The organism is Streptomyces sp. NPDC002588 (assembly GCF_040295925.1).
GTDB lineage: Bacteria > Actinomycetota > Actinomycetes > Streptomycetales > Streptomycetaceae > Streptomyces.
The window spans coordinates 1-54,491 of record NZ_JBEOWF010000030.1; the positions used below are offsets into that span (position 1 = coordinate 1).

The 54,491-nt window shown below is 72.0% G+C and carries 59 protein-coding genes and 1 pseudogene (1 of these 60 running past the window's edge); 31 read left to right on the plus strand and 29 right to left on the minus strand.

Translation table 11 applies throughout. The annotated features are described in order from the left end of the window. Positions 1-143 precede the first annotated feature (143 nt). The 3 genes and pseudogenes from ABT057_RS30245 to ABT057_RS30255 form a co-directional block, all read right to left on the minus strand. Positions 144-305: pseudogene (locus ABT057_RS30245) on the minus strand (TetR family transcriptional regulator); the annotation flags it as partial. Further along, positions 283-741 carry a DUF4260 family protein gene (locus ABT057_RS30250; RefSeq protein ID WP_352346800.1) on the minus strand — a complete coding sequence of 153 codons (459 nt, stop codon included), beginning with the start codon at positions 739-741 and terminating at the stop codon, positions 283-285. The pseudogene ABT057_RS30245 and the gene ABT057_RS30250, both read right to left, overlap by 23 nt. A gap of 70 nt (positions 742-811) precedes the next feature. Beyond that, positions 812-1,495, minus strand: coding sequence for a TetR/AcrR family transcriptional regulator (locus ABT057_RS30255; protein WP_352346801.1), 684 nt, complete (start codon positions 1,493-1,495; stop codon positions 812-814). A 46-nt stretch (positions 1,496-1,541) separates the two neighbouring features. Between ABT057_RS30255 and ABT057_RS30260 the strand changes: the two genes are divergently transcribed. From ABT057_RS30260 to eda, 5 genes are all read left to right on the plus strand, one after another. Continuing rightward, on the plus strand, positions 1,542-3,209 hold the full coding sequence (locus ABT057_RS30260; protein WP_352346802.1) for an FAD-dependent monooxygenase: 1,668 nt from the start codon (positions 1,542-1,544) through the stop codon (positions 3,207-3,209). Positions 3,210-3,242: 33 nt separating this feature from the next. Continuing rightward, positions 3,243-3,992, plus strand: a complete 750-nt coding sequence (locus tag ABT057_RS30265; RefSeq protein WP_352346803.1) for a MerR family transcriptional regulator — start codon at positions 3,243-3,245, stop codon at positions 3,990-3,992. Further along, positions 3,989-4,588 carry a hypothetical protein gene (locus tag ABT057_RS30270; protein WP_352346804.1) on the plus strand — a complete coding sequence of 200 codons (600 nt, stop codon included), beginning with the start codon at positions 3,989-3,991 and terminating at the stop codon, positions 4,586-4,588. The genes ABT057_RS30265 and ABT057_RS30270 overlap by 4 nt, the downstream gene beginning before the upstream one ends. Before the next feature lie 68 nt (positions 4,589-4,656). Next, positions 4,657-5,439, plus strand: a complete 783-nt coding sequence (yaaA, locus tag ABT057_RS30275) for a peroxide stress protein YaaA (RefSeq protein WP_352346805.1) — start codon at positions 4,657-4,659, stop codon at positions 5,437-5,439. A 76-nt stretch (positions 5,440-5,515) separates the two neighbouring features. Further along, positions 5,516-6,178: a bifunctional 4-hydroxy-2-oxoglutarate aldolase/2-dehydro-3-deoxy-phosphogluconate aldolase gene (gene eda, locus ABT057_RS30280; RefSeq protein ID WP_352346806.1), complete on the plus strand. Its 663-nt coding sequence runs from the start codon at positions 5,516-5,518 to the stop codon at positions 6,176-6,178. Here eda and ABT057_RS30285 read toward each other — a convergent pair. The 3 genes from ABT057_RS30285 to ABT057_RS30295 are packed head-to-tail and all read right to left on the minus strand — an operon-like array spanning position 6,150 to position 9,094. Beyond that, positions 6,150-7,478: a bifunctional RNase H/acid phosphatase gene (locus ABT057_RS30285; RefSeq protein WP_352346807.1), complete on the minus strand. Its 1,329-nt coding sequence runs from the start codon at positions 7,476-7,478 to the stop codon at positions 6,150-6,152. The two genes, eda and ABT057_RS30285, sit on opposite strands and share 29 nt — an antisense overlap. Positions 7,479-7,490: 12 nt before the next feature. Next, a complete protein-coding gene (locus ABT057_RS30290; protein ID WP_352346921.1) occupies positions 7,491-8,234 on the minus strand; it encodes a zinc ribbon domain-containing protein in 744 nt (247 codons plus the stop codon). Beyond that, complete coding sequence (locus tag ABT057_RS30295) at positions 8,231-9,094, minus strand: Nif3-like dinuclear metal center hexameric protein (RefSeq protein WP_352346808.1); 864 nt, start codon at positions 9,092-9,094, stop codon at positions 8,231-8,233. The genes ABT057_RS30290 and ABT057_RS30295 overlap by 4 nt, the downstream gene beginning before the upstream one ends. Before the next feature lie 199 nt (positions 9,095-9,293). Between ABT057_RS30295 and ABT057_RS30300 the strand changes: the two genes are divergently transcribed. Further along, positions 9,294-10,460, plus strand: coding sequence for a hypothetical protein (locus ABT057_RS30300; protein ID WP_352346809.1), 1,167 nt, complete (start codon positions 9,294-9,296; stop codon positions 10,458-10,460). A 96-nt stretch (positions 10,461-10,556) separates the two neighbouring features. Further along, positions 10,557-10,715, plus strand: a complete 159-nt coding sequence (locus ABT057_RS30305) for a hypothetical protein (RefSeq protein ID WP_352346810.1) — start codon at positions 10,557-10,559, stop codon at positions 10,713-10,715. A 61-nt stretch (positions 10,716-10,776) separates the two neighbouring features. On the opposite strand, the gene ABT057_RS30310 is transcribed toward ABT057_RS30305, so the two are convergent. Genes ABT057_RS30310 through chsH3 form a run of 3 tightly spaced genes read right to left on the minus strand, consistent with a single transcriptional unit; the run spans position 10,777 to position 13,690 of the window. Then, positions 10,777-11,715: a 3-oxoacyl-ACP reductase gene (locus ABT057_RS30310; protein WP_352346811.1), complete on the minus strand. Its 939-nt coding sequence runs from the start codon at positions 11,713-11,715 to the stop codon at positions 10,777-10,779. Between the two features lie 11 nt (positions 11,716-11,726). After that, entirely contained in the window at positions 11,727-12,803 is a 1,077-nt protein-coding gene (locus ABT057_RS30315) for a Zn-dependent alcohol dehydrogenase (RefSeq protein ID WP_352346812.1), read from the minus strand. A 29-nt stretch (positions 12,804-12,832) separates the two neighbouring features. Beyond that, positions 12,833-13,690: an enoyl-CoA hydratase ChsH3 gene (gene chsH3 / locus ABT057_RS30320; protein WP_352346813.1), complete on the minus strand. Its 858-nt coding sequence runs from the start codon at positions 13,688-13,690 to the stop codon at positions 12,833-12,835. Between the two features lie 324 nt (positions 13,691-14,014). On the opposite strand from chsH3, the gene ABT057_RS30325 reads away from it, so the two are divergent. The 3 genes from ABT057_RS30325 to ABT057_RS30335 are packed head-to-tail and all read left to right on the plus strand — an operon-like array spanning position 14,015 to position 17,350. Next, positions 14,015-15,232, plus strand: coding sequence for a sensor histidine kinase (locus ABT057_RS30325; protein WP_352346814.1), 1,218 nt, complete (start codon positions 14,015-14,017; stop codon positions 15,230-15,232). A gap of 5 nt (positions 15,233-15,237) precedes the next feature. Beyond that, positions 15,238-15,870: a response regulator gene (locus ABT057_RS30330; RefSeq protein ID WP_352346922.1), complete on the plus strand. Its 633-nt coding sequence runs from the start codon at positions 15,238-15,240 to the stop codon at positions 15,868-15,870. 31 nt (positions 15,871-15,901) lie between these two features. Continuing rightward, positions 15,902-17,350 (plus strand): hypothetical protein, encoded by a 1,449-nt coding sequence (locus tag ABT057_RS30335; RefSeq protein WP_352346815.1) that lies wholly within the window; start codon positions 15,902-15,904, stop codon positions 17,348-17,350. Here the strand turns inward: ABT057_RS30335 and ABT057_RS30340 are convergent. Together ABT057_RS30340 and ABT057_RS30345 are read right to left on the minus strand one after the other, a co-directional pair. Next, positions 17,347-17,997, minus strand: coding sequence for a class I SAM-dependent methyltransferase (locus tag ABT057_RS30340; protein WP_352346816.1), 651 nt, complete (start codon positions 17,995-17,997; stop codon positions 17,347-17,349). The genes ABT057_RS30335 and ABT057_RS30340 overlap by 4 nt on opposite strands. A 138-nt stretch (positions 17,998-18,135) precedes the next feature. Next, positions 18,136-19,869 (minus strand): MFS transporter, encoded by a 1,734-nt coding sequence (locus tag ABT057_RS30345; protein ID WP_352346817.1) that lies wholly within the window; start codon positions 19,867-19,869, stop codon positions 18,136-18,138. A 250-nt stretch (positions 19,870-20,119) separates the two neighbouring features. Between ABT057_RS30345 and ABT057_RS30350 the strand changes: the two genes are divergently transcribed. The 5 genes from ABT057_RS30350 to ABT057_RS30370 all read left to right on the plus strand — a co-directional run bounded on the left by ABT057_RS30350 (position 20,120) and on the right by ABT057_RS30370 (position 24,999). Further along, a complete protein-coding gene (locus tag ABT057_RS30350; RefSeq protein ID WP_352346818.1) occupies positions 20,120-21,553 on the plus strand; it encodes an MFS transporter in 1,434 nt (477 codons plus the stop codon). 10 nt (positions 21,554-21,563) lie between these two features. Next, a complete protein-coding gene (locus ABT057_RS30355; protein WP_352346819.1) occupies positions 21,564-22,505 on the plus strand; it encodes an N-acetylmuramoyl-L-alanine amidase in 942 nt (313 codons plus the stop codon). A gap of 167 nt (positions 22,506-22,672) precedes the next feature. Then, the gene (locus ABT057_RS30360) at positions 22,673-23,497 is read left to right on the plus strand and encodes a DUF5336 domain-containing protein (RefSeq protein WP_352346820.1); all 825 of its coding nucleotides are present in this window, start codon (positions 22,673-22,675) and stop codon (positions 23,495-23,497) included. A gap of 99 nt (positions 23,498-23,596) precedes the next feature. Further along, on the plus strand, positions 23,597-24,610 hold the full coding sequence (locus tag ABT057_RS30365; RefSeq protein ID WP_352346821.1) for an LLM class F420-dependent oxidoreductase: 1,014 nt from the start codon (positions 23,597-23,599) through the stop codon (positions 24,608-24,610). A 98-nt stretch (positions 24,611-24,708) separates the two neighbouring features. Then, positions 24,709-24,999, plus strand: coding sequence for a hypothetical protein (locus ABT057_RS30370; RefSeq protein ID WP_352346822.1), 291 nt, complete (start codon positions 24,709-24,711; stop codon positions 24,997-24,999). A 19-nt stretch (positions 25,000-25,018) separates the two neighbouring features. On the opposite strand, the gene ABT057_RS30375 is transcribed toward ABT057_RS30370, so the two are convergent. From ABT057_RS30375 to ABT057_RS30385, 3 genes are read right to left on the minus strand one after another with little or no spacing between them, the layout of a single operon-like run. After that, positions 25,019-26,086, minus strand: a complete 1,068-nt coding sequence (locus tag ABT057_RS30375; RefSeq protein ID WP_352346823.1) for a prenyltransferase — start codon at positions 26,084-26,086, stop codon at positions 25,019-25,021. Continuing rightward, positions 26,083-26,829 carry a class I SAM-dependent methyltransferase gene (locus tag ABT057_RS30380; protein ID WP_352346824.1) on the minus strand — a complete coding sequence of 249 codons (747 nt, stop codon included), beginning with the start codon at positions 26,827-26,829 and terminating at the stop codon, positions 26,083-26,085. The genes ABT057_RS30375 and ABT057_RS30380 overlap by 4 nt, the downstream gene beginning before the upstream one ends. Continuing rightward, entirely contained in the window at positions 26,823-28,199 is a 1,377-nt protein-coding gene (locus tag ABT057_RS30385; RefSeq protein WP_352346825.1) for a glycosyltransferase family 4 protein, read from the minus strand. Before ABT057_RS30385 ends, ABT057_RS30380 begins: the two co-directional genes overlap by 7 nt. 219 nt (positions 28,200-28,418) lie before the next feature. Between ABT057_RS30385 and ABT057_RS30390 the strand changes: the two genes are divergently transcribed. After that, the gene (locus ABT057_RS30390) at positions 28,419-29,042 is read left to right on the plus strand and encodes a TetR family transcriptional regulator (protein WP_352346826.1); all 624 of its coding nucleotides are present in this window, start codon (positions 28,419-28,421) and stop codon (positions 29,040-29,042) included. Here the strand turns inward: ABT057_RS30390 and ABT057_RS30395 are convergent, their stop codons facing one another. From ABT057_RS30395 to ABT057_RS30405, 3 genes are all read right to left on the minus strand, one after another. Further along, positions 29,043-29,636, minus strand: coding sequence for a hypothetical protein (locus tag ABT057_RS30395; protein WP_352346827.1), 594 nt, complete (start codon positions 29,634-29,636; stop codon positions 29,043-29,045). A 239-nt stretch (positions 29,637-29,875) separates the two neighbouring features. Beyond that, a complete protein-coding gene (locus ABT057_RS30400) occupies positions 29,876-30,109 on the minus strand; it encodes a ferredoxin (protein ID WP_352346828.1) in 234 nt (77 codons plus the stop codon). Positions 30,110-30,115: 6 nt separating this feature from the next. Beyond that, complete coding sequence (locus ABT057_RS30405; RefSeq protein WP_352346829.1) at positions 30,116-31,573, minus strand: aldehyde dehydrogenase; 1,458 nt, start codon at positions 31,571-31,573, stop codon at positions 30,116-30,118. Between the two features lie 271 nt (positions 31,574-31,844). On the opposite strand from ABT057_RS30405, the gene ABT057_RS30410 reads away from it, so the two are divergent. The 5 genes from ABT057_RS30410 (at position 31,845) to ABT057_RS30430 (ending at position 35,571) form a co-directional block, all read left to right on the plus strand. Next, entirely contained in the window at positions 31,845-31,967 is a 123-nt protein-coding gene (locus tag ABT057_RS30410) for a hypothetical protein (protein WP_502973990.1), read from the plus strand. A 731-nt stretch (positions 31,968-32,698) separates the two neighbouring features. Then, positions 32,699-32,932, plus strand: a complete 234-nt coding sequence (locus ABT057_RS30415) for a hypothetical protein (protein ID WP_352346830.1) — start codon at positions 32,699-32,701, stop codon at positions 32,930-32,932. A 371-nt stretch (positions 32,933-33,303) separates the two neighbouring features. Further along, positions 33,304-34,329, plus strand: a complete 1,026-nt coding sequence (locus ABT057_RS30420) for a Strvi_7410 family MBL fold metallo-hydrolase (protein ID WP_352346831.1) — start codon at positions 33,304-33,306, stop codon at positions 34,327-34,329. Positions 34,330-34,369: 40 nt separating this feature from the next. Further along, positions 34,370-34,810 (plus strand): nuclear transport factor 2 family protein, encoded by a 441-nt coding sequence (locus tag ABT057_RS30425; RefSeq protein ID WP_352346832.1) that lies wholly within the window; start codon positions 34,370-34,372, stop codon positions 34,808-34,810. A gap of 344 nt (positions 34,811-35,154) precedes the next feature. Beyond that, positions 35,155-35,571 (plus strand): aggregation-promoting factor C-terminal-like domain-containing protein, encoded by a 417-nt coding sequence (locus ABT057_RS30430; RefSeq protein ID WP_352346833.1) that lies wholly within the window; start codon positions 35,155-35,157, stop codon positions 35,569-35,571. A gap of 83 nt (positions 35,572-35,654) precedes the next feature. On the opposite strand, the gene ABT057_RS30435 is transcribed toward ABT057_RS30430, so the two are convergent. Genes ABT057_RS30435 through ABT057_RS30445 form a run of 3 tightly spaced genes read right to left on the minus strand, consistent with a single transcriptional unit; the run spans position 35,655 to position 37,562 of the window. Then, positions 35,655-36,041 (minus strand): PIN domain-containing protein, encoded by a 387-nt coding sequence (locus tag ABT057_RS30435; protein WP_352346834.1) that lies wholly within the window; start codon positions 36,039-36,041, stop codon positions 35,655-35,657. Next, positions 36,038-36,301 carry a hypothetical protein gene (locus tag ABT057_RS30440; protein WP_352346835.1) on the minus strand — a complete coding sequence of 88 codons (264 nt, stop codon included), beginning with the start codon at positions 36,299-36,301 and terminating at the stop codon, positions 36,038-36,040. The genes ABT057_RS30435 and ABT057_RS30440 overlap by 4 nt, the downstream gene beginning before the upstream one ends. 25 nt (positions 36,302-36,326) lie before the next feature. Further along, entirely contained in the window at positions 36,327-37,562 is a 1,236-nt protein-coding gene (locus tag ABT057_RS30445; RefSeq protein WP_352346923.1) for a cytochrome P450, read from the minus strand. A gap of 163 nt (positions 37,563-37,725) precedes the next feature. Between ABT057_RS30445 and ABT057_RS30450 the strand changes: the two genes are divergently transcribed. Next, entirely contained in the window at positions 37,726-38,895 is a 1,170-nt protein-coding gene (locus tag ABT057_RS30450; RefSeq protein WP_352346836.1) for a steroid 3-ketoacyl-CoA thiolase, read from the plus strand. On the opposite strand, the gene ABT057_RS30455 is transcribed toward ABT057_RS30450, so the two are convergent. Continuing rightward, the gene (locus ABT057_RS30455) at positions 38,879-39,064 is read right to left on the minus strand and encodes a DUF397 domain-containing protein (RefSeq protein WP_352346837.1); all 186 of its coding nucleotides are present in this window, start codon (positions 39,062-39,064) and stop codon (positions 38,879-38,881) included. The genes ABT057_RS30450 and ABT057_RS30455 overlap by 17 nt on opposite strands. Continuing rightward, complete coding sequence (locus tag ABT057_RS30460; protein ID WP_352346838.1) at positions 39,042-39,872, minus strand: helix-turn-helix domain-containing protein; 831 nt, start codon at positions 39,870-39,872, stop codon at positions 39,042-39,044. Before ABT057_RS30460 ends, ABT057_RS30455 begins: the two co-directional genes overlap by 23 nt. Before the next feature lie 87 nt (positions 39,873-39,959). Between ABT057_RS30460 and ABT057_RS30465 the strand changes: the two genes are divergently transcribed. The 4 genes from ABT057_RS30465 (at position 39,960) to ABT057_RS30480 (ending at position 41,950) form a co-directional block, all read left to right on the plus strand. Then, the gene (locus ABT057_RS30465) at positions 39,960-40,388 is read left to right on the plus strand and encodes an ATP-binding protein (RefSeq protein ID WP_352346839.1); all 429 of its coding nucleotides are present in this window, start codon (positions 39,960-39,962) and stop codon (positions 40,386-40,388) included. A 75-nt stretch (positions 40,389-40,463) separates the two neighbouring features. Then, entirely contained in the window at positions 40,464-40,805 is a 342-nt protein-coding gene (locus tag ABT057_RS30470; protein ID WP_352346840.1) for an ArsR/SmtB family transcription factor, read from the plus strand. A 3-nt stretch (positions 40,806-40,808) separates the two neighbouring features. Continuing rightward, on the plus strand, positions 40,809-41,315 hold the full coding sequence (locus ABT057_RS30475) for an SRPBCC family protein (RefSeq protein WP_352346841.1): 507 nt from the start codon (positions 40,809-40,811) through the stop codon (positions 41,313-41,315). Continuing rightward, positions 41,315-41,950 (plus strand): dihydrofolate reductase family protein, encoded by a 636-nt coding sequence (locus ABT057_RS30480; protein WP_352346842.1) that lies wholly within the window; start codon positions 41,315-41,317, stop codon positions 41,948-41,950. The genes ABT057_RS30475 and ABT057_RS30480 overlap by 1 nt, the downstream gene beginning before the upstream one ends. A 132-nt stretch (positions 41,951-42,082) precedes the next feature. Here ABT057_RS30480 and ABT057_RS30485 read toward each other — a convergent pair whose 3' ends face one another. Further along, positions 42,083-44,131: a bifunctional glycosyltransferase 87/phosphatase PAP2 family protein gene (locus tag ABT057_RS30485; protein WP_352346843.1), complete on the minus strand. Its 2,049-nt coding sequence runs from the start codon at positions 44,129-44,131 to the stop codon at positions 42,083-42,085. A 435-nt stretch (positions 44,132-44,566) separates the two neighbouring features. Between ABT057_RS30485 and ABT057_RS30490 the strand changes: the two genes are divergently transcribed. Continuing rightward, positions 44,567-46,093 (plus strand): DUF2330 domain-containing protein, encoded by a 1,527-nt coding sequence (locus tag ABT057_RS30490; protein WP_502973988.1) that lies wholly within the window; start codon positions 44,567-44,569, stop codon positions 46,091-46,093. 95 nt (positions 46,094-46,188) lie between these two features. Further along, on the plus strand, positions 46,189-46,860 hold the full coding sequence (locus ABT057_RS30495) for an O-methyltransferase (protein ID WP_352346844.1): 672 nt from the start codon (positions 46,189-46,191) through the stop codon (positions 46,858-46,860). A gap of 33 nt (positions 46,861-46,893) precedes the next feature. Here the strand turns inward: ABT057_RS30495 and ABT057_RS30500 are convergent, their stop codons facing one another. After that, entirely contained in the window at positions 46,894-47,286 is a 393-nt protein-coding gene (locus ABT057_RS30500; protein WP_352346845.1) for a hypothetical protein, read from the minus strand. Positions 47,287-47,411: 125 nt separating this feature from the next. Between ABT057_RS30500 and ABT057_RS30505 the strand changes: the two genes are divergently transcribed. Further along, entirely contained in the window at positions 47,412-47,834 is a 423-nt protein-coding gene (locus tag ABT057_RS30505) for a DnaJ family domain-containing protein (RefSeq protein WP_352346846.1), read from the plus strand. Here ABT057_RS30505 and ABT057_RS30510 read toward each other — a convergent pair. Then, positions 47,823-48,413, minus strand: coding sequence for a hypothetical protein (locus ABT057_RS30510; RefSeq protein WP_352346847.1), 591 nt, complete (start codon positions 48,411-48,413; stop codon positions 47,823-47,825). The two genes, ABT057_RS30505 and ABT057_RS30510, sit on opposite strands and share 12 nt — an antisense overlap. A gap of 5 nt (positions 48,414-48,418) precedes the next feature. After that, positions 48,419-49,087, minus strand: coding sequence for a hypothetical protein (locus tag ABT057_RS30515; RefSeq protein ID WP_352346848.1), 669 nt, complete (start codon positions 49,085-49,087; stop codon positions 48,419-48,421). A 254-nt stretch (positions 49,088-49,341) separates the two neighbouring features. On the opposite strand from ABT057_RS30515, the gene ABT057_RS30520 reads away from it, so the two are divergent. Next, positions 49,342-49,851: a GNAT family N-acetyltransferase gene (locus ABT057_RS30520; RefSeq protein WP_352346849.1), complete on the plus strand. Its 510-nt coding sequence runs from the start codon at positions 49,342-49,344 to the stop codon at positions 49,849-49,851. Here the strand turns inward: ABT057_RS30520 and ABT057_RS30525 are convergent. After that, on the minus strand, positions 49,844-51,898 hold the full coding sequence (locus tag ABT057_RS30525; RefSeq protein ID WP_352346850.1) for an MDR family MFS transporter: 2,055 nt from the start codon (positions 51,896-51,898) through the stop codon (positions 49,844-49,846). The genes ABT057_RS30520 and ABT057_RS30525 overlap by 8 nt on opposite strands. 171 nt (positions 51,899-52,069) lie before the next feature. Here ABT057_RS30525 and ABT057_RS30530 point away from each other — a divergent pair, with 171 nt between their 5' ends. Then, a complete protein-coding gene (locus ABT057_RS30530) occupies positions 52,070-53,098 on the plus strand; it encodes a peptidoglycan-binding domain-containing protein (protein ID WP_352346851.1) in 1,029 nt (342 codons plus the stop codon). A 28-nt stretch (positions 53,099-53,126) separates the two neighbouring features. Here ABT057_RS30530 and ABT057_RS30535 read toward each other — a convergent pair whose 3' ends face one another. Then, entirely contained in the window at positions 53,127-53,780 is a 654-nt protein-coding gene (locus ABT057_RS30535; RefSeq protein WP_352346852.1) for an HAD-IA family hydrolase, read from the minus strand. A 166-nt stretch (positions 53,781-53,946) separates the two neighbouring features. Next, positions 53,947-54,491: the 3' portion of a TMEM165/GDT1 family protein gene (locus ABT057_RS30540; RefSeq protein ID WP_352346853.1), read on the minus strand. Its footprint extends 28 nt past the window's final position; 545 of the gene's 573 nt are visible here — the last part of the coding sequence; its start codon lies beyond the right edge, outside the window; its stop codon occupies positions 53,947-53,949.

The window sequence follows — 54,491 nt, forward strand, 5'->3', positions numbered from 1 at the left end:
CGAGGACGACATCACCCGGGGCCGCAAGAAGATCAGCGACATGCAGCAGGCCGTGTCCGACTGGAAGAGCAAGGGCGGCGACAAGCTGCGCGACACTCCTCCAGCATCTGCGCGTTCAGTTCGACCTCGACGGCGTGTTTGTCGGGGAAGTGTTTGTAGAGGGAGGGCGCCTTGATGCCGAGGTGGTCGGCCAGGGCCCGCATGGTGAACGCGGCGGGCCCGGACGCCTCGAGGAGGGTCCGGGCGGCCGCCGCGATCTCGCGGGCCCTGGGTGTGAGCCGGTCAGTCACGCTGGAAGCCCTCACGCTGGAAGCCCTCCTTGGTGCGCGGCCCGTAGCCGAGGGCGCGGTCGTACGAGATGTGCGCGAGCCAGCCGCAGAGGGCCGCGAACAGCGGGGCCCAGGTGAAGGGCGCGAAGGCGTACAGGGCCAGGAGCGCGAGCGGGACCGCGGCCCGGTGCAGGGCGTTGTAGTACGGCACCGCGCGGGGCGGGAGCTGCCCTTTCGCCATGTGCGGCGCGTCGTCGAGGGCGACCAGGAAGGCCAGGTCCGGCAGGACCAGGAAGGCGAGGGCGGCGGTGCCCGCGAGCCAGCCGTGGTTGACGGCCTCCAGGACGGCGAACGCCGACCAGAACAGGGCGGCCGCGAGCCAGGCCGTTCGGCGGGCCGGGGCGAGCGCGGAAACGGTGCGGGTGTGCGGGTGCTTGCCTGTGCTGGTGCTGGTGGTGGTGGCTGTGCTCATGGCTGCCTCCCGGACGCCGAGTGTGGCTAACAGCGTTAGCCCGACAACCACGACGGTACGGCTAACGCTGTTAGCCGTCAAGAGAGGTACCGGACGGCGGCGCGAACACCGCCTCCAACGCGTCGAAGGCCGCGCACACCCGCACCCGGTGACCGGCCGCGACCTCGTCCGCCGCCTCCCCCGCCAGCAGCCGGCGCGCGGCGGTGACGTAGACCGTGCGGTAGGCGGCGACCGTCAGCGCGGCCGCCAGGACGGGGTCGGCGAACTCCGGGGCCGTTTCGGCGAAGGCCCGGGCGACGGCCTCCTCCAACTCCTCCACCCCCTCCCGCGCCCGGGCACGCAGCGCGGGTGAGGCGATGACGACCCGCCAGAAGTGCGGGAAGTCGTCGTCGACCCCGCCGAGCGGGTGGCGTTCGTCGAGGAGGCGGAGGGCGAGGGCACGGAGGGCGGCGAGCGGGCCTTCGCCGGGAGCCCGGTGCCGTACCGCCCCGGCGAACATCTCGACGGCCTCCGGGATGCGGTCGAGGAACAGATCCTCCTTGCGCGGGAAGTAGTTGAAGACGGTCATGGCGGACACCTCGGCTGCCCGGGCCACCTCCGCGACGGTCACCTCGTCGAACCCGCGCGCCACGAACAGCCCGGTCGCCACGTCCGAGATCCGCTGCCGCGTCGCCCGCTTCTTGCGCTCCCGCAGGGGGAGTTCCCCGCTCCGGCCACTCCGGTCTTCCCAGCCGCCCCGGTCTTCGTTCGCCATGGGAAAACTATAGCGGCCACAAACTTTTAGTGACTAAAGTGAAGTCATGACGGACTACGACGTGGTGGTGGCGGGGGCTGGACCGGTCGGGCTGATGCTGGCCTGCGAACTCGCGCTCGGCGGCGCGCGGACGCTGGTCGTGGAGCGACTGGCCGAGGTGGACGAGACGATCAAGGCGGGGTCGATCAACACCCCCACGGCCGTCGCGCTGTACCGGCGAGGGCTGCTGCCCCCGCTCGCGGCGGTGCAGGAGGCGGCGATGAGGCGGTTCCGGGAGTTCGCCGGGGCGTCCGCCCCGAGCGCGGTGCCGCCGCCCAGATTCGCCGGGCATTTCGCCGGCATCCCGCTGAGCGCCGACCTGCTGGACGAGTCCGACCCGGCCTTCGCCGGCCTCGGCCCGGCGGCGGAGGTCGGTTTCGTCCCGCAGGCCACGCTGGAGCGGCTGCTCGCCGAGCGGGCCGGGGAACTCGGGGTGGAGCTGCGGCGGGGCGTCGAACTGGCCGGCTTCGAGACCTGCGACGACGGCGTGACCGTACGCCTCGCACCCGGCGGAGAAGCCCTCGTGCCCGCCCGGGAAGCCCACTTACCCGGCGGAGAGGCCCTCACACCCGCCCGGGAGGCCCACGCACCCGGCGAAGAAACCCCCACACCCGCCCGCGAGGCCCCCGCACCCACCCGCGACGTACGCGCCGGGTGGCTCGTCGGATGTGACGGTGGACGCAGTACCGTCCGCAAGCTCGCCGGGTTCGAGTTCCCCGGCACCGACCCCGAGATCACCGGCTACCAGGCGCTCGTCTCGCTGACCGGCGGGGAGCGGCTCAGGGGCGGATGGAACACGACCGCCGTGGGGACGTACGCCCACGGGCCCATGCCCGGCCGGATCCTCACCGTCGAGTTCGACGGGACGCCCGTGGACCGTTCGGCGCCCGTCACCGCCGAGGAGTTGACCGGCAGTCTGCGCCGGGTCACCGGTGAGGAGGTCACCGTGACCGAGGTGCGTACGGCGACCCGCTTCACGGACAACTGCCGGCAGGCGACCGACTACCGCAAGGGGCGGGTGCTGCTCGCGGGGGACGCGGCGCACGTGCACTCGCCGTTCGGCGGGCAGGGCCTGAACCTCGGCATGGGGGACGCCGTGAACCTCGGCTGGAAGCTCGCGGCCGTGGTGCGCGGCACGGCACCCGAGGGACTGCTCGACACGTACACGGCCGAACGGCACCCGGTCGGCGCCTGGGTGCTGGAGTGGACCCGCGCCCAGATCGCGCTGATGCGGCCACAGGCGCACGCCCGCGCCCTGCGCGAGGTGGTGACGGGGATGGCGGGGACGGTCGACGGGACGACGTACCTGGTCAAGAAGATCTCCGGGGTGTGGCAGACGTACGACCTGCCCGGCGGCCACCCGCTCGTCGGCCACAGCGCGCCCGACCTGGAACTCGCCGACGGCACCCGGCTCGGCGGCCTGCTGCACGGCGGGCGCGGCCTGCTGCTCGACCTCGCGGACGACGGCAAGCTGCGCGCCCTCGCGGAGGGGTACGGCGACCGGGTGGACGTCCGGACCGCCACCTGCCCCGGCCGGCCGGAGCTCGCCGGGCTGCTGGTGCGGCCGGACGGGTACGTGGCGTGGGCCGCGGACGCGGGATCCGACGGCGGCGGGGAAGCGGCGGACGCGCTGGACCTCTGGTTCGGCACCCCGGGTGCGCCCGACCGTGCTTGACCCTGCCGCAGCGTCAACGTCTGTACTGGTCCCATGCGGATCGGAGAACTCGCCGAGGCCGTCGGCGTCACCCCGCGGACCGTCCGGCACCACCACCTGCGCCTGCTCCCCGAGCCGGAGCGGCGCGCCAACGGCTACCGGGACCACACCCTGCGACACGCCGTCGCCCTGGCCCGGATCCGGCGGCTGACCGAACTGGGCCTGGGACTGGCGGAGGTGCGGGACGTGCTCACGGACGACGCGGGGAAGGACCTCGTCGAGGTGCTCACCGAGCTCGACGAGGACCTGGCCAGGCAGGAGAGCGCGATCCGGGAGCGGCGGGTCCGACTGCGGTCGCTGCCGGCCGGGGCGGAGCTGCCCGCCGAGGGTCCGGTCTCACCCGAACCGGCCGCGCTGTTCGCGCGGACGGCGAGCGCGTCGGCCGGCTCTCCCATGGCCGCCCGGGACCGCGAGGTGCTCGCGCCGGTCGAGACGATCGCGGCTCCGGAGGAACGGGAGCGGCTGCTCGCGGCGGTGGGGTCGGTCGTGGCGTCGTCGGAGGCGGTGGCCCTGGTCGACGAGGCGTACGCCCTGCTCGACGCGCTCGCCGACACCGACCCCGCCGACCCCCGGGGGGAGACGGCCGCCCGCCTCCTCGTCGAGTGCACCCCGCGGGAGTTCCTCCCGGAGACGGTGGCCGTGGACCGGGACAACAGCTTTCTGCGCGCCCTGTACGCCGACTTCGCCCCGGCTCGGTCGGAGGCCGTCCGCCGGGCGCTGCGGATACTCGCGGAGGGACCATGAGAACGGCGTACGCCCTGGTCAGACATGAGACACGGCTGTTGGTGAGTCTGCTGCTGTGGGCCGCCCGGCGGCGGCACGGGGTGGGTGGCGGGCAGGCATTCGGATATGCGCGGGGACAGGGCGCGGTGACGGCCGGGCTGGTGTTCGTGTGCGTGGTCGAGACGTTCACGATGTCCGTGCTGCTGCGCGACTGGCCCACCGCACACCGGGTGGTGCTGGCCCTGGACCTGTACACGGTCCTTTTCCTGGCCGGCCTGCACGCCGCCTGGACGGTCCGCCCGCACGTCCTCGACGACGGCGTGCTGCGCGTCCGCCACGCGGCGCACGTCGATCTGCGCGTCCCGCTGGAGCACATGGCCTCGGTTCGGCACGAGCGCCGCACCACCCACGAGCGCGCCGACGGCGAACTGAACCTCCCGGTCGGCTCCCGGACCTCGGTCACCCTCGAACTGGCCGCGCCGATGGCGTACTTCACCTTCCTCGGCCGCCGCCGGGAGGTCACGGTGATCCGCCTGCACGCCGACGACGCCGCCCGCCTGGTACGGGCCCTCACACGGGAGCGGACCGCACCGCCGCTGCCGGATCGGCCTCGGTGAGACGGACGCGCGGCCGCTCCCGGAGGGGGCCGTACGCTGTCGCAGAGCTCTACCGAAGGAGATCCCCCGTGCTCGTCCTGCTGCCCCCGTCCGAAGGAAAGGCCGACTCCGGCCGTGGCGCCCCGCTGAAGCCGGAGGGGCTGTCCCTGCCGGGGCTCGCCGAGGCACGGGAGGCCGTGCTGAGCGAGCTGGTCGAGCTGTGCGTCGCCGACGAGGAGAAGGCGCGCGAGGTGCTCGGACTGAGCGAGGGGCTGCGCGGCGAGATCGCGAAGAACACCGGACTGCGCACCGCGGGGACCCGCCCTGCCGGGGAGGTCTACACGGGCGTCCTCTACGACGCCCTCGGTCCGGCCACTCTGGACGCGGCCGCGAAAAAGCGCGCCGCGCGGTCGCTGCTGGTCTTCTCCGGGCTGTGGGGTGCCGTCCGGGTGACGGACCGGATCCCGTCGTACCGCTGCTCGATGGGGGTGAAGCTGCCCGGCCTCGGGGCGCTGGGCGCGTACTGGCGCACGCCGATGGCCGCCGTGCTGCCCGAGGTGGCCGGGGACGGGCTGGTGCTCGACCTCAGGTCGGCGGCGTACGCGGCGGCGTGGAAGCCGAAGGGCGAGGTGGCGGGGCGGACGGCGGCGGTGCGGGTGCTGCACGCGCCGACCCGGAAGGTCGTCAGCCACTTCAACAAGGCGACGAAGGGGCGGATCGTACGGAGCCTGCTGGCGGCCGGGATCGCGCCGAAGGGGCCGGCGGAGCTCGTGGTGGCGCTGCGGGACCTCGGGTACGTGGTGGAGGTGCGGGAGCCGGCCCGGGCGGGGACGGCCTGGACGCTGGACGTGCTGGTGGACGAGGTGCACTGATCGACACCGGCTCGGGGTGTTGCAGCATGCGCAATGGCCTTTGCGCATGTCGCACCCCGGGGGCAGGATGAGGCGCATGACCTCACCCCTGCCCTCCTCCCCGGCCGCCTCGGTGCTGGACCTCGCCCCCGTCGTGCCCGTGGTGGTGCTGCCGGACGCCTCCGACGCCGTACCGCTCGCGCGGGCGCTGGTGGCCGGGGGGCTGCCCGCGATCGAGGTGACGCTGCGGACGCCGGCCGGGCTCGACGCGATCCGGGAGATCGCCGCCGCGGTGCCGGAGGCAGTGGTCGGGGCGGGGACCGTGATCACTCCGGAGCAGGTGGCGGCCTGCGCGGCGGCAGGGGCGCGGTTCCTGGTGAGCCCCGGGTGGACGGACGTCCTGCTGACGGCGATGCGGGGCTCCGGGCTGCCGTTCCTGCCCGGGGTGTCGACCACGTCCGAGGTGGTCGGTCTGCTGGAGCGCGGGGTTTCGGAGATGAAGTTCTTCCCGGCGGAGGCGGCGGGCGGTACGGCCTATCTGAAGGCGCTGGCGAGTCCCCTCCCCCAGGCCCGTTTCTGCCCGACCGGCGGGATCGGTCCGGACAACGCGGCGGAGTATCTGGCGCTGCCCAATGTCGCCTGCGTGGGCGGTAGTTGGATGGTGCCGGCGGATGCGGTGGCGGCGCGGGACTGGGGCCGGATCGAGGGCCTGGCGCGCGCCGCCTCGTACCTCAGGACCGCAGGTGGGACGTGTCGTTGAAGAGGCGGACGCTGGCGTTGCCGTCGGCGTAGTACGCCACCGCCGAGAGCGAGGCCGCCGAGAGTTCCATGCGGAACAGCGCCTCCGGCGGGGCGCCCAGGGCGAGCCGCACGAACGTCTTGATCGGTGTCACGTGGGTGACCAGGAGCACCGTGCGGCCGGCGTATGCCGCGACCAGTCTGTCGCGGGTGGCGGCGATACGGACGGCGGTGGCCGCGAAGCTCTCGCCGCCGCCGGTGGGCTGGGCCTCCGGGTCGGCGAGCCACTTGTCCAGGTCGCCCGGGTGGCGCTCCCGGACCTCGCCGAAGGTGAGGCCCTCCCAGGCGCCGAAGTCGGTCTCGATCAGCCCGTCGTCGACGGTGACCTCAAGGCCGAGGCGGTCCGCGACGGCCCCGGCGGTCTGGCGGGTGCGGGCGAGGGGGGAGGCCAGGATGTGCTGGATCGTCCCGCGCCGGGCGAGGGCGTCGGCGACGCGCTCGGCCTGCTCCCGGCCGACGTCCGAGAGGGAGGGGTCGCTGCCGCCGCTGCCGGAGAAACGCTTCTGGGGGGTGAGGGGCGTCTCGCCGTGCCGGAGCAGCACGAAGGTGGCGGGCGCCCCGAGGTCGGGGGCGGCGCCCCAGCCGACGGACGGCTTGCTGCCGGTTCCGGGGGTGGCGACGGTACGGGCCGCCCCGGTTTCCGGGGTGGCGACGGTACGGGCCGCCCGGAGATCGTCGTCGTCCGCCGTCCCGGCCGCCGGACGGCTCTGGGCCGCGGCGAGGGCCTCCCGGGCCTTCGCGGCGCCCGCGGTCGCGTCACCGGGCGGGCCGGACGGTTCGGGGACGGCCCGGGCCGAAGCCGCGGCGGAGGTGTCCAGGGCGGCCGTCGACGCGGCCGGGTCCCACTGCTCCCCGCGCTTGCCCGCGTCCATCGCCTCGTTGGCCAGCCGGTCGGCGTGTTTGTTCTGCTCGCGCGGGATCCACTCGTAGCTGACCTGGCCGGGCGGGAGGACCCGGGCGGCCTCCGTGGCCAGCGGTTTCATGTCGGGGTGCTTGATCTTCCAGCGGCCCGACATCTGCTCGACGACCAGCTTGGAGTCCATCCGGACGCGCACCGACGCCGCCGGGTCGAGCTCACGGGCGGCGCGCAGGCCGGCCAGCAGACCCCGGTACTCGGCCACGTTGTTGGTGGCGATCCCGATGTACTCGGCGCGCTCGACGAGGGTCTCCCCCGTCGCCGCGTCGATCACCACGCTGCCGTAGCCCGCGGGCCCCGGGTTGCCCCGTGACCCGCCGTCGGCCTCGACGATGAACTCCCGCACGCCGCAGACCCCTTACAGTCCGGATTCCGACGTACGCACGAGGATCCGACGGCAGTTCTCGCACCGTACGACCGTGTCGGGCGCGGCCGAGCGGATCTCGTTGATGTCGGTGATCGCGAGCTCCTGGCGGCAGCCCTGGCAGGTGCGGGCGTACAGCTTGGCCGCGCCGATGCCGCCCTGCTGCTCGCGCAGCTTCTCGTACAGCTTGAGCAGGTCGGCGGGGATGGACCCGGCGATGACCTCGCGCTCCTTGGTGACGGTGGCGGCGTCGCCGTCGAGCTGTTCGAAGGCGGCGTCCCGGCGCGCGGTCGCGTCGTCGATCTTGCCCTGGACGGCGCCGACGCGCTCGGTCAGCTCGGCGACCCGCTCCTGCGCGGACTCACGGCGCTCCATGACCTCCAGGACGACGTCCTCAAGGTCGCCCTGGCGCTTGGCGAGGGAGACGATCTCCTTCTGGAGGTTCTCCAGGTCCTTGGGGGAGGTGACGGCGCCGGAGTCCAGGCGCTGCTGGTCGCGGGCGGCGCGCTGGCGCACCTGGTCCACGTCCTGCTCCGCCTTGGTCTGCTCGCGGGCGGTGTCGCTCTCCTCGGTCTGCGCGGCGACGAGCAGGTCGCGCAGCTGGGTCAGGTCCTTGGTGAGCGAGTCGATCTCGGCGTGCTCGGGCAGCGACCTCCGCTTGTGCGCGAGCTGCTGCAGGCGTACGTCGAGGTCCTGGACGTCGAGGAGGCGGATCTGGTCGGCGGGCGCGGCGTTCAGTTGGGGGCTCCCAGGTGGTCGGTGGTGACGGATGCCGCGTGGGCGGTCCAGGGGTCGGTGACCGTGCGGGAGACGTGGACGCGCAGGCCCCATCCCCTCCGGTCGGAGATCTCGTCGAGCTGGGCGGCGGCCAGCTCGCACCAGGGCCACTCGGTGGCCCAGTGCGCCGCGTCGAGCAGCGCGAGCGGGTCGCGGGACCGGTCCGCGATGAATTCGGACGCGGGGTGGTGGCGCAGGTCCGCGGTGAGGAAGGCGTCGACGCCGGCGGCGCGGACCTGGTCGAAGAGGCTGTCCCCGGATCCGCCGCTGACGGCGACGGTCCGCACGACCGCGTCCGGGTCCCCCGCCACGCGGATGCCCTGCGCGGTGGCGGGCAGCCGCTCGGCGGCCCGGGCGGCGAACTCGCGGACGGTGAGCGGATGGTCGAGCTCGCAGATCCGGCCGAGCCCGCGCCGGCCCTCGGGGTCGCTCGGGTCGGGCACGAGGGGCCGTACGACGCGCAGGCCGAGGGCGCCGGCGAGGGCGTCGCTCACCCCCGGGTCGGCGGTGTCGGCGTTGGTGTGGGCGACGTGCAGCGCGATGTCGTTCTTGATCAGGGTGTGCACGACCCGCCCCTTGAAGGTGGTGGCGGCGACGGTGGTGGTTCCGCGCAGATACAGCGGGTGGTGCGTGACCAGCAGGTCGGCGCCCAGCTTCACCGCCTCGTCCACGACGTCCTGGACCGGGTCGACGGCGAACAGGACGCGGCCCACGTCCTGGCCGGGTTCGCCCACGACGGTTCCGACCGCGTCCCAGGACTCGGCCCGCTCGGCGGGCCACAGGTTCTCCAGCGCGGCGATGACTTCAGACAGACGGGGCACGGGCCAAGGCTACCTGCCCGTTCTGCGGGGCAGTACCGGTGCGGGTGGGGCCGCCGCCCACCGCCGTGGCGCATGCACAGCGCCCGCACGCCCCTCGGGCGAATCGCTTCTGCACCACTCTTACGAGGGAAGTCCCCGCCGCCTTGCTCCCGCGGCCGTGCGTGCGAAAACTAGCTTCGTCACCGGAGGTGACCGATTCATGACGGCTTGTGCGATCGAACCCACCGGGACGGACACGGCGGACGGGGCGGGCGGCGACGGGGACCGCGCACCGCTCGCGCCCTGTGCGATCACCGCGGACGGCGCCTATGCCGCCCGCCTCGCCCGCGGCCCCCGCCCCGGCTCCTGGTTCCCCGAGCGCTGGACCCTCGGCGGCCCCGAGCCCTACGCCGTGCCGCTGCCCGCGCACCAGCCGGAGGAACCGGGCACGGAGGTGCAGCCGCTGGCCGACGGCCGGGTCCTGATCCGGCGGCTGGTCGAAGGGCGGCACGCCTTCTCCCTGCTGTATCCCACGGGCCCGGGGACCGGTGAACTCCCCCTGGGCTCCGTGGAGTGCCCGGACGAGGACACCCGGCTGCGGCTGCTGCCTCCCTCACCCTGCGGCGGCCGCGCCTTCGCGCTGGCCGTGGGCCGGCACACGAGCGCCCTGTGGCTGGTGGCCGGCGGTTCCTTCGGCCCCGAGCACCTCGCCGAGATCCCGGGCCGCTGCTCGGGCGGCGTGTGGCTGGACCGTACGGGACGCATGCTGGCCCTGGACCGGGAGATCTGCGGCCGGACCAAGACGGTCGTGGTGGATCTGGAGCGCGGCGGCGAGGTGTCCCCGCTGCTGCAGATCGCCGCCCACAGCGACGACCGGCTGCTGCTCGCCGCCCCCGACAGCGGTCTGCTGGTCATCGGTTCGGACGCCCCCTCCCCCGGCGAGCCGCGGCTCGGCTGGGGCGTGCTCGGCAGCACCCTGCCGGTGCGTTTCCCCCGGGCCCTGCGGCTGCCCGACCGTACGCTCACACCGTTCGCCGTGCAGCCCGGCCAGGTGCTGCAGCCGGAAGGCTGCGCGGTGGCGCTCCGGATCGACGGCGCCTTCGGCAGCTGGGTCGGCGTCTGGCGCCCCGCGGACCGGCGGCTGCATCAACTCTCCGCCCCCGAGGGCTGGTTGGCGGGCAGCGGCCTGTGGACGCCGGACGGGGTGCTGCGGCTGCCGTACGCGACCGAGGCGGAGCCCTGCGGGGTCGCGCGGCTGGCTCCCCCGGTCGCGTCCCCGCCCGAAGCCGCTCCCCCGGAGCAAGGACAGGGACAGGAAGACGAAGCGGCGACGCCCCGCCCGGTCCCTCTGCAGCAGGCGCCGCTCGGCCGACTTGTAACGAACTAGCTGCGGTTGGCGTGGCCGCCTGGATCCGCCCCGTGGTGCGCTGGATAAAATCACCCGGCTGTAAGAAAGATCATGTTGACGGGGTGAACTCTCCAGATGAGCGACGTAAGCACCACGCAGCCGCTGTCCGCCGACTCCCAGGAGGCGACCGGTCACGGTCGGCACCGGGGTCCGGTCTCGTCCCACGACGGCGAGTCGGCCCCCAGCGGCCGGCACCGCAAGCCGGCCGAGGACAAGGCCGAGGCCGCTGCCTGACAGTACGCCGAAGGGGCCCGGCCGTCCACGGACCGCCGGGCCCCTTCGCACCTTTCCGGGGCTATCCCCGGCGTAGCCCCAGCACCTCCGCCGCCGCGAACGTCTCCCCCTGGGGCCGGTCCGCGAAGTGCGCGCCGAGTACGGCGTCCAGCTCCTCGAAGCCGAACACGTCCTCCTTGCTGTCGAACTTGGCCTGCACCCGCGGCCGTTCGACGACCGCGACCATCCCCCCGTGCACCACGAGCAGCTGTCCGTTGATCCGCCCGGCGGCCGGTGACGCCAAGTAGCCGACGAGCGGGGCGACATGCTCGGGCGCGAGCGGGTCGAGGCCGGCGGCGGGCTGCTCGAACCCGGCGAAGACATCGGCCGTCATCCGGGTCCTGGCGCGCGGACAGATCGCGTTGGCGGTGACGCCGTACTTGCCGAGCGCGAGGGCGGAGGAGGTGGTCAGTCCGACGATTCCGCCTTTCGCGGCGGCGTAGTTGGGCTGGCCCGCCGATCCCGCGAGGAACGCCTCCGACGAGGTGTTCACGATCCGCCCGTACACCGGGGCGCCCGCCGCCTTGGACCGCTCCCGCCAGTGCTCGGCGGCGAAGCGGGTGGTGTTGAAGTGGCCCTTGAGGTGGACCCGGATCACCGCGTCCCACTCCTCCTCGGCCATGGAGAAGACCATGCGGTCGCGCAGGATGCCGGCGTTGTTGACGACGACGTCCAGCTTGCCGAACTCGGCGATCGCCGATCCGACGAGTTCACGGGCCTGCCGGAAGTCGGAGACGTCCCCGGTGTGGACGAGCGCGGTGCCGCCCGCCGCCCGGATCTCCGCCGCGACCTCCTCCGCGGGACCGGCCGACGCCTCGCCCGAGCCGTCCCGCCCGGGCTGCCCGTAGTCGTTGACTACGACGGCCGCGCCCAGCCTGGCCAGCTCCAGCGCCTCGGCCCGGCCGAGCCCGCGCCCGGCGCCTGTGACGATCGCGGCCAGCCCCTCGAGTGGCAGTGACATCCGGGCCGCCCTCAGATCTCTATGCAGGTACGCAGGGCGGTCCCCGTGCGCATCTGGTCCAGCGCCTCGTTGATCTCGGCGAGCGGGACGCGGTGCGTGATCAGCCCCTCGAGGTCGATCCGGCCGGCCCGCCACAGGGCGATGGTCCGTTCGTAGGAGCGCAGGACGTCGCCGCCGCCGTACATCGAGGGAAGGATCCGCTTCTCGTCGAAGAACAGCTCGAACATGTTGAGCTGGAGGAAGTCGTCCAGGGCGCCCGCGCCGACGACGACGAGGGTGCCGCCGCGCCGGGTGTTCTCGTAGGCGGTGCGGGCGGTGGCGGCCCGGCCGACGACCTCGAAGACATAGTCGAACCCCTCGCCGCCGGTGGCGAGTTGCTTGGCTCCGGCCAGTTCCTCCGGTGAGACCGCCTGGGTGGCACCGAAGTTCAGGGCGGCCTCGCGGCGGGAGGCGACCGGGTCGACGGCGACGATCTCGGCGGCGCCGCGCAGGCGCGCACCCTGGATCGCGGAGATGCCGACGCCTCCGCAGCCGATGACGGCGACCGACGAACCGGCCTCCATGTCCGCGGTGTTGAGCGCGGCGCCCAGACCGGTCGTCACCCCGCAGCCGATGAGCGCGGCGATGTCGTACGGCACGTCGTCGGGGATCGGGACCGCGCAGCCCGCGTCGACGACGACCTCCTCGGCGAAGGTGCCGGTGCCGGCCATCCCGAACACGTCCCCGCTCGCCCGGCGGAAGTTGGGGGTGCCCGCGTTCATGAAGCCGGCCAGGCACAGTTCGGTCTGGCCGCGCTTGCAGGCGGGACAGGCGCCGCAGGCCGGCAGCCAGCAGACCACCACCCGGTCGCCGGGCTTCACCCGGGTGACGCCCTCGCCGACCTCCAGGATCTCGCCCGCGCCCTCGTGTCCGGGTACGAACGGCGCGGGCTGTGGCAGCACCCCGCTCATCGCGGAGAGGTCCGAGTGGCACAGCCCGGTGGCGTGGATCCGGATCCTGACCCGGCCCGGCCCGAAGCCGATCGCCTCGACGTCGTCGAGGACTTCCAGTTTATCCTGGCCGATCTCGTGCAGTACGGCTGCGCGCATGGTGCGGCTCCCCTCAACTGCCAGCTGAATCAAGAGTGTTCGACGACCGTGTCGGCGAGGACGGGCGCGTCGCCGCGCTCGACGGCGCTCACTGCCACCCGCACCTCGCCCTCCCCCCGCCACTGCCGGATGCGAAGGGTCTCGCCGGGATACACGACCCCGGCGAAGCGGGTGGTGTAGGCCCGCACCCGGGTCACATCACCGTCGAGCAGGGTGTCGACGACGGCCTTGAGGGTGATCCCGTAGGTGCACAGTCCGTGCAGGATGGGCCGTTCGAACCCGGCGGCCTCGGCGAACCCGGGGTCGGCGTGCAGCGGGTTCCAGTCGCCGGAGAGCCGGTAGAGGAGGGCCTGGTCCTCGCGGACGGCGCGCTCGACCGTCTTGTCGGGCTCCCCGGCAGGGGGTTCGAGACGGGCGGAGGGGCCGCGGTCGCCGCCCCAGCCGCCCTCCCCCCGTACGAAGATCTGGGCGTCGTTGGTCCACAGCGGGCCGTCCGCGTCGGCCACTTCGGTGCGCATGACGAGGACGGCGGCCTTGCCCTTGTCGTACACGGCGGCGATCCGGCCGGTGGCCGTGGCCCGGCCCTCGGCAGGCAGCGGGCGGTGGATCTCCAGGCGCTGCCCGCCGTGCAGGACGCGGGCGAGGTCGACGTCGACGCCGGGCATGGACAGTGCGCTGCTCACGCCGGGCGAGCCGGAGGCCGCGACGGTGGCGAAGCTCGGCAGGACGTGCAGACGGGACTCCAGGGTGTAGCGCAGCTCGTCGGGGTCGGTCGCGGGGAGGCCGGCGCCGATCCCGAGGTGGTAGAGCTGGACGTCCTTGCGGGTCCAGGAGATCTCGCCGGATCGGGGTTCCGCGGCGAGTGCCTTGGCTGCGTCGATGGGCATGGGGCTCCTGAGTGTCCAAAACCTCTGATTGTCCAGAACCTCTGGGTGTCCAAGACCTCGGTGCGACCGTCCGCACCGTCGGGCGCACCGAGGCCGTCACGAGCCGATCTAGAACGCGTTCCAGTCCGGCGCCCCCTGTATAGCTGAGCGCTCGACAGTTGTGAAGGCTCCTGACGGTGTGTCAGAGACGGGGGCGGGCGGCCCTCGGAGCGGTGACATTTGTACTGCCGGGTTGGTTACTTCCCGACCTGCCGGTCGCCCGCCCGGGACCGTAGCGTCGAGGAACGAACGGCAGAGGCCGGGCGGCAGGATCGGGGGAAGGACATGACGATGGGGAACGCGCTCAGGTGCCGCTGGAACGCCTGGCGGACGGCGGTCCGCCGGAAGCGGCAGTGCAAGGAGGCCCAACTGCCGGGGCCGCCGGCCCACCCCCTCGCCCTGCTGCCCTGGCTGCTGCTCGGGATGGGCGCCTTCTCCAACCTCTTCCAGGGCGAGACGCCCAACCCGCTGCTCGGCGGCCTGGGGGTGCTCACCTTCAACTCCTGCTACATCTACGTCGCCGTCCGCTCCTTCGTGAAGGAGAAGCGGGAGAGCGTCTCCACCCTGCTGGCGCTGGCCCTCATGGCGGTGGTGACCTGCGGCCTCGCCCTCGGCTACGGCGGCAGTTGGACACTGTTCTTCCCGCTGCTCGGCCTCGCGGCCGGCGCCACGCTGCGCGGCCGTCCGCTGCGCGTCACGGGCATCTCGCTGGCCGTCCTCGCGGGGGCGGTCACCTCCGTCCACGAGGGCTGGGGCGGCCTGGACACCGCCTACGCCACCTGGATCTCCACGATCGTGACGGCCGTGATCCTGAGCCTGTCGGAGACCGTGCGGGAGCTGCGAACCGCCCGCGAGGAACTGGCCCGGCGGGCGGTCGAGAAGGAACGCCTGCGCTTCTCCCGCGATCTGCACGACCTGCTCGGGCACACCCTGTCGGTGATCGTGGTGAAGTCGGAGGCGGCCCGGCGGCTGGCACCCGGGAACCTCGACGCGGCCCTCGCCCAGGTCACGGACATCGAGTCGGTGGGCCGTCAGGCGCTGACGGAGATCCGCGAGGCGGTCACCGGCTACCGCGAGGGCAGTCTCGCCACGGAACTGGACCGGGCCCACTCGGCGCTGACCGCGGCGGGCGTCGAGCCGTCCGTGCGCTGGTCGGGGGCGCCCGTGGAGCCGCAGACGGCGGCCCTGCTGGGCTGGGTGGTGCGCGAGGCGGTCACCAACGTGGTCCGGCACAGCGGCGCCACCCGCTGCGAGATCACGGTGGCGGGCAGGGCGGAGCAGGTCCGGCTGACGGTGACGGACAACGGCACCGGCGGCGCTGACTGTTCCCCCCGGTCCGGCGGCACCGGTCTCACCGGTCTGCGTGAGCGCCTCGCGGCGGCCGGCGGCTCGCTGGCGGCGGGACCGGGACAGCGCGGCGGCTTCACGGTCACGGCGCAGCTCCCGGTCGAGGCCCCGGTGGCCACCGCCGTCCCGTCCGGCACCTCTACGCTGACGCCGTGAACGAGATGCCCCGCGAGCACCGCCCCGCCCGGTCCATCAGGGTCCTGCTCGCGGAGGACCAGGGCATGATGCGCGGGGCGCTGGCCCTGCTGCTGGGGATGGAGCCGGACATCGAGGTCGTCGCGCAGGTGGGCACCGGGGACACGATCGTGGACGCGGCCCTCCTGCACCGCCCGGACGTCGCGCTGCTCGACATCGAACTGCCCGGCATGAGCGGCCTGGAGGCGGCCGCCTTGCTGCGCGAGGAGGCGCCGGACTGCCGGGTGCTGATCCTGACGACGTTCGGCCGGCCCGGCTATCTGCGGCGGGCCATGGAGGCCGGGGCCACCGGGTTCCTGGTCAAGGACGGTCCCGTGGAGGAGCTGGCGGCGGCGGTCCGCCGGGTGCTGGCCGGTGAGACGGTCGTCGACCCGGCGCTGGCCGCCGCCGCGCTGAGCGCGGGCCCGAATCCGCTCACGGCCCGCGAGTGCGACGTGCTGAAGGCGTCGGCGGACGGGGCGACGGTCTCCGACATCGCGGGGCGACTGCACCTCTCGGAGTCCACGGTCCGCAACTACCTCTCCTCCGCCATCGGCAAGACCGCCACCCGCAACCGCATGGAGGCGATGCGCGAGGCCCGGCGGCAGGGCTGGCTGTAGCGGACCGGGGCGCGGCTGGCATAGTGCCCGGATGCCTTTACGGAGACTTTTGCCGGGACTCCTCACGGCCCTCGCGGCGGTGTTCGCGTCGGCCGTGACACCCGCCGTCGCCGACGATTCCGGTCACGTCCTGATGCGCTTCGAGACCCAGTCGACCTTCGTCATGTACAACGCGGACGAGGGGGCCGCGGCCTCGAACAACGGCTTCCACGTGCCCGTCTTCGTCGAGCGGAGCAAGGGCGGCACGCCCGCACGCAATGTGCGGGTCGTCGTCGACGCGTCGGGTCTCGCGGGTGTCGCCCGGCTCGGGGAGAACCGCATGTGCGAGTCCGAGGGCCCGGTGTACACCTGCGTGTACGGCGACGTCCAGAACGGTGACGGCGAGAGCTACGACCCGCTGCTCCTCCTCGGCGTGGACGGTGCCGAACCGGGCGACAGCGGCACGGTGACGTACACGGCGACCGCCGACAACGCGGCCACGATCACCGGCACGACCCGGATGACCGTCGGCGGCCCGACCCTGTCCGCGCCCGGGCGGGAGAAGGGCGTGAGCGGACTGGCGCCGGGTGCGCCCGCGCGGGTGACCGCGCGGCTGGCCAACAACACCCGCTTCCCGGCAGCGCGGGGGGTCGCCCTCCAGGTGAACGTCTCGGAGGGGCTCACGCTGACCCCTCGGTACAGCAACTGCTTCTACGCCGGTTCCTCGCCCACCTCCGCCTGGTGCACGTTCCCCACCAAGGCCGCCGCGGGCGCCGCGTACCGCGCGAGCGGCCCGCTGGTCTACAGCGTCGGCATCCCCGAGACGCTGACCGGCGAGGTGACCTACACCTGGTCGTCGGCCCCGAGCAGACCCGCCGGCCACACCGTGCGCGGCACGGGCGCCCCGCTCACCCTGGTCCGCACCGCCGCGCACCCGGACTTCGACGACAGCCACGGCCGGGTCGGGGTCACCACCACCGCGCAGGCCGACTACGAGCCGGTCACCGGGACCGTCCGGGGCCGGGTCGGCGACACGGTGAGCGTGAAGCTCGGGGTGCGGCGGCTCGGCCCCGCCAATCCGCGCGACGACGCCGGCGGCTTCGAGGTGGTGCCGCCGGAGGGCACCACGGTCACCTCCATCCCGTTCACCTTCGAGGACACGGACGGGAAGTGGGCGTGCGACCGGCCCGCGAAGTCCGGCGGGGCGTACGTCTGCGATCTCAACAGGGGCGACGTGTTCTGGCCCGGGAACGACGGGACGACCACGGTCGAATTCCGCTTCCGCGTCGACCGGCAGGTCCCGGGCGCGAAGGGCACGATCCGCGTGCACAACCCCTTCGACCGCACCCCCGGCAACGATGTCGCCGCGATCCCGCTGAAGGCGTCACCGACCCCGCCGTACCGCAAGCACCTCGTCCTGGTGCCGGCCGTCCTGGCCGCCGTGGTGATCCTCGGCGGGGTCGTGCTGTACCGCCGTCGCCGCCTCAGTACGACGGTCTAGACGCCCGCGCCCGTGCGCCGCAGCACCCGCAGCGAGCCGGTGTCCGAGACCTCGGTGAAGGCTCCGGAGGCCAGGGCGCGCAGGTAGACGCGGTAGGGGGCCTGGCCGGTGAACTCGTCGGCGGGGTCCGGGAAGACGTCGTGGATGACGAGGAGGCCCCCGTCGGCCACGTGCGGGGCCCAGCCCTCGTAGTCGGCCCCGGCGTGCTCGTCGGTGTGGCCGCCGTCGACGAAAACGAGGCCGAGGGGCGAGTTCCAGATCCCCGCGATCCGCGGGGAGCGGCCGACCAGCGCGACCACGTGCTCCTCCAGACCCGCCCGGTGGAGGGTGCGGCGGAAGGCGGGCAGCGTGTCCATCAGACCGATCTCGGGGTCGACGGTCTCCGGGTCGTGGTACTCCCAGCCCGGCTGCTGCTCCTCGCTGCCCCGGTGGTGGTCGACGGTGAGCACCTGGACCCCGGCCGTGCGGGCCGCGTCGGCGAGCAGGATCGTGGAGCGCCCGCAGTAGGTGCCGACCTCCAGCAGTGGCAGTCCGAGCCGCCCGGCGTCCGCGGCGGCCGCGTACAGTGCGAGCCCCTCGTCCACGGGCATGAAGCCCTTCGCCGCCTCGAACGCGGCCAGGATCTCGGGCTCGGGTGCCGCGGGCATGGGGGTCCCTTCGGTAGTGCGTGCAGGTGGTGCGGGCAGGTGGTGCGCGCAGGCGGTACGGGCGTGTCGGCCGCCCATGGTGCACCACGCCCCCCGCCGTGGGTACGACGGGGGGCGTGACCTGGGGTCGGCGACGTGTCAGACGGTGACCGTCCCGCTCGGCAGGGCGAGGTCCAGGTCGACCGTCCGCTCGTCGCCGGCGTGGGCCGCGGCGGAGGCCAGCGGGGCGTGGCCGGTGGCCTTGGCCGCGAGGACGTAGGCGCCCCGGGCTGGGACGGTGAGGGCGTAAGTGCCGTCCTCCCCCGAGACGGTGGCGCCCGCCTGGCGGCCGCGGCGGTCGATCAGGGTGACCTTGGCGCGGGCGACCGGGACCCCCTCGGCGTCCAGGATCCGGCCGCGGAAGCCGCGCAGCGCCTCCTCGGCGCGCTCCAGGGCCGAGTCCTCCTCGCCGGCGGCGCGCAGTTGGGGTGCGCGGTTCGGCTTCGGCAGGAGCAGGGCGAAGAGCAGGCCCACGGCGACGGCGGCGGTGGCGATCAGGAAGGAGACCCGGAAGCCGTGCATGGTCGGGATCGCGACACCGTTCACGTCGTTCGCCGTGTTCGCCAGCACCATGCCGATGACGGCGCTGGAGACGGACGTGCCGATGGACCGCATCAGGCTGTTGAGGCCGTTGGCCGCGCCGGTCTCCGAGGCGGGGACCGCGCCGACGATGAGCGCGGGCAGGGAGGAGTAGGCGAGGCCGATGCCGGCGCCGAGGACGATCGCGATGACGAGGCTCTGCCAGGCGGCGTTCATCAGGCCGAGGCCGGCGCCGTAGCCGATGGCGATGATCAGCATGCCGAGGATCAGGGTGACCTTGGGGCCGTACTTGGCGGACAGTCGTGCGTAGACGGGGGCGGTGAACATCATCGTCACGCCGAGCGGCGCGACCAGCAGACCGGCGGCGACCATCGACTGGCCGAGGCCGTAGCCGGTGGCCTTCGGGAGCTGGAGCAGCTGGGGAAGGACGAGCGAGACGACGTAGAAACTGACGCCGACCATGATCGAGGCGAGGTTGGTGAAGAGGACGGCGGGGCGGGCGGTGGTCCGCAGGTCCACCAGCGGGGCCTTGACCCGCAGTTCCATCACGCCCCACAGGACGAGCACCGCGGCCGACGCGGCGAACAGGCCGAGCGTGGTGCCGGAGGTCCAGCCCCAGTCGCTGCCCTTGGTGATCGGCAGCAGGAAGAGGACGAGGCCGGTGGAGAGGCCGATCGCGCCCAGGACGTCGAAGGTGCCCTCGGCGCGGGCAGGCGACTCGGGGACGACGAGGAGGGTGAGGGCGATGGCGAGCGCGCCGAGGCCTGCGGCGCCGTAGAAGAGGGCGTGCCAGTCGGCGTGCTGGGCGACCAGGGCCGCGGCGGGCAGCGCGAGACCGCCGCCGACGCCGATGGAGGAGCTCATCAGGGCCATCGCCGAGCCGAGCTTCTCGCGGGGCAGCATGTCGCGCATCAGGCCGATGCCGAGGGGGATCGCGCCCATGGCGAAGCCCTGGAGGGTACGGCCGACGATCATCGGGAGCAGGGTGCTGGTGAGCGCGCTGACGAGGGCGCCGACCACCATCACCGCGAGGCTGAGGACGAGCAGCCGACGCTTGCCGTACAGGTCGCCGAGGCGGCCCATGATCGGGGTGGCGACGGCGCCGGACAGCAGGGTGGAGGTCAGGACCCAGGTGGCGTTGCTGGGGGCGGTGTCCAGCAGTTGGGGCAGGTCCTTGATGACCGGGACGAGCAGGGTCTGCATCACCGCGACCACGATGCCCGCGAAGGCGAGCACGGGGACGACGGCTCCGCTCGCTGGGCGGGTGGGCCGACCGGTGGTCGTGTGCGTCATGGGGTGGGGCCTCCGGGCCGTGGATCAAGAGGTACGTGGATCAAGGGGGTATGTGGATCTGGAGGACGTGGATCAAAGGGGTACGTGGAGACTGAACCTGTATGCATGGGCAACTATTCCGATGCTTCGCCACACTAACAATTTCTTTGACTTCTCTTGACATCGGTGCGCGTGGACGCCCGCCTGGTCCCCTGGTCCTGGGCCGAAATACCGATGCAAGGGGCGCAACCCGGCTGAGACCATGACGCCCATGCCGCAAACCGCCGACACCGCCCGCCCCCGAACCTCCCGCCGCCCCACCGCTCCCCGCGTCTGGCTGGTCGTGGCGCTCGCGTGCGCAGGCCAGTTCCTGGTCGTGCTGGACGTGTCCGTCGTGAACGTGGCACTGCCCTCGATGCGCGCGGACCTCGGTATGAGCTCCGCGGGCCTGCAGTGGGTGGTGAACGCGTACTCCATCGCCTTCGCCGGGTTCATGCTGCTCGGCGGCCGGGCCGGTGATCTCTACGGCCGCAAGCGGATGTTCCTCACCGGGCTCGCCCTGTTCACGCTGGCCTCGCTGGCCGGCGGACTCGCCCAGGAGGGCCCGCAGCTGCTGCTCGCGCGGACCGCGCAGGGGCTGGGCGCGGCGGTCCTCGCGCCCTCGACGCTGACGATCGTCACCTCCGCGGTCCCCGAGGGCGCCGCGCGGGCCCGGGCCATCGCCACCTGGGCGGCGGTCGGCGCGGCCGGCGGGGCAGCGGGCGGACTGGTCGGCGGGGCGCTGGTGGACCTGGTGTCCTGGCGCTGGGTCCTGCTGATCAACGTGCCCGTGGGGGCCGTGGTGCTGGCGGGCTCCCTGCGGTGGCTGACCGAGAGCCGGGCCGGGGACGGCCGCCGCCTGGACCTGCCCGGGGCGCTGCTGGTCACGGCGGGCCTCGGCACCCTGGCCTACGGCATCTCGCAGACGGAGGCCGAGGGGTGGACGGCGTCCGCGACCCTTCTCCCGCTGGCCGCCGGTCTCGCGCTGCTCGGGCTGTTCCTCGCCGTGGAGGCCCGTACGGCGGCCCCGCTGATGCCGCTCGGGCTGTTCCGGGTGCGGGCGGTGTCGTCGGCCAACGCGGCGATGTTCGTGAACGGCTCGGCCATGTTCTCCATGTGGTACTTCATGACGCTGTACGCGCAGAACGCCCTCGGCTACAGCCCGCTGGACGCCGGGCTCGCGCTGGTCCCCAGTTCCCTGGCGGTCCTCCTCGGCTCGAAGCTCGCGCCCCGTCTGATGCGGACGGCAGGGGCCCGCACGGTGGCGGTACTGGGCACGCTGCTCGCGGCGGCCGGCTTCGGCTGGCAGTCGACGATGAGCGCCGAGGGCGCGTACCTCACCGAGATCCTGGTGCCGGGTGTGCTGATGATGCTGGGCGCGGGCCTCGCCTCGACTCCGCTCGCCGCACTGGCCACCTCGGGCGCGGCGCCGGGCGAGGCCGGCCTGGTCTCCGGGCTGGTCAACACCTCCCGCACGATGGGCGGCTCCCTGGGCCTGGCGGTCCTGTCGACGCTCGCGGCGGCCCGCACGGCCGGGCACACCACACCCGAGGCCCTCACGGAGGGGTACGCGCTGGCGTTCCGCACGGGCACGGGCGTGCTGCTCGCGGGGACGGTGCTGATGCTGCTGTGGCTGCCGCGGGGGGTTCGGCCCGACGAACGTTAGGGTGGCGGGCGTGTCCTACTCCGGCCCGCACCCCGACCGCCACGACCCCTACGGCCACCCGGAGCCCCGCCGCTCCCGGTTGCGGCGTCCGCTGACCGTGGCGACGGCCGCGCTCGTGCCCGTGGCGCTGCTCGGCTGGCTGGCGTTCGAGAAGCTGGGCGGGAGCGGCGGGGACGGCGGCGCGAACGGGACGCCCGGCGCGGGAGCGGCGCCGGGTGTCCTCAGCTCGCCGGCTACCGGTCCGACCGGCACGGACACTTCCCCCGCCGGCCCGGGGGCACCCCTCGCGGGCAAGGTCGTCGTCATCGACCCCGGCCACAACCTCACCAACTACCGGCACACCGCCGACATCGACCGCAAGGTCGACATCGGCACCAACCGCAAGGAGTGCGACACCACGGGGACGTCCACCAACGCCGGGTACAGCGAGGCGAGGTTCACCCTGGACGTGGCGCACCGGCTGCGCGCGCTGCTGGAGAAGCAGGGGGCCACGGTGAAGCTGACCCAGGACGGGGACCGGCCGTTCGGGCCGTGCGTGGACGAGCGGGCCCGGATCGGTAACGCGGCGCACGCGGACGCGGCGGTGTCGATCCACGCCGACGGCTCCGCGGAGGGCAACCGCGGCTTCCATGTGATCCTGCCGGGCGAGGTGCGGGGCGGCGCGGCCGACACCCGGGCGATCGTCGCGCCGTCGAGGAAGCTCGGCGAGGACATCGAAGGCGACTTCGAGCAGGCGACGGGCAGTTCACCGTCCAACTACATCGGGGACGGCACCGGTCTCGTCACGCGTAAGGACCTGGGCGGTCTCAATCTGTCAACGGTTCCCAAGGTGTTCATCGAGTGCGGCAATATGCGCGATACCAAGGACGCGGCACTGTTGACCAGCGGCGCCTGGAGGCAGAAAGCGGCGCAGGGGATCTCTGAGGGAATCGTGAGTTTCCTGCGGGGGTAGTGATCGGCGCACTGATCCGGGCGGACACCCTGATCGTGCGGACGATAGTGTCGTCCCTACGATGAGGGGCCACCCCCGCGCTTCACACCGGGGCCCAAAGGCGACATGGTGACAGCGACGCCTCCAACGGACGTACCGATGACGAGACGACTGACGAAGGACCTGAAGTGAATATCCGCTCCCTCACTCGAGGCGACGGCGTGGTGATCGGAGCAGCGGTGTTGCTCTTCATCGCGTCGTTCCTGGACCTCTATTCGATCGACGGGGTTCCCGACAGCATCGACCTTCCGAGCCTGTGGGGCAGCGGTCCCGTCCTGCTCGGTGTCGTGCTCGCGGGGATCATCGGCGCGGCTCTCGTCGTCGTCAGCAGGGCTCTGCCGCAGGAGCGAAAGATCGCGGGCCTTGACCTGCGTCAGTTCGGTGTGGCCTTCACGGTCTTCGCCGCGTGGAGCGCCCTCGGCAACATCTTCGACCCGGCCGGCGGCTACGACAACGTCGGCGACAGCTCGAACGGGCCCAGCGCCGGCACCGGTCTGATCCTGGCCCTCGTCGCCACCCTCGTCATGGCGGCGGCCGCCGTCGCCACTCCTCTCGTCCCCGCCCTCCAGGGTGCCCTGATCCCGGCCCCGAAGCCGCCGTCCCCGCAGCCCTACGGTGCCCAGCCGCCCGCCGGTTACGGCTACCCGGGCGCGCAGCCGGCCGGCTTCGGCGGTCAGCCGCAGCCCGGCCAGCCGGGTCAGCAGGGGCAGTCGTTCGGCGCGCAGCCCGGTCCGGCCGCGCAGCCGCCGGCGCCGGACTTCTCGCCGTTCTGGTTCGCCGTGCCGGTGGCGCGTCCGCTGTACGCGGAGGACGGCGCGCCGATGCCGATCGCGGAGCTGGCGCCGGGCACCTGGTACCTCGCTGTCGAGCAGGGCGGCCAGGGTCTGATCGCACAGACGCAGGACGGCCGCCGCGGCGTCCTGCGGGACACGTCCGGCATCCAGCGCGGCTGAGCCGCGGCAGCGGAGCACGGCCCCTCGCCCTTCCGGGCGGGGGGCCGTTGTCGTACGCTCACAGCCCCCCCATATCTGACGGACCGTCAGGAGGCAGGCATGCGGCTCGGTCTCGCGCTCGGCTACTGGGGCCGCGGCCCCGCGACCCACCATCTGGAGCTGGCGCGGGAGGCGGAGCGGCTCGGGTACGACTCGGTGTGGACGGCGGAGTCCTGGGGCTCGGACGTCTTCACCCCGCTCACCTGGATCGCGGCGCGGACCTCGAGGATCAGGCTGGGTACGGCCGTCGCGCAGATGGCGGCCCGCTCCCCCACCACGACCGCCATGCACGCCCTCACCCTGGACCATCTCTCCGGCGGGCGGATGACGCTCGGCCTCGGGCTGTCGGGTCCGCAGGTCGTCGAGGGCTGGTACGGGCGGCCGTTCCCGAAGTCGCCGCTGACCGCGACCCGGGAGTACGTGGACGTCGTACGGCAGGTGCTGCGGCGGGAGGCGCCGGTGGAGTTGGCGGACGGCAGGTTCCACCCCCTTCCCTACCGCGGACCGGACGCCACCGGTCTCGGCAGGCCGCTGAAGTCCATCACCCACCCCCTGCGCGCCGAACTGCCCGTGCTGCTGGGCGCCGAGGGCCCGCGGAACGTGGCGCAGACCCTGCGGATCGCGGACGGCTGGCTGCCGCTGTACTGGTCGCCGAGCCGGCCGGACGCCTACGGGCCCGCGGTGGGCGGGATACGGGAGGGGTTCACCGTCGCCCCGCTCGTCCGGGTCACGGTGTGCGACGACGTCGCGGAGGGGCTGCTGTCCGTCAAGGCGATGCTCGGCTTCTACATCGGCGGCATGGGGCACGCGACCCGCAACTTCCACGCCGACCTGATGGGCCGCATGGGGTACGAGGAGGAGGCCCGGCGGATCCAGGAACTGTTCCTGGCGGGACGGCGGGAGGAGGCGGTGCTCGCCGTGCCGGACGCCTTCGCCGACGAGATCTCGCTGACCGGGCCCCGGGAGCGGATCGCGGAGCGGCTGGAGCTGTGGCGCAAGGGCCCGGTGACCGACCTGCTGGCGGTGGCCCCGGATCCGGTGACGCTGCGGGTGCTGGCCGAGCTGAACACCTGACCGGCACTCAGACCCACGCCGACGCCGGTGGGATGACGGCACTTCGCCGATCCCTGCCGGTCGGGTTTCAGACGCGCGGGAACGGCAACCCGCTCAGCATGTCTCGATATCGCAACGGCGCGAACCAGGCCGGCACGGTCATCGCGGTCGTGGCCGACATCATGGCCCTGATCCTGGGCCTATGGATCCTCATGTACCTGTTGGACGCCAACCGCGCCAACAGCTTCGTCCAGTTCATCCACGACACGGCCCGCTGGCTTGCGGGCTGGTCACACGACCTGTTCACCTTCGACGAGGCGTGGGCCCGGGTCGTGGCCGGCTACGGTCTGGCGGCCGTGGTCTACCTGTTCATCGGCCACGCGGTGGCCAACCGCGTCCACCGCCACTGACCTCGTCGATACCGGCCGCTCAGCAGCAGTCGGTCTCCAGTCCCAGGGGCAGTTGCTCGCCGCCGAACACGGCGCAGGTCGCCTCGTGGCCGCCCAGCGCCGCGACCGCGAGCAGCAGTGAGCCCGCCGTCCAGGTGGTCAGTTCGCGCGGCCAGACCGCCTCGTCCTCGAAGACATACCCCGTCCAGTACAGGCCGGACTCGGCGTCGCGCAGGTGCTGGATGGACTGCAGGATCTCCAGCGCACGGTCGGACTCGCCCATCACCCAGAGCGTCAGGGCGAGTTCGGCCGACTCGCCGCCCGTGACCCAGGGGTTGGGCACGACACACCGCACCCCGAGGCCGGGCACGACGAAGCGCTCCCAGTCCGCCTCGATGCGGGACTTGGCCTCCGTCCCGGTCAACGCCCCGCCCAGGACCGGGTAGTACCAGTCCATCGAGTAGCGGTCCTTGTCGAGGAACCGCTCCGGGTGGCGCCGTATCGCGTGCCGCAGCGCGCCCGCCGCCAACTCCCAGTCCGGCTGCGGCTCTTCGCGCTGCTCGGCGATGGCGAGAGCACAGCGCAGCGCCTGGTGCACGGAGGAGGACCCGGTGAGGAGGGCGTCCTCGGCCGCGGTGCCGTCCTCGTCGCGGCGCCAGCCGATCTGTCCGCCCGGCCGCTGCAGCCGCAGCACCCACTCGACCGCCGCGTACACGGTCGGCCACAGGCGGTCCAGGAAGGTGTCGTCGCCGGTCGACAGGTAGTGGTGCCAGACGCCCACGGCGATGTAGGCGACGAAGTTCGACTCGTGGCCCCGGTCGGTGACCTCGCCGAAGTCGCCGTCGGCGTAGGCCGCGTACCAGGAGCCGTCCTCGTTCTGGTGCCGGGCCAGCCACAGGTACGCCCGCTCGGCGGCCTCGTGCTCGCCCGCCGCGTCCAGGGCCATCGCGGCCTCGGTGTGGTCCCACGGGTCGAGGTGATGGCCCCTGAACCACGGGATCGCGCCGTCCTCGCGCTGCACGGCGAGGATCCCGGCGACGGTCGCGGCGGCCTGCTCGGCGGTGAGGACCCCGGGCAGGACGAGGTGTTCTGTCCGGGAGGTGGTCACTCGGCCGCCACCTCCGCCTGCGCGAGCGGCAGATGCGGCTTGGTCGCGTAGGCCACGAAGCTCTTGCCGATCAGCGGGTTCAGCGCCTGTTCGGCGACCCGGGTGGCGAGGGGTTTCTTCATGATGTCCCAGACCAGCAGCTTGTGGTACGCCTTCACCGGCAGCGCCTGGTCGTTGTCGACGCCGAACGCGCACTTCAGCCACCAGTACGGCGAGTGCAGCGCGTGCGCGTGGTGGGTGCCGTACGGCTTCAGTCCCGCCTCGCGGATCTTCGCCAGCAACTCGTCCGCCCGGTAGATGCGGATGTGGCCGCCCTCGACCTCGTGGTAGGCGTCGGAGAGGGTCCAGCAGACCTTCTCGGGGCCGTAGCGCGGGACGGTGACGGCGATCCGCCCGCCCGGCTTCAGCACCCGCACCATCTCCGCGAGCACGCCCTTGTCGTCGGGTATGTGCTCCATCACCTCGGAGATGATGACGACGTCGAAGGACTCGTCGGGGAAGGGCAGTGCGAGGGCGTCGCCCTCCATGGCCGTGGCCGTGGCGCCCTCCGGGGCCTCACCGGCCTCCTCCATCGCCGCGAACCACTTGGCGACCTCGCGGATCTCCTCGCGGTTCTGGTCCAGGGCCACGACCCGGGCGCCCCGCCGGTAGCACTCGAAGGCGTGCCGGCCCGCCCCGCAGCCGAGGTCCAGGACTCGGTCGCCCGGCGCGAGCGGGAACCGGGAGAAGTCGACGGTCAGCACGTGGCCCTGCTTTCGGAAACGGTTGCGTCGGGAACATCATCGAGGTTCGGGCGGGCGGGCCGTCGGCCGCCCCCGGCTATCGCCTCGCGGTAGCGCGCCACGGTCCCCTCGGCCGCCCGAGCCCAGGTGAACCGCGTGAGCACCCGCTCCCGTCCGGCCGCCCCGAGCCGGGCCCGCAGTCCGGGGTCGCCCAGCAGCCGGCCGAGTCCCGCGGCCAGCGCCCCCGCGTCGCCCGGCGGTACGGCGAGGCAGGTCTCCCCGTCCCGTCCGGCGACCTCGGGGATCGCTCCGCCGGTGGTGGCGAGGAGCGGCGTCCCGGTGGCCATGGCCTCGGCGGCGGGCAGCGAGAAGCCCTCGTACAGGGACGGCACGCAGGCGACCTCCGCCGAGCGCACCAGGTCGACGAGTTCGGCGTCGGATATGCCCTTGACGAACTCGACGGCGCCTTCGAGGCCGTAGCGCTCGACGGCCTGGGCGACGGGGCCCTCGGCGGGCCGCTTGCCGACGACGACGAGGTGGGCGTGCGGGTGTTCGGTCCGCACCTTCGCCAGCGCCTCGACGAGGAAGACGAGCCCCTTGAGCGGCACATCGGCGCTGGAGGTCGTGACGATCCGCCCGGGTACGACGGCCACGGAGGGATCCGGCGAGAACAGGTCGGTGTCCGCCCCGATGTGCACGACGTGGATGCGGTCGTCCCGTACGCCGAGCTGGTCGACGATCTCCTGGCGGGAGATGCCGGAGACGGTGAGCACGGACGGCAGCCGGCGGGCGACCCGCTTCTGCATCCGGGTGAAGGCGTACCAGCGCCGCTTGGACAGCCGCTGCCGCCACCCGTCGGCCGCGTCCAGCTCCAACTGCCGGTCCACGGTGATGGGGTGGTGGATGGTGGTGACGAGCGGCGCCCCTACATCCCCCAACAGCCCGTATCCGAGGGTCTGGTTGTCGTGCACGATGTCGAACTGCCCGCGGCGGGCGCGCAGATGACGGCGGGCGCGCAGCGAGAACGTGAGCGGCTCGGGGAAGCCGCCGGTCCACATGGTCGCGACCTCGAGCGCGTCGACCCAGTCCCGGTACTCGTCGCGCTTCGGGTTCCGGAAGGGGTCCGGGGAGCGGTAGAGGTCGAGACTCGGCAGTTCGGTGAGGGAGAGCCGGTCGTCGTACCCCTCGTCGAGGACGGGATAGGGCTGGGAGCCGATCACCTCGACCCGGTGGCCGAGCCGCGCGAGCTCACGGGAGAGGTGCCGTACGTAGACACCCTGGCCCCCGCAGAACGGGTTCCCTTTATAGGTGAGGAGTGCGATGTCGAGCGGTCGCTCGCCGTCAGCGGCGAGGGGCTGTCCAGGCCCCGACTGACTGGCCTCAGCGGTCACTCCGGGCCCCCTTCTGCCTGCACTGTCCCGCGAGACTACGACGGGACGCTAATCTAGAACAAGTTTCAGACTTGATCGTTCGGGAGGCTCTGAATCTACCGGCAGGTAGGAGTACTGGGAGAAGTGGATCAGGTGATTCACGCCACGACCCGCCGCACCCGCAGGCCCTGCCATGCTGTGTGATCACCGACCCTCACCGACTGTCACGGAACGGTGCCCATGCCCGCGGAAGACACCACCCACCGCCCCGCCTCCTCCCCTCTGACGGAACGGCAGGAGGCCCGCCGCCGGCGCATCCTGCACACGAGCGCGCAGTTGGCCAGCCGGGGCGGGTTCGACGCGGTGCAGATGCGGGAGGTCGCCGAGTCCTCGCAGGTCGCCCTCGGCACGCTCTACCGCTACTTCCCCTCCAAGGTGCATCTGCTCGTCGCCACCATGCAGGACCAGTTGGAGCACATGCACGGCACGCTGCGGAAGAAGCCCCCGTCCGGTGACCGTCCGGCGGAGCGTGTCGCGGAGACCCTGATGCGGGCCTTCCGCGCGCTCCAGCGCGAACCCCATCTGGCCGACGCGATGGTCCGCGCCCTGACCTTCGCCGACCGCAGCGTCTCCCCCGAGGTCGACCAGGTCTCCCGGCAGACGACGGCGATCATCCTCGACGCGATGGGCCTGACCGACCCGAGCCCCGAGCAGCTCTCGGCGGTCCGCGTCATCGAGCACACCTGGCACTCGGCGCTGATCACCTGGCTCTCCGGCCGCGCGTCCATCGCCCAGGTCCGCATCGACATCGAGACGGTGTGCCGCCTGATCGACGTGACGGACCCGGCGCGGCCGTCCGGCTGATCACCTCAGGTCGCTCAGGCGGAGACGGACCGGTTCGCCGGAGCCCTCGCACGCCGCCCCGTGCAGGTCCAGCGAGCCCAGGTCGGCGGTGATCGCCGCGCCGGGCGCGAGCAACGCCCCGTCGAGCGCGAACTCCATCCGCGTCCCCGCCCCGGCCGGCGGTACGAACTCCTCCGGCTCCCCGAGCGGCCGGTCACCCGTCAGCTCCTGGCGCAGGCCGCGGCCGTCCCGCCAGACCTCGACCACGGTGCGCGAGCTCACGGCGGACACGGCCCAGCCGCACCAGCGGTCGGGGCCGATCAGTGAACCGAAGCCGATGACCGGCACCGCGTCCTCGCCCAAGGCGTCGGACCCGTCATCGGAGACGGAGAAGGCAAGGTCGCCGAGGATCTCCGCCTCGACGCGCAGGGCGTGCACGGGAGCGACCCGCGTGGCCGGATGCAGGGACCAGCCCACCACCGCCTCGAACGCCCGCGTGGGCAGCTCCGGGCTTTCCAGGCCGACGCCGAAGTACATGGCAGGGCGACGGCGCACGGCTTCGCCGCCCTCGATGATCCGGATGCCGGCCGCGTCGTACTCATGCGTTCGATGCACGAGAAGAACCTACGAGACGGGTTCCCTTCGCCGGTATTACCCGGATCAGGTGATGGGGGTCGCCTTCCGGCTGACTGCTGCCTTCCGGCCTCTCAGCCCCTCCGTCGACGTCGGCCCCAGCGGATGCCTTCGCGTCTCGCCGAAGTCGGCTACTCCGGATGGACTCCCTCACTCGTCTCGTAGGCCACTACCAGGATAATACGGATTCAACCGGACGTAACCCCCCGAAAGGAAGATTTCTAGTCCTCCGGAGGGAACACCGCCTCCCTGCTCCCCACCAGCGTGATCGTGATCGCCTCCACCGGGCAGCTCTCCGCCGCCGCGAGCACCGGCTCGTTCGCGTCAGTGTCCGGGTCGACCGGATGGGACTGGCGGGCGGAGTCGAGACGGAAGCCCCCCGGGGCGTGATGGACGCACTGTGCGGAGCCGATGCACAGGGACCGGTCGACCTCCACGTGCCAGCGATCCCCCATGACCGCTCACCCCTCCCAGCCGGCCGGCAGATGGATCATCTTGTGCTCGAGGAACTCCCCGTACCCCTCCGGCCCGAACTCCCGGCCCAGCCCGGAGTTCTTGTAGCCGCCGAAGGGTCCGAGCATGTCGAGGCTGAAGGTGTTGACGGAGTACGTACCCGTCCTGACCTGCCCCGCGACCTCGATGCCGTGCGCCACGTCCGCCGTCCACACACTGCCGCTCAACCCGTATTCGGAGTCGTTCGCGATCTTCAGCGCCTCGGACTCGTCGCCGTAGGGCAGGAGGCAGATCACCGGGCCGAAGATCTCCTCGCGGGCGATCCGCATGGAGTTGTCGACGTCCCCGAAGAGCGTCGGCTCGACGTACCAGCCGCGGTCCAGGCCCGGCGGGCGCCCGCCGCCCGTCAGGACCTTCGCGCCCTCCTCCTGGCCGATGCGGATGTAGTCGAGGTTGCGGCGCTGCTGCCGCTCGGCGACCAGTGGGCCGACCTGCGTCGCCGGGTCCAGCGGGTCACCCACGACGAGGGCGCTCGCCGCCGCCGCGAAGGCGTCCGCGAACTCGTCGTAGCGGGAGCGCGGCAGGAGGATGCGGGTCTGGGCGACACAGGCCTGCCCGTTGTTCATCCAGGCCGCCGAGACGATCCCGGGGACGGCGGTGGCGATGTCCGCGTCCGGCAGGACGACGGCCGCCGACTTGCCGCCCAGCTCCAGGGTCACCCGGGTGAGATTGCGGGACGCGACCTCCATGACCCGCCGGCCGGCCGCGACCGACCCGGTGAAGGAGACCTTGTCGACACCCGGGTGCCCGACCAGGTACTCGCTCACCTCCCGGTCCGCCGGGAGGATGGACAGCACGCCCTCCGGCAGCCCGGCCTCCCGCGCGATGTCCGCGAGGATGTACGCGTCCAGCGGCGACTCCGGCGACGGCTTGAGGATCACCGTGCAGCCCGTGAGCAGCGCGGGCGCGAGCTTGGCGGCGGCGACGAACTGCGGGACGTTCCAGGGGACGACGGCCGCGACCACGCCGACCGGCTCGCGCCGCACGAGGATCTTCCCGAGCACGCCGTCGCGCCGCTCCTCGTACGGGAAGTCCCCGGCGATCCTGATCGTCGCGTCCCACACCATCATCGCCCCGAGGGCCTGGGCGAGGACGCTCCACGAGTAGGGGGAGCCGTTCTCGGAGGAGATCACGCGGGCGATCTCCTCGTGGCGCGCGAGGATCCCGTCCTTGATGCGGGTGACGACCTCGATCCGTTCGTCGAGCGACAGCCGGGGCCAGGGCCCCTCGTCGAAGGCGCGTCGCGCCACGGCGACGGCCCGGTCCACATCGGCGGTCGAGGCGTGCGGCACCCGCCCGATGACCTCCTCGGTGTGCGGCGAGATCACCTCGATGACGGCATCGCCCAGCGGGTCCGTCAACTCTCCGCCGATGAACAGCTTTCCGTGCTCCACGAACTCAGCCATGGCCACTGCCTTCATTTCTGACGGCGTTTCAGATGTCTCAGGAACTGATACCAGTTCTAGTTAAACTAAGCCAGGGTCCGGACCAAACAGGCCCCCACCAGCGGTTATCCCGCCGGTGGGGGGTGCGGTCACGCACCGGCGGTGGTACTCCTCTCGCTCGTGCGGTCGAGCGGCCGGGGTCGGCTGGAGGCGCTTGAGACGGTCGGAGAGCACCTTGCCCGCGGTCGGCCGGCCCTCGCATCAGGCCGCTGCGGTGCCTGCACCCGCAGACGTGGCGGGTGCGCTGGACGTCGCAACCGGTTCGGACGTGATCAGGCGACGGCGCGTATACCGCGACCGGCACGGGATCGTCGCGCACTCCACGTCGTGGATCCCTGATCGGTACGGGAAGTGACGCCCGAGGACGCGGAACTCTTGGAACTGAACTCGGCGACATGGCGCAACGAATCGGAAGTCACCCAGTGACAGCCGCCAGCAGCGCCTCCCGGCCGTCTTGTGCCCTGATGACAGGACTCCGCGGCTCAGGCAAAACGACACTTTCACATTCCCCCACGGATCGCGGATTCGTGAGGCTTTGCCCAGACGAAGAGATGTTTCGTCGACACGGCGCGTACGGGGCCGACTTCCCGCGAGACATCTTTCCGACCCAATCCACTTCGCCGAAAGCGACCTGCTGCGCTACAGGACCCGGTTCGTACCTCCCGGCCCAGACGAGCCCCACCTCGTGTACGACGGTGACGCCGATTCGGTACCGAGGGCCCTGAAAGGCAGACAGGAGGTGCGCCTACCGCCGCGCTCCTTGGCAGCTGGTTACGCCCACGTGGCGCCGGCCGACCGATGCCGCAGCAGCGTCCCGCACCCCAGACCGGCGCCATGAAGAGACCGCCTCGCCATGCGCGGGCGACCCCTTCCGCCGGCCACCCTCAGAGGAAACCTTAATTACTATTTTAATCTGAGTGCGAGATTGCGAAATGACAGAGGTGATCGGTTCATAACATGAAGATACCGGAGCGGACGGGGGCCGATTCGCCAACATGACCATGGACCGGCTACGGTGAGACTCGTCTGAGCCGAAGGGGTATCACGCGCGGAGGTGAAATCTAGAAAACCAATCCAGGAGAAAAAATGACCACTCCGACAGTAGTCTTTTCTAACGGCGACAGGAACAAACTCATTGTCGCCCTTCTCGGCCTTACCTCAGTTATCGTCAGCCTGCTTGCCGTGATCCTTTTTCTGGTCACGGGAGCCAGTGTGACAGTGATTGCAATCGTAGGGGCCGGAGCGTTCACAGGGACCTTCACTTTGACCCTGGCGGGCGCTAAAGCCGCAGGCGTGCTGAAGAGCGACGCAGCGGAGTAACTGCGCACCGACGCGCAGAGCAAAAGGGGCCCGGTAGAGATCCAGGCCCCTTTCCTCATGCCACACGTCAGGGGATGGCAGGGAGACGGCTACTTGACCAGCCGGCCCGGCCACACCGTCGCACCCAACCAGAGCCATTGCGCAGGAGCCTCACCGCCGGGCCGTCTCCGGGCCGTCCGAGGACAACCGACGACGGCCGACAACGACAGACAACGACCGCTCCACAGCTGGTCAGAGCGTCCCGCTCACTCGTTCCCCCTGCCCTATCTGACACTTCATCAGTTCTAGTTATAGTGGGCAATGGCCACGGGCCATGGGGCCAGGCAGCCACGGGGCCAGGCGACCGTGGGACCGCGGGCGACGGAGGGCAGATGACGAAGACGTTCGATCACGGCGGGGGCGTGCGGTCCCTCCAGGTGCCCATCCCGGACAACCCGCTCGGCCACACCCTGGTGTACGTCGTCGACACCGACCGCGGCCCGGTCCTGGTCGACACCGGCTGGGACGACCCCGAGTCGTGGGACGCCCTCGCCGATGGGCTCGCGGCCTGCGGCACGGACGTCTCCGGCCTCCACGGCGTCGTCGTCACGCACCACCACCCCGACCACCACGGCCTGTCCGGCAAGGTGCGGGAGGCGTCCGGGGCGTGGGTGGCGATGCATGAGGCGGACACGGCGATCGTGCGCCGGGCGCGCGGGACCCGCCCCGAACGCTGGTACACGTACATGGCGGAGAAACTCGCGGCCGCCGGCGCCCCCGAGGAACACCTCACCCCCCTGCGCACGGCCCGGCGCCGCACCCTCCCCGGCCTCTCCCCCGCCCTGCCCGACCGCGAGATCGTCCCGGGCGAACTGCTCCCCCTCCCGGGCCGCCGGCTGCGCGCGATCTGGACCCCGGGCCACACCCCCGGCCATGTCTGCCTGCACCTGGAGGAGGAGCATCCGGCCGGACTCCCCGGCCACGGCCGTCTGTTCTCCGGCGACCACGTCCTCCCGGAGATCACCCCGCACATCGGCCTATACGAGGACCCCGACGACACCACGGTCACCGACCCCCTCGGCGACTACCTCGACTCCCTCGAACGCGTCGGCCGGCTCGCCCCCGCCGAGATCCTCCCGGCCCACCAGCACCCCTTCACCGACGCCCCGTCCCGTGTGCGCGAGCTCCTCACCCACCACGAGGCCCGCCTCACCGACCTCCTCGCCCTCCTCGCCACCCCGCTCACCCCCTGGCAGCTCGCCGTACGGATGGAGTGGAACCGCCCCTGGGAGCAGATCCCGTACGGCTCGCGGAACATCGCGGTGTCGGAGGCCGAGGCGCATCTGCGGCGGCTGGTGAAACTGGGCCGGGCGGAGGCGGTGGCGGGGAGCGATCCGGTGACGTACGTCGCGGTGTAAACCGTTCGCACACCGGTGGCCGACCTTGCTAAACAATCGTATGGACCCCCTGGAGCACCTTCTCGCCGAGCGCGCCTGCGAGCGCCTCGTCATCGACTTCGTCCACCGCCTCGACCTCGGCCGACCGGCCTCCGTGGCCGAGCTGTTCACCGAGGACGGCAGCTGGGAGTGGCCTGCGGGCGACCGGCTGGTCAAGGGCCGCGCGGCGCTGCGGGACTACTTCGGCTCCCGCCCCGCCGACCGCCTCTCCCGCCGTCTGATGTCCAACGTCCTGGTCACGCTCACCACCCCGGACACCGCCCACGCCACCTCGTACTTCTCGACGCACCGCGTCGACGGCTACGAGGGCGGCATCGTTCCGGCGGGCCCCCCGGTCCAGGTCGGCCACTACGAGGACACGTTCCGCAGGGTCGACGGTGACTGGCTGCTCACCACCCGGGTCCTGCACCTCCCCTTCGGCGGCCCGACGCCCCGCGCCTGACTCCTGGGCCCGGCCGTGCTCAGGGAGCTACGCAGAGCCACCCGCCGGGCCGCGTGCGAGACCGCGGTCACGTTCGAGGACCGTTGACCGGTGAACCGCCCCACATGACCCACATCACCTACTAATCACGGTAGTGCCGCGTATCGGATGCCACGCACGCACTCACCCGGCACACCAGGTCCCCCAATACGACCACAACTAGCAAAAGGGGTCTTTGCGGACGCTTCCGGACTTTGCTTCTGTGGATGACGTCGCACGGCGCCGACGAGCCCACGGGCCTCGGCGCCGACGCATGCAGTCACTGTGCGGCGCGACCGCATCTGTCCCCGAAGAAAAGGTTCTCCGTGTCCGTCTCCGTCATCCGTCGCATCGCCTCCCCCAAGAAGGCCCTGACCGTCGCCGCCGTGGCCGCCGCCACCGCCGGCATGGCCCTGTCCGCGGCGCCCGCCCACGCGGCCTCCGCACCCTCGGCCGCCCAGGCCCAGGCGATCGCGCACAAGATGATCCCGGACGCGGCCCAGTACGCCGCCTTCTCCAACATCGTGAAGCACGAGTCCAACTGGGACGTCGACGCCACCAACGCCTCCTCCGGCGCCTACGGCCTCGTCCAGGCCCTCCCGGGCGCGAAGATGGCCTCGGCCGGCTCGGACTGGAAGACCAACGCCAAGACCCAGATCAAGTGGGGACTGGACTACATGAACTCCCGCTACGGCAGCCCGGTCGGCGCCTGGAACTTCTGGCAGGCCAACGGCTGGTACTGAGCCACGCCCGGCACCCGCTGATCCGCGCGAAGGCGGCGGTCCCCCGATCCCCGGGGACCGCCGCCTTCGCCGTACCGGCCGCCTCAGCGGTTGAGGTCGAGCACGGGCACGCCGCGCCCTTCATATGCTTTCGGCTGCACGGTGGCGACGGCCCCGTCGGCTCCGAACTCGGGCAGATGACGGACGGCATGGATCGCGGCACCGATCCCCGGAGGGACACCGTCGCGCTCCATCCTCGCCACCGCCAACGCCGCCGGATAGTCCAGCTCGACGGTGTGAACGGACTCCAACTGCCCGACGTGCTCAACGATTCCGAGATACTCACGATCGGCTTCCAGGACCGAGAGCGTAGGCACCCAGAGACGGGTCTCCACCTCCAAGCCGGCCCAGTGGATGAGCGCGGACACCTGCCGGTTGCCCGAAATCGCCACCAGCGTCGGCGAGTCCAGCACGAGGTGGTGCAGGATCACGCGGCTTCCCCCTGCTCCTGAGCGAACACCTCCCGGACCTTGCGCCCTATCGCGGCGCTGTCCTCGTCGGTCACCTCGACGCCGAAGTGCTCCGCCAGGTACGCGCGGGTCCGCTCCGCGCGCTCCCGGCGCTCCTCCTCGGTCAGGGTGGATTCCGCGAACTCCTGCACCAGAGACCGGATCGACGTCCCTCGGGACTCGGCGATCACCGCGAGGCGATCGCGCACCTCGGCGGGGACGCGGATCATTGCATCAGCCATGCCCAGAGTATACGGCTACGTATACTCACTCGGCGCTGACTTTCAGCTCCTTCACCCCGTTGATCCAGGCGGACCGCAGCCGCCGCGGGTCCTCGACGAGCCGTAGCCCGGGCATGGCGTCGGCGATGGCGTTGAAGATGAGGTTGATCTCGAGGACGGCGAGCGACTTGCCGAGACAGAAGTGGGGTCCGCCGCCCCCGAACCCGAGATGAGGATTGGGATCCCGCGTCACATCGAACTCGTCGGGCCGCTCGAACACCTCGGGATCATGGTTGGCGGACGCGTAGAAGAGCCCGACCCGATCCCCCTTCCTGATCAGCTTGCCGCCGAGCTCGGTGTCCTGGGTGGTGGTCCGCTGGAAGGAGACGACGGGCGTGGCCCACCGCACGATCTCCTCGGCGGTGGTCGAGGGCCGTTCCCGCTTGAACAGCTCCCACTGCTCGGGGTGCGTGAGAAAGGCATGCATCCCATGAGTGATCGCGTTCCGGGTGGTCTCGTTCCCCGCCACGGCCAGCATCAGCACGAAGAAGCCGAACTCGTCGGAGTTCAGGTTCCCCTCGTCCTCGGCGGCCACGAGCGTGCTGACGATGTCATGGGCGGGGCACTGCTTCCGTTCCGCGGCCATGTTCATCGCGTACGAGAGCACCTCGGCCGCGGACTGCGCCCCGACCTCCTCGGTGATCGCGTACTCGGGGTCGTCGTAGGCGATCATCTTGTTGGACCACTCGAAGACCTTGGCCCGGTCGTCCTGCGGAATGCCGATCAGCTCGGCGATGGCCTGAAGCGGCAGCTCACAGGCGACGGAGGTGACGAAGTCGAAGGGGCCGGACTGCTCCACGGCCGCCTGAACGATCGCGGTGGCCCGCGCCCGCAACCGCTCCTCCAGCCCCCGGATCGCACGGGGCGTGAACCCTCGCTGCACGATCTGCCGCACGCGCGTGTGCTCGGGTGGATCCATGTTCAGCAGGATGAACCGCTGCGCATCGATCGACTCCCGCGGGATGTGCTCGTTGAAGCGGATGATCGCGGTATTGAGATAGGAGGAGAAGATCTCGGGGTGGGTGGAAACGTACTTCACGTCCGCGTGCCGGGTGACGGCCCAGTACCCCTCGTCCTGGAAGCCGGCGACGTTGCCCGGCTGAGGGATCCAGCGGACCGGCTCGGCGAGTCTGAGCTCGGCGAACTCCGGCAGGGGCACACGGTGTTGCAGCAGGTCGGGATCGGTGAAGTCGAACCCGTCGGGAAGCGCTGGACAGGGCATGGGCAGCTCCAGCCAAATCTGACGCGTCATCAGATACAGATTGCCGTGAAGGTAGTTCAGGCTGCTTAAGCCTGCAAGACCCTTGCGGTGACCCACATCACGTCCGCAGACTGCTCTGAAGAACTAGAACACGTACTAGTTCCTCGGAGGAGGATCCGCACCCATGGCCGCCGAACCCGTGATCGTGGAAGCAGTCCGCACCCCTATCGGCAAGCGCGGCGGCGCGCTCGCCAACCTGCACCCCGCCTACCTCCTGGGCGAGACCTACCGCGAGCTCCTGGGCCGCACCGGCATCCCCGCCGACGCGGTCGAGCAAATCGTCGGCGGCACGGTGACCCACGCCGGCGAACAGTCCATGAACCCCGCCCGCACCGCCTGGCTGTCGATGGGCCTCCCGTACGAGACGGCGGCCACCACGGTCGACTGCCAGTGCGGCTCCTCGCAGCAGGCGTCACACATGACGGCGAACATGATCGCGGCGGGCGTCATCGACGTCGGGATCTCGTGTGGAGTGGAGGCGATGTCGAGGGTCCCCCTCGGCTCGGGATCGAAGCACGGCCCGGGAAAGCCGTTCCCGGACGAATGGAACGTAGACCTGCCGAACCAGTTCGAGGCGGCGGAACGCATCGCGAGGAACCGCGGCCTGACCAGGACGGACGTCGACGAACTGGGCCTGCTGTCCCAGTCCCGGGCGGCGGTGGCCTGGTCGGAGGAACGCTTCAAGAAGGAGACCTTCGCCGTCCAGGTCCCGACGACAGAGGAGGAACAGGCGGCGGGGCAAGGCATGTGGCGCCTCGTCGACAAGGACGAGGGCCTGAGGGACACGTCGGCGGAGGCGCTGGCGGGACTGAAGCCGGTCATGCCGAAGGCGATCCACACGGCCGGCAACTCGTCCCAGATCAGCGACGGCGCGGCGGCGATCATGTGGTCGTCGAAACGGATGGCCCGCGCCCTGAAGCTGAAGCCGAGGGCGAGGATCGTGGCCCAGGCCCTGGTGGGAGCGGACCCGCACTACCACCTGGACGGCCCCATCGACGCGACGAGGGCGGTGCTCGGCAAGGCAGGCATGTCACTGAAGGACATCGACCTGGTCGAGATCAACGAGGCGTTCGCGTCGGTGGTGTTGAGCTGGGCGAAGGTGTTGGGGGCCGACCTCTCCAAGGTCAACGTCAACGGCGGAGCGATCGCCCTCGGGCACCCGGTGGGAGCGACGGGCGCCCGCCTCATCACGACGGCCCTGCACGAACTGGAGCGCGCGGACAAGGAGTTCGCCCTGATCACCATGTGCGCGGGCGGCGCACTGGCGACGGGGACGATCATTCAGCGGCTGTAGCCGTCCAGCTGAGGAATTCCGAGAACACGGCGGGCCGGACCGTGAGGATCGGGCCCGTCGGGTTCTTGGAGTCGCGGATGGCGATGGTCTTGGGCGCCTCCGCGATCTCGACGCACTCCCCGCCCTGATCACCGCTGTAGGACGACTTACGCCAGACGTTGCTCTCCATAGCGCTCCTCCATCACTCGCCGGATCAGCTCCGCCGAATTCTTGAGGGAGAGAGCGGCGGCCCGGAGATGATCGTAACGGAGTGAACAGTCCTTGACCGTGTCCGGGTTCGCGCTGGGATGGCCGCTGCCGTACCCCTCGGTATAGACGATGGCGGGGTCGCTCGCGAAGCGGAAGAGGGTGAACGAGCCTTGGATTCCGGGGTGCGCACCGGCGGCGAACGGCAACACCTGAATGTTGATCCGCGGATCGTCCTCGAAGGACAACAGGTGGGCCAGTTGCTCGCGCATGACCTCCCGACCACCGATCTCCTGGCACAGCACGCCCTCGCTGATGACGACCCAGAAGACCGGCGGATCGCTCTTCCCGAGGACGCGCTGACGAGCGAGCCGGACGGCGGTGCGGTCGTCGAGGTCGCTCTTGTCGAGCACGCCGAGAACAGCACGCACGTACGCCGGAGTTTGCAGCAGACCATGGATGAGGTTGGTCTGGAAGGTACAGATCTCGATGGCCCGGGCTTCGAGCTCAGCCGTCTGCCTGAACCAGGCCGGAAGTTGACTGCGAAGAACGAGCACGACGAGCCGCGAGAACAACCCGCCGGTCCCGAGGGCCGCATCCACCCGCTCGCTGAACTCGAGCGTGGGCACTTTCCTCGCGGTCTCGATCTGCCCAACCAGCGAGCCGGTGTAGTTCAGAACGTCCCCGAGCTGCCGTTGCGTGAGGTCCGCCGCCTCCCTCAACCGCCGCAGCTCGAATCCGTAGTAGTCGAGCGGCGAGGCGCCCGGGTCGAGGACGTTGATGTGCACCACGAGGGGTCCCCTCTCACGACTTCCACAACGGAACGCGTTGTATTCGTTCAGTAGCCGAGGGTAGTCGTAGCACGTCACGCTCGTCCCGTGAACGGATACTTCCCCTCGATCTACGCGTCCCCGGTGTCCTTGCAGTACCGCATGACGCTGACGGCCGGCGCCCACTCGGCCCGCCACATCCGCAGGATCGCGCGCACGCACCTGGAGATCTGGGAACTGGAACACCTCACGGACACGGTCGAGTTGGCGCTGACAGAACTCATCGCGAACGTGGTCCGCCACGTCCCGGACAGCCGCTGCAAGATCCTCCTCCTGAAGCAGCGGACGGGCGTGCGGGCGGAGGCGACAGACACCCACCCCGAACTTCCCACCCCCACAACCACCGTGGACCCGGACTCGGAATCCGGCCGAGGTCTGTTCCTCCTGGCCGCCCTGGTCGACAGATGGGGCGTGTCACCGGCATCCGGCGGCGGGAAGACGGTGTGGTTCGAGTGCGACGGCATCACTCCTCACTGATCCAGCCCGACCGCGGCAGCCGATCCTCGAAGTCTCCCGTTTGACGCATGCCGATATCGGCATACGATGGTGTCCATGGCACGAGCAGCAACGACGTCGGACGTCTTCAACGCGATCGCCGAGCCGCAGCGCCGGGAGATCCTGGTACTGCTGCGGGCGGGTGAGCGGCCGGTGACCGAGTTGGCCCAGGAGTTGGGGATGACCCAGCCGGGGGCGTCCAAACACCTGCGGGTGCTCCGGGAGGTCGGGCTGGTGCGGGACCGCAAGGCAGGCAAGCAGCGCCTGTACGGCCTTGACGCCCGCGGGCTGCGACCGGTCCACGAGTGGACCGGCGGGTTCGAGCGGTTCTGGACCGAGAGCTTCGACCGGCTGGACGCGTATGTGCAGGACCTCAAGCAGGCAAGGCAGGAGGAGTGACCGATGGCAGCGACAGGACGGGACACGTCGGCGCAGTCAGCGACGGCCGACCGCGAGATCGTGATCTCCCGGGTCATCAGTGCCCCACGGGAGCTGGTGTTCGAGGCATTCACCGAAGTCCGGCACCTGTCGCGATGGTGGGGACCGGAGGGGTTCACCACCACCACGCGGGCCTTCGAGTTCCGCGTCGGCGGGGAATGGGAATTCGTGATGCACGGACCGGACGGGACGGACTACCAGGAGTGGATCTCCTGGACCGAGATCGCCCCGCCGGAGCGGATCGCGCTGCTGCACGGTGAGTCCCGCGGCGACCCGAACGCCTTCCAGTCGGTCCTCACGTTCGCGCCCGACGGCACGGCGACCCGGATCGAGATGCGCACGGTGTTCCCCACCAGGGAACTGCGCGACGAGGCGGTCGAGAAGTACCACGCGATCGAGGGCGGCCGGCAGACCCTGGGCAACCTGGATGCCTACGTCACCGAGAGCGTTCGGAAGGGAGTTGAGGACTGATGGCCGGAAAGGTGTTCTTCAGCGTTTCGATGTCGCTGGACGGGTTCGTCGCTCCCGAGGAGCGCATGGACGACCCGGATGGGCGGCGCTGGACGGCGCAGTGGATGGAGTTGCAGCAGTGGATATTTCCGCTGCGGTTCTTCCGGGAGAACCTGAAGCTCGGCGAGGGCGGCGAGGAAGGGCGCGACAACGACATCGCGCGGGAGACGTTCGAGCGCACCGGCGCGAGTGTGATGGGCAAGCGCATGTTCGACCTCGGCGAGCAGGCGTGGCCGGAGGAGGCGCCGTTCCACACGCCGGTCTTCGTCGTGACGCACGAGAAGCGTGACCCCTGGGAGCGGCCGGGTGGGACCACCTTCCACTTCGTCGACGACGGCATCGAGGCCGCGCTCGGCCAGGCCCGCGAGGCCGCCGGCGACCGAGACGTCCGCCTCGCGGGCGGCGGCGCAACGATCCTGGAGTACGTGAACGCCGGCCTGATCGACGAGTTCTCGATCGCGCTCGCACCCGTGCTGCTCGGCTCCGGAATCCGCCTGTTCGAGGGCGTGGACGCGGGCCGCGTGGCCCTGGAGCCGGTCCTCGCGGAGCCCACGCGGCGAGTGACCCACCTGACCTACGCGGTCCGGGAACGGTGACCGGCGCTGCCGGACACTTTCGACGTGGTGCTCCTCCAGGTCGGATGGAATCCGCGCGTGGAAGACTTCGGGCCGGGGGGCGGACACTGGCCTGCCCTCGGGGGCACTCCCGCCACCCGGCTGGCGACGGCCTCAGCCGCTCGGTGTCGGTTCCTTCTCCGCCGGTGCCGGTACGCGGTTCTCCGGGAGCTTCGCCGACCTCGCCCGCGGTCCCATCAGCAGGTACGCCAGTCCGAAGCCGGCCCCGACGACGACCCCGCCGCCCGCCGCGTCCAGCACCCAGTGGTTGCCGGTCGCGACGATCGCGGAGACGGTGAAGAAGGGGTGGAGGAGGCCGAGGACCTTCATCCACCACCTGGGGGCGACGATCGCGATGACCAGACCGCACCACAGGGACCAGCCGAAGTGCAGCGAGGGCATCGCCGCGTACTGGTTGGTGAGCGCGGTGAGGGTGCCGTAGTCCGGCTTGGAGAAGTCCTGGACGCCATGGACCGTGTCGATGACGCCGAGGGCCGGCATCAGACGGGGCGGGGCCAGGGGGTAGAGCCAGAAGCCGACCAGGGCCAGCAGCGTGGCGAAGCCGAGGGCCGAGCGGGCCCAGCGGTAGTCGACCGGGCGGCGCCAGTACAGGACGGCGAGGACCGTCAGCGGGACCACGAAGTGGAAGGACTCGTAGTAGAAGTCGAAGAAGTCGCGCAGCCAGCCGACGCCCACGATCCAGTGGTTGACCGCGTGCTCGATGTCGATGTGCAGGAACCGCTCGAGGTCGAGGACCTGCTGGCCGTGGACCTCCGCCCGGACCCGGCCCGCGGAGTTCGAGCCGCCGGTCGCCGCCAGCCTGACCTGCTGGTACGCCGCGTAGGTGACGCGGATCAGGAGCAGTTCGAGGAGGAGGTTCGGGCGGGTGAGGACACGCTTGAGGAACGGCAGCAGGGGGACCTGCCTGACGCGGGCCGGGACCGGTGCCGCGTACTCCGTCGGGATCGGCGAGCGGTAGTACGGGGAGGTGCGCGAGAGGAAGGGCACGACCGTCGCGGCGGCGATAGCGGCCAGCAGGACCGCGTTGTCGCGCAGCGGGTACAGGGCCGCCATGTTCGGCAGCATCATCTTCGCCGGCAGGGTCATGATGAGGATGACGGCGACCGGCCAGACGTAGCGGTCGGAGGCGCGCTTGCCGACCCGGCCGACCACCGCCAGCAGGACCCACAGGAGCTGGTGTTGCCAGGTGGTCGGGGAGACGGCGATCGCCGCGCAGCCGGTGAGGGCCACCGCGAGCAGCAGCTGGCCGTCGCGGGCGTAGCGCACCGAGCGGCGCACACCGACGACGGCGACGGCCGCGCCCAGCGCCAGGAACAGGCCGATCTCCAGCGGGCCGGAGAGGCCGAGGCGCAGCAGCGCGCCGTGCAGGGACTGGTTGCCGAGGGCGTCGGCGGCTCCGCCGAGGCCGACGCCCGCCATGTGGTGCACCCAGTAGGTGTACGAGTCGTGCGGCAGCGCCGCCCAGGCGAGCGCCGTGACGCCGGCGAAGGTGGCGCCGGTGGCGGCCGCGACGCGACGGCGGCCGGTGAACCACAGCAGCGCGGCGAAGAGCAGGACGGTGGGCTGGAGGGCGGCCGCCAGGCCGATCAGGGCGCCGGCGGCCCGCCAGTCGCGGGCGACGAAACAGCCGAGCAGGACGAGCAGCACCGGGATGATGCTGGTCTGGCCGAGCCAGAGCGTGTTGCGCACCGGCAGCGACAGCATGAGCAGGCTGATCGCGACCGGCGCGGCCAGCAGGGACGTGCGTCTGCTGACCGGTTGCGGCAGGGCGCGGGCGACCACCAGGCCGAGGGCGACGACCAGCAGCAGGGTGCCGAAGGTCCAGCCCCAGCCGAGGGCCTGTTCGGCCGCCCGGGTGAGGGGCTTGAGGACGAGTCCCCCGAAAGGGGTGCCCGTGAACTGCGTGGAATCGTAGAGCGAACCCTTGACGTGCAGCACGCCGTCCGGGCCGACCCAGGTCTCCAGGTCCGTCAGCCGTTCTCCGCGCGGGGTGTTCAGGACGACGGCCACCTGGCGTACGGCGAGGACCGCCGCGACCAGCCAGAGGCCGAGGCGGGCCGCACGCAGCCGTGCCCTCGCCGTGCCGACCGCGGTCGCCCCGAAGGCCTCCGCCGGTCGCCCGCTGTGCTCCGCATTCGCCACGCCTCGTAGGCCTCCCGCCCCGTACGTGCCACGCGTCCGTTGCGTGGGTGTTCCCTGGACGAACCCTATGCGGCTCGCCCCGCCCCCGGAGAGAGACGCAGGCCATCCCCGCTTCACCTGACGTCGGCCCTCCTTTTGTCCGGAAGACGATAGTGCGCCGGGGGCGAGGTTGCCTCCGCGGGGCGCGATGTGGGTCACAGCGCGGCCGGAACTGGCACTTCGCACGAACGGAACGGCCGCGTCAGCCGTACCGTCGTACGCCTGTACGCCACTGAGGGCAGCGGGACGGCTGCGAGTCGTGAACGGGCGGAACGACGGCGAAGGGGCTGCGGAATGGTCGGCTTGGTCGGGACGATCGGTTCACCTAGGGGGCGTGTGAGACGTCGGGAACGCAGGGAACATCGGGAGGGCGCGCGGAGGCAGCCGGGGGCACTGATGGGGGCGCGGGTCGCGGCCGTGCTCCTGGCGCTGCTCGCGGTCCAGTTCGGTTCGCTCCTCGCGCCGGCGTACGCCTGTGCCTGCGGTGCCCTGGTCCCGGGCGGCCAGCGGCAGGTGACGGTCGGCCGGGAGGTGTCGGTGCTGCGGTGGGACGGCCGGCAGGAGCAGATCGTGATGAGCCTGACGGTCGCCGGGGACGCCGACCGCGCCGCGTGGATCATGCCGGTGCCGGGCCGGGCCACGGTGGAGCTCGGCGACGCCGACCTGTTCGACCAGCTGGCCGCCGCGACCGCCCCGTCGAAACGTTCCCGCACCCATTTCTGGCCGCAGGACGGCGACTGGCCGCTGACCACCGGCGAGGGTGCGGGTGGGCCGCAGCCGCCGCCGGCCGCCGCGGCCGGGGTGGGCGTGGTCGGGCGGGAGCGGCTCGGGCCGTTCGACGTGGCCCGGCTGACCGCCACCGATCCGGCCGCCCTGGACGACTGGCTGAGCGCCAACGACTTCGCCCTCCCGCCCCGCCTCACGACCGCCCTGCGGCCGTACGTCGACCGGCGGTGGGAGTACGTGGCGGTCAAACTGGCCCCCGAGACCGCCGGCGCCACCCTGAACGGCGTCCTCGATCCGCTGCGCCTCACCTTCGCCGCGGACACCCCCGTCTACCCGATGCGCCTCTCCCGGCTGGCGGCCACCCCCCAGTCCCTGGGCCTGTACGTCCTCGCCGCGCACCGCATGGAGCCGGTGTCCCGGATCGGCGGCGAGCGCCCCAGGGTCACCTTCGCGGGCCGGGTCGGGCCGTCGACGCGCGGCCCGCTGGGCGAACTGGCGAAGGGCGCGCCGTTCCTGACGGCCGTCGCCCAGGAGTTCCCGCGGCCCTCGGCGATATCCGGGGACCACGAGCTGCGCCGGGCGCCCGCGGACACCGCCTTCCGTCAGGTGATCTACGAGGACCATCTGCTCACCGTGGCCGGCGTCCCGGTGTGGCTGCTGACCGTGATCGGCGTGCTGGCGGGGGGCGCCACGTCGGCGGTCACGGTCGCGGTCCGCAGGAACCGGGCCCACCGGGCCGCCCAGCCGGGCCCCCGCCACGCCTCGGGCCTCCGCCCTGCGGCACCGCCCCGGCAGGCCGGAGCGGTGCCCCCGGTGCCGGCCACGCCCCCCACGGCCGGCGCCCGCCCGGCGCCCCCCGCCGCGGCACGTCCCGCACCCCCGTCGCGCCCGGTCCCGCCCTCCGCGGGAGCCGTACGGCCGACGCCGCCGCCCGTGCCGCCGACCGTGCCGCGTCCGGCTCCCTCGGCGCCCCTGGTGCCACCGCGGCCCGCACAGCCGCCCCGGCAGTCACCGCCGCCGCCCGTGCCCGCCACGCCGCCCGAGACGTCCGCCAGTTCGGCGGACGCCCCTGCCCGGCCGCCGTCCGCACCCTCCGTGCCGCGCACCGCCCCCTTCGCCCCGCCTCCGCGCCCCTCGCGGCCCCCCGCGCCCCCCAAGCCCTTCACGCGCCCCGTGGTCTCTCGGCCGAACAGGTGAATTCGCCCGGCGCGGGCCTGGGGGCTCCCGGCCGGGGGAACCGGCGGACGGCCGGGGCCGTTCTCACAGCACCAGCCACACGAGAGGCAGAGCGCATGAGCGAGTCGCAGGTCTGGGAAGCCGTCGACGCCTACTTCACGGCCCAGCTCACCCCGGACGACGAGGTGACCGAGGCCGCGTTGCGCGACAGCGAGGCCGCGGGACTCCCCCAGATCAACGTCACGGCGAACCAGGGCAAGCTCCTCCAGCTGTTCGCCGAGATCCAGGGCGCCCGGTCCATCCTGGAGATCGGCACGCTCGGCGGCTACAGCACCATCTGGCTGGCCCGCGCCCTCCCGGCCGACGGCCGGCTGATCTCGCTGGAGTACGACCCGAGACACGCGGAGGTCGCCGTCCGCAACATCGCCCGGGCCGGCCTGGACAAGCTCGTGGAGGTGCGGGTCGGCGCCGCCCTGGACTCGCTGCCCCTGCTGGCCGACGAGAACCCGCCGCCGTTCGACCTGGTCTTCATCGACGCCGACAAGGCCAACAACGCCCACTACCTGGAGTGGGCGCTGAGACTGACCAGCACCGGCAGCCTGATCGTCGTCGACAACGTCGTGCGGGGCGGCCGGGTCACCGACCCGGACACCGCCGACGGGGACGTGCGGGGCACCCGGGCCGCGATCGAACTGATCGGCTCCCACCCCCGCCTGAGCGGCACGGCGATCCAGACGGTCGGCACCAAGGGCTACGACGGTTTCGCCCTGGCCCGCGTCCTCGCGTAGCCCGGGGAGCGGCCGCCCGGGCCCGCTCCCCGCTCACTCCTCGTGGTAGAAGCCCACGTTGACGCTGCGCGGCCCGGTGCGGTCGAGGACGACGATCTCGCCCGAGCCGCCGCGCGGCAGCGGCACGGTCCCGCCGTAGACGATCTGCTGTGCGTACTCGCCCACCACGAGCCGCACCTCGGAGGACGGCTCGTCCTGTGAGCCGCGCAGCCAGGAGACCTGCCAGGTGCCCTCGGGGCCGCACAGGAACTCCAGGTGCACCCGGGAGACGAACAGCCAGTCCTCGGGCGTCACGAGGCGGCACACCGATGTGTCCCGGCCCACCCGCAGCACAGCACCCGGGTCACTGGGTGCGTCGGCCATGAGCATGCCGGCCGTGGCACCCTCTTCCGTCCCGGAGACGGTGGCCATGGTGAGTTCGAGCACGTGCGCTCCTTCGTGAAGCCGTTGGGCAACGGCTGGAATGGCGGCTGGAAATGCGGCTGAACAGTGTTTGCACAGCGGCCGCATGATAAATCGCCCGGGCCTGCCGCGTCCGGCACAATGGACGCATGACCGAGCGAAAGCCACCGGGTGTGCCGTTCGAGTCCTGGGTCGACAAACAGATCCGTGACGCGGAGCGGCGCGGCGAGTTCGACCAACTTCCGGGCGCGGGCAAGCCCTTGCCGCCGGGGACGGACACGTCGTACGACGAACTCTGGTGGATCAGACGCAAGATGGCCCGTGAGGGGCTGTCGGTGCTGCCTCCGGCCCTCGCTCTGCGCAAGGAGGCGGAGGACGCCCTCGCCGCCGCCTGGGCCGCACCCTCGGAGCGCATCGTCCGGAAGATCATCACGGACGTCAACGTCAAGCTCCGGGACATGATGTTCAGGCCGCCGCCCGGCCCCCCGCTGGGCATGAAGCCGTACGACGTGGAAGCGGTCGTACAGCAGTGGCGGGAGCGCCGGGCGGCGGATGGCGGGTCAGATGTGTAGCAGTCGCTCGGTCAGCTCACGGTAGTCCCGCAGAGCCAGCCGGAGCTGCTCGGTGTCGGTGGTCGTCGCCGTCTCGCCCTTGCCGCCCGCTTCGGCGGACTGCCAGGACCCGCGCAGGGTGCGGCGCCGCTGGTTCACGGCGTCGGTGAAGCGCGCGGTGAGTTCCTCCAGGACGTGGTCGGCCTCCGCGACGGCGTCCCTGGGGCCGTCCACGAACCCGACGACGGCGTGCTGCATGCGCGAGCCGAGCGCGTCGGACTCGTCGGCGGGCAGCAGCGGCGAGCCGTGCCCGTCGCCGGTCCCGGCCCTGGCAGGGGCCGTCGTCCCGGCAGGAGTCTTCGTCTCGGCAGTCTTCGTTTCGGCCGTCTTCGTGCCGGGATCCGTGGTCGTGCCGGGGTCCGCGGCGGTGCGGGCCTGCACGGCCGCCCTGGCCTTCTCGAGCGGGGTGGTGGGCCGGCGGCTCTCCGAGGCCGGGGGGTTCCCGGTGTTCGGCGTACCTGCCGTGCTCGAAGTGTTCTGGGCGTTCCGGGTGTTCTGGGTGTTCGCTGGGTTCGTCGCGCTCGGTGTCACGTCGGGCATCGCACTCAGCCCTCCTTGGTCTGGTGGCGGTGGAAGCCCCACGGCGCTTGGTGGGAGCGGTCGGCCGTGCGGGACGGCTGCCCGGAACGGTGCCGGCCGGACTCGCGGCGCTCCCGGCCCAGCAGGTCGTCGAAGAGCGCGCGGGCATCGATCATCGCCGCCCGCATGTCCTCGGTACCGGGCGCACGGTCGCCCCGGTCCCTGCCTCCGGTCCCCGCGAGAGCCGCCCCGTGCACGCGCCGGTAGCCGTGCACATGGTCCGCGTGGTGGACGGAGAGCGCGGCGACCTGCTCCTCGTACCGGGCGCCGTCCGGGAAGCCGCGGGCGCCCGCCACCTCGGCGAGCAGATGGTCGGCCTCGACGACCGCCGCCTTCGGGGAGTCGACGAACTGCTCCTGCGCGGCCCTCCAGCGGGCCTCGAACCGCTCGCGCTCGGCGGCCTCCAGCGGCCGCTCGCGCAGCCCGCCGTGCCGCTCCACCAGCGCGCCGAGTTCGTCCTCGGCCGCCTTGACGTCTCCGTCGTGCCGGGCCACGGCCCGGTCGTACTCGGGCCCGAAGCGCTGCTTCAGGCCGCGTCCGCCGTGCGAGCCCCGGGCCCGCACGGCCAGGATCGCCGCGACGGCGACAACGGCCGCCGCAGCCACGATCAGAGCGATGATCACGCCTGTGGACATGGTTGCCTTCCGGTGTGTCGGCCCCACGGGCCGGTTCCCGTTCCGGGTTGCCCGGAGGGCCTCTCCCAAACGGGGCACACGGACGTGTCGATCCGGCCGCCTCCCGGCCGGCGCACGAGTGTGAGAGCGGAAGTGTCGCCGGAGTGAGGGGCGGACCCGGTGCGGGAAGCGGGAGAGGCGGCAGGTGCCGGACTCGCCGGGAGTCGCCCATATCCGGTTGCGCGCCCCGCACACCGTGTCCGCAGAATGAGCGGATGACCTGGACCGTCGCCCCGGAACCCTTCGACTCCGCCGTCGCCGCCGCGCTCTGGCGGGCGTACTACACGGAGGTCAGCGACCGCTGGTACCTGCTGCACGAGGGGCGCCGGACCGACCCGGACGAGCTGGAGCGGGAGATCGCCGCCCGGACGTGGGAGGAACTCACCCCGCCCGGCGGACGGTTGCTGGTGGGGCGGTACGACGGCGAGCCGGGCGGCTGTGCGGGCGTGCGGCTGCTGGACGCGTCGACCGCGGAGCTCAAGCGGGTGTTCGTGCGGGAGGAACTGCGCGGGAAGGGCGGCGCCCCGCTGCTCGTCGGGGCCGCCGAGGACGCCGCCCGCGCGCTCGGCGCCACCCGGATGATCCTGGACACCCGCGGCGACCTGGTCGAGGCCCGCGCCCTGTACGCGCGGCTCGGCTACACGGAGACCGAGCCGTACAACGACGACCCGTACGCCGAGCACTGGTTCGCGAAGGGACTCGCCCGGCCGGAGGGCCTCAGGTGATCCGGGGGGTCGGCTTGCGGGGCACCGGCCGTTCGCCGTGCGGCTGTTCGCGTTCTGAGCCGCACAGTTCGTCGTTGATCTCCTTGACCAGCTGGACCAGGTCCGTGGGGCGGTCCGGGCCCCACCAGTCGCCGAGCAGGTCCGCCAGCGACCCCTCCCGCACCCGCGCCAGGTCGTCGGCGACCTCCCGGCCCTGCGGGGTCGGTATCAGGTCGAGGCCCTCGCGGACGGCGAGCCGGCGCTCCTCGACCTGGCGGGCGGCCTCGAGGATCACCTCGAGGGGGACGGTGCTGCGCTCGGCGAGCCGCCCCGGCTCGACGCTGCCGTACCTCTTCATCCGCAGCAGCAGCCAGCTCGCCGCCGGCAGCAGGTCGTGGCCGGCCTGTTCGGTGATCTTCCGGTAGATCTCGCGGCGGCCCTCTCGGGTGCCGAGGACGGACAGCGCCCGGCACACCTCGTCGTACGAGGACCGTTCGACCGGGTTGCTGGCGAGGGTCTCCGTGACGTCGGGCGCGGTGACCGAGCCGCGCAGCGGGTCCTCCCGGAGGAACCAGGCCAGTACGAAGCCGAGGACGGCGACGGGGGCGGCGTACAGGAAGACGTCGGTGATGGCGGAGGCGTACGCGTGCAGGGCGCTCGGCTGCAGGCCGGACGGCAGCGCGGCGATGTCGCGCGGGTCGGACTCCAGGCCGTGCACCGAGATGCCGGAGGGCAGCCGTACGCCCCGGAAGGCGTCGGTGAGTTTGTCGCCGAGGCGGCCGGCGAAGACGCTGCCGAAGATCGCGACGCCGAAGGAGGCGCCGATGGAGCGGAAGAAGGTGGCGCCGGAGGTGGCGACGCCGAGGTCCTCGTAGGGGACCGCGTTCTGCACGATGAGGACGAGGACCTGCATGACCAGGCCGAGGCCCACGCCGAAGACGAAGAAGCAGCTGCTCATCTCGAAGGTGGTGCTGTGCTCGTCCATCTGGTGGAGCAGGAGCAGGCCGATGGTGGTGACGCCGGTGCCGAGGACCGGGAACACCTTCCAGCGGCCGGTGCGGCTGACGATCTGCCCGGAGACCGTGGACGCCAGCAGCAGGCCGGCCACCATCGGCAGCATGTGCACGCCGGACAGGGTCGGCGAGACGCCGTGCACGACCTGGAGGAAGGTGGGCAGGTAGGTCATCGCGCCGAACATCGCGAAGCCGACGATGAAGCTGATGACGGCGGAGAGCGTGAAGGTGCGGACGGCGAACAGCTTGAGCGGGAGGACGGGTTCGGCGGCCCGCCGCTCCACCGACACGAACAGGGCGGCCAGTACGGCGCCCAGCACGGCGAGACCCACGATCTGGGGGGAGCCCCAGTCCCAGGTGGTGCCGCCGAGGGAGGCGACGAGGACCAGGCAGGTGGCGAGCGAGGCGATGAGGAGCGTGCCGAGGTAGTCGATGACGTGCCGGGCCGCCTTGCGCGGGATGTGCAGGACGGCCGCGATGACGGCGAGCGCGACGAGGCCTACGGGCAGGTTGACGTAGAACACCCAGCGCCAGCTCAGATGCTCGGTGAACAGGCCGCCGAGGAGCGGGCCGAGGACGCTGGTGGCGCCGAAGACCGCGCCGAACAGGCCCTGGTAGCGGCCGCGTTCGCGGGGCGGGACGAGGTCGCCGACGATCGCCATCGACAGCACCATCAACCCGCCGCCGCCGAGGCCCTGGAGGGCCCGGAAGGCGATCAACTGCGGCATGTTTTGCGCCATTCCGCAGAGCGCCGAACCGATCAGGAAGAGCACGATCGCGGCCTGGAAGAGTCTCTTGCGCCCGTACTGATCGCCCAGTTTGCCCCAGAGCGGGGTCGCGGCCGTCGACGCGAGCAGGTAGGCGGTGACGACCCAGCTCAGGTGCTCCAGACCGCCCAGGTCACTGACGATCGTGGGCAGGGCGGTGGAGACGATCGTCTGGTCCAGGGCGGCGAGGAGCATGCCGAGCAGCAGGGCTCCGATGGAGACGAGGACGTTTCCGGACACATGTTCCTGACGTGGATCCGCCGTCCTGCTGTGCGCGTCCAAGGCCATGGATACCTCCTGAGGCTCTCGTGCCACAGTCCATCGTGATCGGTGTGACCCGTTATGGCCTCCCGAGTCCCCCTCGGATCCGGCGGAACCGGGCGTTCCGGGGGGCTCGGCGAATCGGCCGTGTGGAGGATCTGCATAGACTCTGGATTTCTCATGGGGAGGGACGAACAGGTGAGCGAGCGGACGGGGCACCAAGGGCGACCGGGGCAGCGGGGGCTGCCGTGCCCGGAGTGCGGAGCGCTGCGCGCACCCGACAACACCCCGTCCTGCACCTGCGCCCAGCGCGCCGCCGACGCCCTGCGCGACACCCGTACGGCGGAGGCGGCCGCGGCCGAGGACTTCGATCCGCTGCGCATACGGCCGTACGTCGAACTCGGCGACGCGGCCGGTGAGGGGCCCGACGCGACGATGCAGCTGCGCGCGGTGCAGGCCCGGGCCGACGAGACCGTGCCGTTGCAGCGGGTCCGCCCGGGCGACTCGCCCGCCACCACCGACCTGAGCCTGTTCGAGGCGGGGGACGGTGAGGGCGCGGACGAGGCGGGCGGGCTCCGCACCGGGGACGGGGAGAGCGGCGAGGCGCCCTCGCGCGGCCGGCGCCGCCGCACCCTGCTGATCGCGGCCACCGCCGCGGCCGTGGCCGTCGTCGCCGCGGCCGGGTTCGCCGGCGGGCTGTTCAGCTACGAGTCGCCGACGCGCGACAGCGCCGCCCCGAAGGACGTCCGCGCCGCCGTGCCCGACACGTCGACGAGCGCGGCCTCCGAGTCCGCCGACGCGAGCCGCTCCGCCTCACCCTCGACGTCCAGCGCCTCGCCGCCCCCGTTCGAGAGCACGAGGTCTTCGCCCAGCGAGCCGGAGACGAGTTCCTCACCGACGGTCTCCGCGACGGCCACGGCGAGCGCGACGGCGCCGACCGCCCGGGCCACCGGAACCCTCGAACCCGACGACCGGTCCGACGACAGCCAGGAGACCATCACCCCGCCCGTCCTGCGCCTCGGCGACCAGGGCACGGAGGTGACGGAACTCCAGCTCCGCCTGCACCAGCTGTATCTCTACAACGGCGAGGCCGACGGCACCTTCAGCAGCGAGGTCGAGACCTCCCTGCGCAACTACCAGTGGTCACGCGGCATCCAGGACGACGAGCTGGGGGTGTACGGGGCGGCGACGAGGGCGAAGCTGGAGTCCGAGACCAAGGAGCCGTAGGCCGGCCGCGGACCGTGGTGCGGGGTGCTCACCCGGTGTGAATCCGGACCCCGTCCTCCGCGGCCTCGACCCGCACCGTCCGCAGGTCCCGCACCACCGCGTCCGGACCGTGCACGCCCGCCCTCGGGCCCACCCCCACGACCCGCATCCCGGCCGCCCGGCCCGCCGCGATCCCCGCGCCGGAGTCCTCGAACACCACGCACTCCTCCGGCGCGATCCCCAGCTCGGCCGCGGCCTTCAGGAAGCCCTCGGGGTCCGGCTTGCTCGCGCCGACCGACTCCGCGGTGATCCGCAGCTCCGGCAGCGGCAGCCCCGCGGCCGCCATCCGCGCCGTCGACAGCGGGACGTCCGCCGAGGTCACCAGGGCGTGCGGAACTCCCTGCGCGAGGAGGGAGGCGAGGAACCCGGGCGCCCCGGGCACCGGCACGACGCCGTCCAGATCGGCGGTCTCCTCCGCCAGCATCCGCGCGTTGTCCGCGAGGTTCTGCTCCATCGGGCGGCCGGGCAGCAGCACGGCCATCGAGGCGTACCCCTGCCGCCCGTGGACGACCTTCATGACCTCGGCGCCGTCCAGTCCGTGCCGCTCGGCCCAGCGCCGCCAGATCCGCTCGACGACGGCGTCGGAGTTCACGAGGGTGCCGTCCATGTCCAGCAGGAGGGCGCGGGCGGTGAGGACCGGCATCAGGCGGCTCCAGGTACGTCTCCGGACAGACAGAGAACAAGGCGGCCCCGCCCGCCGGTCAGGGAAAACGGGCGGAACCACTTTGTTCCTCCACGATACAAAATGGGTACGCCCCACCGCCACCCCCGTCGGAGAGCGTTCACCGAAGGTTCAGCCGGCGGCAGGGTCAGCCGGCGGCCGCCTCCCACAGGCTCCACACCCCGAGCCCCAGCATCAGCAGCGCCGCCATCCGGGTGATCAGCGTCAGCGGCACCCGCTTCATCAGCGCCTTTCCGCCGACGATGCCGAGGCCGGCCACCGCCCACAGTGCCAGCACCGCGCCGAGGCCGACGGAGAGCGGGTCGTCGTAGCGGGCGGCGAGGTTGGCGGTCATGATCTGCGTGAGGTCACCGAACTCGGCGACCAGGATCAGCATGAACCCCGCGCCGGCGACCTTCCAGAACGACTGGTCCTCCGGCCGCCGAACCTCCTCCTCGCCGTCGTCCCTCTTCCTGAGCAGCACGGCCGCGCCGCCCAGGAACAGCACGCCGGTCAGCACGTGCACGATCTGCCGCGGCAGCAGCGTCAGCACGCTCCCGGCCAGCACCACGTGCAGCGTGAAGGCGGCGGCTACACCGGCGAAGACGTACGAGGCGCGGTAGCGGGTGCCGAGGACGAGCCCGGCGAGGGCGGTCTTGTCCGGCAGTTCGGCCAGGAAGACGACGCCGAAGA

Excerpts from the sequence above, each read along its gene's own strand:
- ABT057_RS30305 (WP_352346810.1), top strand. The coding sequence starts at position 10,557 with ATGAGCGACGTAAGCACCACGCAGCCGCTGTCCGCCGACTCCCAGGAG.
- ABT057_RS30310 (WP_352346811.1), bottom strand. The coding sequence starts at position 11,715 with ATGTCACTGCCACTCGAGGGGCTGGCCGCGATCGTCACAGGCGCCGGG.
- ABT057_RS30475 (WP_352346841.1), top strand. The coding sequence starts at position 40,809 with ATGGCAGCGACAGGACGGGACACGTCGGCGCAGTCAGCGACGGCCGAC.
- ABT057_RS30480 (WP_352346842.1), top strand. The coding sequence starts at position 41,315 with ATGGCCGGAAAGGTGTTCTTCAGCGTTTCGATGTCGCTGGACGGGTTC.
- ABT057_RS30415 (WP_352346830.1), top strand. The coding sequence starts at position 32,699 with ATGACCACTCCGACAGTAGTCTTTTCTAACGGCGACAGGAACAAACTC.
- ABT057_RS30340 (WP_352346816.1), bottom strand. The coding sequence starts at position 17,997 with ATGCCCGCGGCACCCGAGCCCGAGATCCTGGCCGCGTTCGAGGCGGCG.
- ABT057_RS30450 (WP_352346836.1), top strand. The coding sequence starts at position 37,726 with ATGGCCGCCGAACCCGTGATCGTGGAAGCAGTCCGCACCCCTATCGGC.
- ABT057_RS30405 (WP_352346829.1), bottom strand. The coding sequence starts at position 31,573 with ATGGCTGAGTTCGTGGAGCACGGAAAGCTGTTCATCGGCGGAGAGTTG.
- ABT057_RS30445 (WP_352346923.1), bottom strand. The coding sequence starts at position 37,562 with ATGCCCTGTCCAGCGCTTCCCGACGGGTTCGACTTCACCGATCCCGAC.
- ABT057_RS30370 (WP_352346822.1), top strand. The coding sequence starts at position 24,709 with ATGTCTCGATATCGCAACGGCGCGAACCAGGCCGGCACGGTCATCGCG.
- ABT057_RS30510 (WP_352346847.1), bottom strand. The coding sequence starts at position 48,413 with ATGCCCGACGTGACACCGAGCGCGACGAACCCAGCGAACACCCAGAAC.
- ABT057_RS30250 (WP_352346800.1), bottom strand. The coding sequence starts at position 741 with ATGAGCACAGCCACCACCACCAGCACCAGCACAGGCAAGCACCCGCAC.
- ABT057_RS30525 (WP_352346850.1), bottom strand. The coding sequence starts at position 51,898 with ATGGCCTTGGACGCGCACAGCAGGACGGCGGATCCACGTCAGGAACAT.
- ABT057_RS30520 (WP_352346849.1), top strand. The coding sequence starts at position 49,342 with ATGACCTGGACCGTCGCCCCGGAACCCTTCGACTCCGCCGTCGCCGCC.
- ABT057_RS30335 (WP_352346815.1), top strand. The coding sequence starts at position 15,902 with ATGCCTTTACGGAGACTTTTGCCGGGACTCCTCACGGCCCTCGCGGCG.
- ABT057_RS30255 (WP_352346801.1), bottom strand. The coding sequence starts at position 1,495 with ATGGCGAACGAAGACCGGGGCGGCTGGGAAGACCGGAGTGGCCGGAGC.
- ABT057_RS30265 (WP_352346803.1), top strand. The coding sequence starts at position 3,243 with ATGCGGATCGGAGAACTCGCCGAGGCCGTCGGCGTCACCCCGCGGACC.
- ABT057_RS30400 (WP_352346828.1), bottom strand. The coding sequence starts at position 30,109 with ATGGGGGATCGCTGGCACGTGGAGGTCGACCGGTCCCTGTGCATCGGC.
- ABT057_RS30260 (WP_352346802.1), top strand. The coding sequence starts at position 1,542 with ATGACGGACTACGACGTGGTGGTGGCGGGGGCTGGACCGGTCGGGCTG.
- ABT057_RS30330 (WP_352346922.1), top strand. The coding sequence starts at position 15,238 with ATGCCCCGCGAGCACCGCCCCGCCCGGTCCATCAGGGTCCTGCTCGCG.
- ABT057_RS30470 (WP_352346840.1), top strand. The coding sequence starts at position 40,464 with ATGGCACGAGCAGCAACGACGTCGGACGTCTTCAACGCGATCGCCGAG.
- ABT057_RS30455 (WP_352346837.1), bottom strand. The coding sequence starts at position 39,064 with ATGGAGAGCAACGTCTGGCGTAAGTCGTCCTACAGCGGTGATCAGGGC.
- ABT057_RS30300 (WP_352346809.1), top strand. The coding sequence starts at position 9,294 with ATGACGGCTTGTGCGATCGAACCCACCGGGACGGACACGGCGGACGGG.
- ABT057_RS30505 (WP_352346846.1), top strand. The coding sequence starts at position 47,412 with ATGACCGAGCGAAAGCCACCGGGTGTGCCGTTCGAGTCCTGGGTCGAC.
- chsH3 (WP_352346813.1), bottom strand. The coding sequence starts at position 13,690 with ATGCCCATCGACGCAGCCAAGGCACTCGCCGCGGAACCCCGATCCGGC.
- ABT057_RS30270 (WP_352346804.1), top strand. The coding sequence starts at position 3,989 with ATGAGAACGGCGTACGCCCTGGTCAGACATGAGACACGGCTGTTGGTG.
- ABT057_RS30350 (WP_352346818.1), top strand. The coding sequence starts at position 20,120 with ATGCCGCAAACCGCCGACACCGCCCGCCCCCGAACCTCCCGCCGCCCC.
- ABT057_RS30490 (WP_502973988.1), top strand. The coding sequence starts at position 44,567 with ATGGGGGCGCGGGTCGCGGCCGTGCTCCTGGCGCTGCTCGCGGTCCAG.
- ABT057_RS30325 (WP_352346814.1), top strand. The coding sequence starts at position 14,015 with ATGACGATGGGGAACGCGCTCAGGTGCCGCTGGAACGCCTGGCGGACG.
- ABT057_RS30515 (WP_352346848.1), bottom strand. The coding sequence starts at position 49,087 with ATGTCCACAGGCGTGATCATCGCTCTGATCGTGGCTGCGGCGGCCGTT.
- ABT057_RS30390 (WP_352346826.1), top strand. The coding sequence starts at position 28,419 with ATGCCCGCGGAAGACACCACCCACCGCCCCGCCTCCTCCCCTCTGACG.
- ABT057_RS30420 (WP_352346831.1), top strand. The coding sequence starts at position 33,304 with ATGACGAAGACGTTCGATCACGGCGGGGGCGTGCGGTCCCTCCAGGTG.
- ABT057_RS30535 (WP_352346852.1), bottom strand. The coding sequence starts at position 53,780 with ATGCCGGTCCTCACCGCCCGCGCCCTCCTGCTGGACATGGACGGCACC.
- ABT057_RS30425 (WP_352346832.1), top strand. The coding sequence starts at position 34,370 with ATGGACCCCCTGGAGCACCTTCTCGCCGAGCGCGCCTGCGAGCGCCTC.
- ABT057_RS30345 (WP_352346817.1), bottom strand. The coding sequence starts at position 19,869 with ATGACGCACACGACCACCGGTCGGCCCACCCGCCCAGCGAGCGGAGCC.
- ABT057_RS30315 (WP_352346812.1), bottom strand. The coding sequence starts at position 12,803 with ATGCGCGCAGCCGTACTGCACGAGATCGGCCAGGATAAACTGGAAGTC.
- ABT057_RS30440 (WP_352346835.1), bottom strand. The coding sequence starts at position 36,301 with ATGGCTGATGCAATGATCCGCGTCCCCGCCGAGGTGCGCGATCGCCTC.
- ABT057_RS30495 (WP_352346844.1), top strand. The coding sequence starts at position 46,189 with ATGAGCGAGTCGCAGGTCTGGGAAGCCGTCGACGCCTACTTCACGGCC.
- eda (WP_352346806.1), top strand. The coding sequence starts at position 5,516 with ATGACCTCACCCCTGCCCTCCTCCCCGGCCGCCTCGGTGCTGGACCTC.
- ABT057_RS30365 (WP_352346821.1), top strand. The coding sequence starts at position 23,597 with ATGCGGCTCGGTCTCGCGCTCGGCTACTGGGGCCGCGGCCCCGCGACC.